We start from the raw sequence: 43,414 nt of genomic DNA, 5'->3' as shown, positions 1-43,414 counted from the left end.
GGCGATGACTATAGGCTGACACCAGTCTGACTCCAGGTATCTCATCTCCGTGTATCCCTCTCAGCGCCTTGCCATCTATAGCTATTGCCTCCTGTTCCGATCCCAACTGGGACTCGATCCACTCCCCCAACACACGCTCGAACAAATCCACATCCATACTGCTGAACACCTTGTGCAGCGTCGATACCGCAGGGGTCCTGTCTCTGGTAAACCCCAACGTCTTCAGCGTGGCCGGGTCCTGCATCCTTCCCCACTGGGCGATGGCATAGAGACTGCGGGCGCCGCTGGCCATTGCACACACCGAGAGCGCTAAGATCGCACTCAATGGGTGACGACGACCATGACCGGATCGGGGATCAGGCACCTACTCCAGCTTCCTGAGTAGGCTCTCTCCCAGTCCTTCCGCTTTCATGCACAAAGTCTATTACCCTTCTCGAATAATCGAAAGACCCTGGGGAGAGGGGGTCTTACTTGAAGGGTCTAAGGTAATGACGGGTGGAAGTCGGAGTTTTGCGCTCGTCGCCACCCTAAATTCCTGTTGAAACATCACCTAGGCGATAGTATAGTTGCGTGAACGTAAAATGCTGAATCGGTTTGACAATATCGGCGTATGGGAGGGAGACATGGCTGCCGCAGACCTTGGTCTAATGGCCCACCTGTTCAGAAGGGCCGGATTCGGTGCCACGAGGGAAGAGCTTGAAGCGTATGCTGCGAGGGGATACGAAGAAGCTGTCGAAGACCTCGTCAACCCGGAACGGTGCCCTGCACTGGACGAAGACATCATCACCAGGTACGTGGACGGAGAGAACCACGTCATCTGGGCAGGAACCTGGATTTACCGCATGGTCGTCACCAAGCGGCCGCTCGTGGAGAAGATGGCGCTATTCTGGCACCACGTCTTTGCAACTGGCGTCAGCAAGGTCGAGCACCCGAGATCCATGGTGAAGCACATCCAGATGTTCCGCGACAAGGGACTCGGAGACTTCCGCACCCTGCTGGTCGAGCTTTCGAGAGATCCGGCTATGATCTTCTGGCTCGACAACAACGAGAACAAGATAGGCGAGCCGAACGAGAACTACGGCCGCGAGCTCCTGGAGCTGTTCTCGATGGGTGTCGGCAACTACTCGGAGGACGATATCAAGAACGCGTCACGGGCGTTTACAGGATGGACGTTCACGCAGCCCGTCCCGCTCTACCCGCAGGGACACTACCCATCCGAGTTCGAGTTCAGGCCAGAACTGCACGACGACGGTCCCAAGACGTTCCTCGGCGAGACCGGCAACTTCGACGGTGAGGACATCATCGACATAGTCGTCAGGCAGGAGGCGACCGCGAGATTCATCTCGAGGCACCTCTACAACTACTTCGTTGCCGACGAGCCGCAGGTGCCGGCGTGGTCGGTTGAGCCCCCACAGGACCCGGAGGCGGTCGATACGCTGGTCAGGGCGTACTTCGACAGCAACGGAGACATGCGCGAGATCATGCGTACGCTGTTCCTGTCCGACTTCTTCAAGGAGGCCAGGTTCAAGAGGGTGAAGAGCCCGGCTGAGATAGTGGCCGGTGTGCTGAAGTTCGGTGGAACGCTCGATTTCCCCAAGCCGCAGATGACCCGCTTCGGGACAGCCTCCACGCTCATGGGCCAGCAGCTTCTCAACCCGCCGACGGTCGAGGGCTGGCACACGGGCAAGGAGTGGATAGACGGCGGTACGCTCAACGAGCGGATCAACTTCGCCGTCGAGCACATCGGTGACGAGGATGTCCCTGGTGTGCGGAACATCGTGGACCGCCTGGGCAGCTCGAAAGGCCAGCTGTCTCCGGAGGAGTTCACCGACCAGTGCCTGGACCTTCTCGGACCGCTGGACGTTGGTGACCAGACCCGCGAGACGCTGCTCGAGTACGCCGACGAATCGGGAGGAACGCTGGACCTCAGCACTCCAGAGAAGCGCGAGGAGAGCGTACCCAGGATCATCCACATGCTGCAGATGATCGTTTCAAGCAAGGAGTTCCAGTTCGCCTAACCAGCCAGCTTAAAGTTGGACATATGAGGCGGACTAGTGATGTTGCTGCCTCTCGACAGACACGGATGAGGGTGAAACTGCACATCTACTCAAGAGTGATGGGTGACAAGGGAGAGATACGAAGATGACGATTAACGGAAAACCGCCAGTCCTAGTGGTTGTGCAGCTCACGGGCGGCAACGACTTCATGAACACGTTGGTCCCGTACAACAACGGGGTTTACTATGACGCCCGGCCAACCGTGGTCATCCCGCAGGAAGAGGTGCTGCCGATCAACGACACGCTCGGCTTCAACCCCAACCTCGCTCCGCTCAAGGATATGTACGACGCGGGCAACGTGGCGATCGTACAGGGGATCGGCTACGAGAACTCGAGCAGGTCCCACTTCAGGGCTATGGACATCTGGCACACCTGCGAACCCGTCAAGGTGGGCACCGAGGGATGGCTCGGCCGGACGATCAGGGAGATCGACCCTGACAAAGAGAACGTGCTGACTGCGGTCAACATCGGCAGGGGTCTTCCCCGCGCGCTGGTTGCACCGGGCGTTCCCGTAACCTCGGTCGGCGACCTCGACAACGTCGGTCTGATGACGAGCATCGAGGAACAGGAGCGGCGCACCAAGGCGCTGGACATGTTCAAGAAGATGTACTCTCCGGCCATAGGCACGGGCCCGGTCATGGAGTACCTGGCACAGACCGGCTCGGACGTGTATACAGGCGCGGACATCCTGAAGCAGGCTCCGGTGTCCTACACGTCGGAAGTCGAGTATGCCGACAACACTATCGCCAAGAGCCTCAAAGACGTGGCTCGGACGCACATCGCCGGACTCGGCACGCGCATCTTCTACTCCGCCCATGGCGGCTACGACCACCATGCGAACGAGTTGAAGACGCATCCTCAGCTCCTGACAGAGCTGGGCGGGGCAATCTCCGACTTCTTCGAGGACCTGCGCGACCATGAGGCATCCGAAGAGGTCGTGATGCTAGTGTTCACCGAGTTCGGACGCCGTATGCGCGACAACGGCAGCGGGACCGACCACGGCTCGGGCGGCGGCGCGTTCATCATCGGCGATCGGGTCAACGGCGGGCTGTACTCCGAGTACCCATCGCTCGAGCCGTCGAAGTGGCTGCACGGCGAGGACCTTGACTGGACCATCGACTACCGCGGCATCTACTCGACAATCCTCGACCAGTGGCTAGGGCTCGACCCAGTGCCGATCGTCGACGGGCAGTTCGAGCAGATCAACCCGTTCAACTAGCTGCGGCAGGTCTTTAAACCAGAGTTGGGGCGATATTGAAACGAGACTAAGGGCGGGTTCAAAACCCGCCCCTACTGACCAATAACCGGAGGTTTGCTATGGGACGACCCTATGGACTCCTGAGAGCCGGCTACCCGTTTCTCAAGACGCTCGGGATGAGGAGAATCACGAATTTCCCGCTCGACGTCGCCGTTGGAGATGAGGGGCGACTCTACATTCTCTGCAGGAACGACGGCGCGGCAGTGATCCGTGTCTGGTCGTTTGACGACGCCGAGCGGCTGACCGACGACCTGATCGGCATCGGCGGTTACGGCAAGGACGAGGGTCAGTTCACTTGGCCGGTGAACGTGATCTGCGACGGTGAAGAGAACGTGTACGTGTCCGACGAGGCGCTGCACCGTATCTCCTCATTCAGCAAGGACGGAGAGTTCCTAGGCTGCTGGGGCGAAGAGGGCGACGGCGAGGGCCAGATAAACGGCCCAGCCGGTATCGAGTTCGACGCCGACGAGAACATGTACGTCGTCGACTCGCTCAACCACCGCGTCCAGAAGTTCAGCAAGGACGGCGAGTACATCTCGGGCTGGGGCTCACTGGGCGATGGTCCGGGCGAGTTCAACATGCCATACGGCGTGACAGTGGACGAAGTGGGCGACGTGTACATCGGCGACTGGCGCAACGACCGTGTGCAGAAGTTCAACGCAGACGGCGAGTTCATCTTCGAGATTGGCTCATCCGGGTCTGGGAAAGGCGAGTTCAACCGCCCGACCGGCGTTGCAGTCGACAAGTTCGGTGACATCTACGTCGCGGACACCGGCAACGACAGGATCCAGCTCTTCAACGAGAAGGGCGAGTACGTACAGCGGTTCATCGGGGACGCGACCCTGTCACGAGTGGCACGGGACTACATGCTGACCAATGCCTATCCCAACAGGCTGCGGGACATGGCTGACCTTGAGGTCCAGAAGCGGTTGCGCGCTCCGAAGTCGGTGCGCGTAAGCGACGGCCTCATGTTCGTCGCCGACTACCGCTCGTACCGCGTACAGGTGTACAAGAACGAGGCCATCCCGCTGAACGAATCTCAGATGTCCGCGCCGATGAGGGCGCCGACGCTGGCTACGGTGTAGGCGGGGGGTTCCGCCCTCACAAGTCCACGCAACCACATCTTAGAGGGTATCTGTGAAGTCCCTTCTCCCCTCGTGGGAGAAGAGGTTAGAGCCTGCCCCGGGCCAGACCCGGGGATGAGGGGGACTGTATGTGTCACCCTCACCTCAATTCTCTCCCGTCAAGGGAGGGGAAGCATTGGGGCTTCCTTTTCAGACACCTTCTTATCTCACGACCCTAAGCACACGTCCAACAAGGAGAGTTTGTCATGCCGTCTCTTAGCTATGGCGATGTCCGTATCGAGTATGAAGAGGTTGGCTCGGGCTTTCCTTTGCTGGTGACGCCGGGTGGGGGGCTGAACTCCGTGATAAGCGGCTGGCCCAACCAGGTGTTCAACGCGATGGAGGTCTTCAAGGACGACTTCCGCTGTATCACGATGGACCAGCGCAACGCCTACGGCGGACAGTCCAGTGGGCCGGTGCAGGTCGAGGACCCGTGGGGAGCGTTCGCTGACGACCAGCTTGCGCTGATGGACCACCTGGGAATCGACCAGTTCCTGTTCATGGGGTACTGCATCGGAGGGCCGTTCGCGTTCAAGCTCATCGAACAGGCACCGGAGCGCGTGGCAGGGGCAGTGTTCTGCCAGCCGGTCGGGCACTCGAGCAAGACGCCTGACTCCATGTACGATTCAGGTATCGAATCCTGGGGGCCGCCTCTGTGTGAGCAGCGGGATGATGTGACGATGGAGATCGTCGAGCAGTACCTGCACAACCTGTATCGCATCCAGCCGGACTTCATGTACAGCGTATCGCGGGAGTTCGCGAGCGAGTGCCAGACGCCGATCCTAGTGATGCCGGACGACACGCCATCGCACTCTCTGGAGGCGGCAATGGCGCTGGCGGAACTGGCTCCGAAGGCTGAGGTGACGGCGTATCCGTGGAAGGAAGACGAGGACGTCAAGGCCAAAACGATTGAGCAGGTGCGTGAGTTTCTGACGAGGCATGGGGCTGGGTGACGGCGGGACTGCTGGATTCTGTGTCAGTGGGGGCTGAGATTTCACCCTCACCCCCGTATCAAGTACGGGGCAGGCTCTGAGGGACGGGGAAAATAGGAATCACTCTCTAATGAGTGTCTTATCCGACGATCCTAGCCGCACGTCCGACAAGGAGAGTACTTTAATGCCATCCTTTGCCTATGGTGATGTCCGCATTGAGTATGAAGAGGTTGGCTCGGGATTTCCGCTGTTGGTGACTCCCGGTGGGGGCCTGAACTCGATTATCAGCGTCTGGCCGCACCAGGTGTTCAACGCAATGGAGGTTTTCAAGGATGACTTCCGCTGTATCACGATGGACCAGCGCAACGCCATTGGCGGCCAGTCCACCGGACCGGTGCAGGTCGAGGACCCGTGGGGCTCGTTTGCTGACGACCAGCTTGCGCTGATGGACCACCTCGGCATCGACCAGTTCCTATTCATGGGGTACTGCATTGGGGGAGCCTTCGCCTTTAAACTGATCGAGCAGGCCCCTGAGCGCGTGGCTGCGGCCGTGTTCTGCCAGCCGGTCGGTCACTCTAGCAAGACTCCTGACGCCCCGTACGACTCCAGTCTCGAGTCCTGGGGACTGCCTCTGTGCGAACAGCGGGATGAGGTGACGATGGAGATCGTCGAGCAGTACCTGCACAACCTGTACCGCATCCAGCCGGACTTCATGTACAGCGTATCGCGGGAGTTCGCGAGCGAGTGCCAGACGCCGATCCTGGTGATGCCGGACGACACGCCGTCACACTCCCTGGAAGCTGCGATGGCGCTGGCGGACCTGGCTCCGAAGGCTGAGGTTACGGCGTATCCCTGGAAAGATGATGAGAACACGAAGGCCAAGACGATCGAGCAGGTGCGTGAGTTTCTGACGAGGCACGCGGCTGGGTAAGAGCTTGGCTGCTGGAGTCCAAGTAGGTTGGGGGTGGAGCTTTCACCCTCACCCCAACCCTCTCCCTGAGGGAGAGGGGGTAGGCATTCTCAATTCGTCATTCAGGTGAAGGCCGGAATCCAGGGGCCGGGGTGTCCTTCGACAAGCTCAGGACGAACGAATTGTCAGTTTGCCTACCCCTATCAGCCCATCAAGGGAGAGGGGACTTTGCTTGTGAGAGAAGTCAGTCGGCGCTGGCTTGGGCGGGGGTGGGTTCGGGCTCTTCTTCTTCGGGGAGGTAATCGGTCTCCCAGTTGGGGATGAGTAGGCGGTCGGTGCGCTCGAGGAGCACGATGCTTACTGCGCCAAGCAGGCTTGCGACGACCGATATTATCAGCGCGAGATCGTAGCTGCCCATGAAGTCGTACACAATCCCGCCGACCCAGCCGCCTACGGCCATTCCGAGTCCCGCTCCGAGCATCTGGAAGCCGTGCGCTGAGCCTACGGGCGCTTGTCCGTAATACCTGCGGTTTAGGATCGGGAATCCGCCCGCCTCTCCGCCGTACCCGATACCGAACACGGCGGCGAACACGTAGAAGAGCCACACGTCGTGGGTCCAGAAGAGCATGACCACCGGGATTCCCTGCAGGACGTAGGCGACAGTCATGACCGTCTTGGGACCGACGTAGTCTGAGAGTACCGGAGTCGCCAGTCGCGTGGCGATACTGACTCCTGACAGCACCGTCAGCAGTCCGGCGGCGACAACGACGGAAATGCCCTCCTCGATCGCGATCGGCACGATGTATACGAGTATCACAGCGTGGCCAACGCAGCCGAGGAAGTGGATCGAACTCAGGTTCCAGTACGCCTTCGTGTGGCGCATGAACTTGGTGAACAGCTTGACGCGGTCGACCGACTGTGAGCGTCGTGTGGCCGGTGGGTCGCCGGGCAAGGCACCGTACGGTTCAAGGCCACGATCCGCTGGCCGATTGCTGTACTTTGCTATCAGAACGGCCATTATGACTGCAGACCCTGCGGCGGTGACCCAGAACGTGTCCCGCCAGCCGAGCTGCTGGATCATGAGGCCCATGAGCGGTGCGGTGAGCGCGGGACCCAGGCCCCAGGCCGCCATCAGGAAGCCCATCCCGACTCCCAGGTGCCGGCGGAACCAGGTCATTGCAGATGGGATGAGCGGCACTAGGAATACCGCCTGCGCCACTCCGAGCAGCACACCGAACGTCAGGTAGAACTGCCATATCTGGTTGACGACGCCGATCAGCAGCATCCCGCCGATGAACATGGCGCAGCCCAGAATCATGGACTTGCGTGCGCCGAAGCGGTCTCCGAGCAAGCCGGCCAATGGAGATACCATCGCGGTCACTATGCTCGACAGCGCGTAGGCAAGCGTGATCGAGCCCTGGCTCCAGCCGAACTCCTCGCTCAGCGGGTATATGAACACGCCGAACGCCATGCGTATGGACGAGCCGACCATCTGCATGACCGCGATGATAGTCACGATCACCCAGGCGTAGTGCCAGTAGAAGACGTCTCCGCTGTAGACGGGTCGTGTGGGGGCTGAGTTGGGGGTGTTTGACATGAGTGAGGGTGGACTACTCAGAACTCAGGGCAGACAGAGAGTATGTGTTCGTGGTTTTCACCCTCATTCCCGGATCAAGTCCGGGGCAGGCTCCAACCCTCTCCCGTCAAGGGAGAGGGGGTCAGTTGAATGAGTTTCGGGCGCGTAAGCTAATCTACTTAGCGCTGTCTGGCTTCCTGGGAGAACTCTGAGGTGACCGATGTGCTTGGGGTCGCAACTGCGACCGAACCGTAGAGCGGTCAACGGCGTTTCCAGATATCCACCAGGTTGTCGCCGTCGTCGTCCGCAACTCCCCACATCTGTAGGTGGACCTTGATGTCCTGATAGACCGTAAGCTCGCCTGGCACGGCGTCCGGGTCGCGGTATGCCTCGACGCTGACGTCCATCCAGTCCAGTGGGATCTCTTCCTCGTGGGCGATCCGCTCGATCATGTTCACCGCGCAGGCTGAGATGCCGGAGAGGAACAGCTCCCCTGCCCCGATCTCATCGCCTCCGGGATCGTCCGCTATCCAGTGGTGGTTGCGAGCGTTGTTGATCGCCCGTCCACGCGTGCCGCTGCTGTAGCTGCGTACCGCGTATGCGCGTTCCAGTTCTGCCACTTCTGCCTCCCAGTGTTACTACCCTGCCCAGTTAATTGCGGTGAAGTTTAGCCGTTCGTTCCCGGATCAAGTCCGGGACGGGCTCTGAGCTTGTCGAAGGACTCCCCACCCCTGGGTTCCCGCTTTCGCGGGAATGACGAGCGGGCGGTTCCTACTCACTCAACATACTCAGGCCAATATCGATCAGAGAAGAGCGATTTGCAAAAACTACTCGCCGGAAATGGCTCTCCAGAGGTCCTCGCCGTTGGACTTCCACCATCCGTGCAGGATGGTGATGTCGGTGCCGATCGAGAAGTGCTTCACACCCATGTCGAGGTACTTCTTGGCCTCGTCGGCGGACTGGATCTCAGCCCTGGCGGCGATACCGGCCTTGACGGCTGACTTGAAGACCTTGTCGTGCGCGGCGACCACTTCGGGGTCGGTGCGCTGGCCCGCCTTGCCGATGCTGACGGAGAAGTCTGAACCACCCCACTGGACCATGTCCAGGCCTGGGATCTCAAGTATCTCGTCGAGCTCGTCGACTGCGCCCTTCTTCTCGATCATGACTGCCACGACGGTGTCTCTGAGCGCGTCCACGTAGGTCTGCGAGCCGCCGTAGCCCATGTAGGTGTGACGACGGGTGGCAACGCCGTACCAGCCCTTGTCCTCGGGGGTGTCAGGCTTGATCGTCAGGATCTGCTCACGGACATCGTCCGCAGATCGCGAGTCGGTGAACAGTACGCTGCCAAAGCCGGAACCGACCGCGCGCTGGGCGAGATAGGCCTGGTGGCTCTGGTCGACCTTGATCATCATGCCCATGTCGTAGAGTTCGGCTGCGCGTGCAAGGTTGTCGAGGTCGTGAAGATCGGACGGGCCGTACTCGGCCACGAACTCCACATAGTCGTAGATGCCCGTGTGCCCGACAGCCTCGACCACCGAAGGCCACGTCGAGTGGATATGTGTGCTGACTGTGGGCTGGCCAGACTCGAGCTTCTGTCGCAGTATGTTTGGTTTCATGACCTATCCCTCCGTTCACGTTGGTTCTGAGTTTTGCCTAGGATATACCATGAAAGAGGAATGGTGACAGTAGGGGCGGTCCGTGCATCGTCCCTGAGAGGGTGATGCGGGCGGGACGCCCGCGCTCCAAGACACTAGGAGATCCTTCAAATGGCTGAGAATAAGACTGTGAAGACCGGGGCGAGTGTGGACGAGTTCATGGCGGCGGTGGAGAACAGGCGTCGGAGGGAAGATGGGTTCGTGCTGCTGGAGATGATGAGGGACGTGACTGGACTTGAACCTGAGATGTGGGGGCCGAGCATCATCGGGTTCGGCAGCTACCACTATAAGTACGAGTCAGGCAGGGAGGGTGACATGCCTCTGGTGGGCTTCTCTCCAAGGAAGAGCAGCCTGTCTCTGTACATCATGTCGGGGTTCGATGAGTACGAGGAGATGCTTGGGAAGCTGGGGAAGCACCGTACCGGGGCTTCCTGTCTGTACATCAACAAGCTGGCGGATGTGGATATGGGAGTGCTGAGGGAGTTGGTATCGCAGTCGGTGGAGCATATGAGGGTGGGGAGTGGGTAGGCTACCAAGCGACCTCGTATATGCTCAGGGCAAGCTCACAATGGTCGGAACCAAACTTTTCACCCTCACCCCAGCCCTCTCCCTAAGGGAGAGGGGGCCGTTGGAATCCAGATACTGGGTGTCCTTCGACAGGCTCAGGGCGAACGAATTGTCAGTCTACATACCCCTGTGAGCCCTTAGGGAGAGGGGGTCGTTGGCTGGAATTCAGGCTACCCGAGGGGACTGCGGCTTTCACCCTCACCTCAATCCTCTCCCATCAAGGGAGAGGAGGCCAGTGGTAGGCCGATTGAGATAGGTTCTAAGTGGTTATGGCCTTGTGAGGCCGAGGTTGCCTCGGAGGGTGTCGGCGGTGTAGTCGTTGTGGAAGACTTCTCGGCGCTGGAGCTCGGGGACGACCATTCTGACGAAGTCCTGGGCGGCGACCATGAAGCCGTCGCAGGCCTCCTGCCTGAACCACTCTTCCATCTCGTCGGCGATCTGGGTCGGGCTGCCCACGAACACGGGAAGCTCCCAAATCGTGCCGCGTCTGCTCTGACTGAGAAAGTCTCCGAACGTGGGATAGTCCTCTCCCGAAGTGCGCATGCGCTCAGCCATGCCGCGTGAGCCTGATATGGCGTTCAGGTGTTTGTCGGCGAGTCGCTCTTCGGGCTCGTGCTGGCCGAAGTCGTAGTTTAGAAGCTCAGACAGCAGCACCGGCGTGTCAGCGGGATGTGCAAGGCTCTCGATGTACGACAGCTTCTCCCTTGCCAACGACTCGGTCTCGCCGACGATGGCGTAGGCCGCGGTGACGACCTTGACGTCGTTCTCGGTGCGCCCGTACTTGAGGGCACGACTCTTGATGTCGGCGCATATCTGCCGGCCGGCGTCGATCTGCCTGAACACGGCGAACACGGTCTCGGCCCAGCGCGCGGCGAACTCACGTCCCCTGTCGCTCTGCCCGGCCTGCATGATGACCGGATAGCCCTGCGGCGCGCGCGGGACTGTCAGGGGGCCGCGCGATCTGAACCACTCGCCTTCGTAGTCCAGCCTGTGGACGCTGTCGGGGTCGGCGAACACGCCCTCAAGCTTGTCGAGCCTTATCGCCCCGTCGTCCCAGCTATCCCACAGGCCGGTGATGATCTCCATCACCTCGTCGGCCTGGTCGTAGCGCCTGTCGTGCTCAGCGTGGACGTCCACGCCGAAGTTCTGGGCTTCGGAGTCGTTAAGGGAGGTGACGACGTTCCAGGCGGCGCGCCCGTCGGTGAGGTGATCGATGGTCGAGAAGAGCCGCGCGATGTGGAACGGCGCGTGGTAGGTCGTCGAGTATGTCGCGCTGACGCCCAGGTAGCGGGTCGCGAGCGACATTGCCATCACCACAGGGACGAGGTCGAGCTTTACGGCGCGGATGCCCAGACGGACGGTGTCGTCCACCGAGTCGTTGTAGCGACTGGGCATGGCGAGCCTGTCGTCGATGAAGCCGAAGTGGAATTTGCCGGCCTCAAGAGTGCGGGCGATCTCCTGGTAGAAGCGTGCGGAGAGGAACCCGGGGTCGGACGCTGGATGCCGCCATGATGCGGCGTAGTTGGAGCAGTTGGCCGCCTGTAGGAAGGCGCCCATGATCATCTTGCTGTCGCGGTCTCCGGGCATTTTTCTTTCCAGTTATGTGGGGGCTGAGGAGGTATGTCTGCTCTAGGACCTCATCCGCCTTGACGGAGGAAGGTATGCGTACCTTTTCACCCTCACCCCAACCCTCTCCCTGAGGGAGAGGGGGTGTGTTGTCTAGCAATTGCGGCCATTCCGCAAACACCCCTAAGGGCTTGTCAAAGTTTATGATTTGTAAAAAGCAACGTCAGAGTATAGCCCCTGCTTCCTGGAGAGTTCCAATGTCGGACCAGTCGTAGCCGAGTTCGTCGATGAGTATGGCCTCGGTGTGCTCTCCGAGCTCGGGGGCGCCGCTGCGGATGGTGGCCGGCGTCTCGCTGAACGCGATTGGGAAGTTGCATACCTGGATGGGGCCGATGGTGGGGTGATCGAAGTCGGCAATGTAGCCGTTCGCCTTGACCTGCGGATCCTCGGGGAGTTCCTCGATGGACTGGATCTTGGCATAGATGAATCCGTACTGGCGGAATATCGCGTCCCACTCTTCGTACGTCTTGGAGGCGAAGGTCTTTTCGATGAGATCAAGGAGTTCGGGAGAACCGGCGGTGCCGTCCTGCGCACCCTCGATTTCGGGGTCCTCGAGAATGTACTCGATTCCGAGCGCCTCGACGAACGGGCCCCAGTAGCGTGCAGGCTGCGGGTTGGAGATTCTCAGCCAGCTTCCGCCCTTGCACTGGTAGATGTTGTACATGTAGTTACGGACGTCCTCGCGATTGAGTGTCGGCATGTACTGGCCGGACAGCAGGTTCATTCCTATCGCCAATCCCTGAAGGAACATGGTGCTGCTGAGGTGTGAGACCTCGACCTTCTGGCCGATACCCTGCGCCTGGCGCGCCAGCAGCGCCGATAGTATGCCGAGGCAGAGCGTGATGCCGCCGATCTGGTCGGACGGCGCTCCCCTGACGGAGACCGGGTGCTTGGCCCACGGCGGGGTTGCCGACATCATCAGACCAGCGCGGGCCTGTCCGCAGCCGTCGAGAGAGGGCAGTTCGGCGTCTGGCCCCTCGGGTCCGAACCCGGACGCCGAAGCGTAGACCAGCCTGGGGTTGATCTTCTTGAGCGTGTCATAGTCCATCTCAAGCCGTTCGGCCACGCCCTTGCGGAAGTTCTGGATGATGACATCCGCGCCCTCGACCAGCTTGTGGGCGATCTCGCGACCCTCGGCTGTCTTTAGGTTGATAGCGATGCCGCGCTTGCTGCGGTTGCAGGTCTCGAAGTAGGCGTTTCTTCCCGCTGGCAAGCCTGCCTCGGCGGACTCCATCCGGGCCACTGCCCTGCCGACGTCGCCGTCGAGGGCTTCGATCTTGATCACGTCCGCGCCCATGTCGCCCATCATGGAGGCTGCCACCGGGCCGAACTGCCACATCGTCCAGTCTAGCACCCTTATTCCAGCCAGAGGCCCCGCCGCTCCGTTATGTCCGTTAACCACCTTCTCACCTCGCGTCTTTGTATGACCTTATTGATTTCACTGTTGCTGTCAGGGGAATCACCCTCACCCCAACCCTCTCCCGTCAAGAGAGAGGGGGCTGTTGGAGGTGGACCAGGGTGTTTATGCGATTACCCTGTTGTTTGCTGTCGTCAGTCTATCACCGTAGGTAGTCTTACCAGTCTATAATGCGGGGGCATCATAGGAAGTATCGTCAATAGGGACGTAAATGTTCCGGATTGGTGGGCAAGGTTTTCACCCTCACCCCAACCCTCTCCCTCAGGGAGAGGGGGCATAATGGGTTCCCGCTTTCGCGGGAATGACAGGATGGGTGGGAATGACGGGATGGTATGGCTTACTGATCTGGGCAATTTCAAGGAGGACATCATGGGCAGGCTGGACGGCAAGGTAGCGATCATTACGGGCGGCGCAAAGGGTCAGGGCGCGGCTGAAGTTGAGCTCTTCGCGTCTGAGGGGGCAGCGGTCGTCTTCGGGGACATTCTCGACGAAGAGGGCAAGCAGGTCGAGGCGCGGGTTGCGGAGCTGGGAGGCGTGGCAGAGTACGTGCATCTCGACGTCACCAGCAACGATGACTGGCAGAGAGCTGTCGACCTGGCAGAGAGCAAGTACGGCAAGGTGGACATACTGGTCAACAACGCCGGCATCTCCATGAGACACGAGGGCATGGACGTCTCGAACGATGAATGGGACACCATGATGGACGTCAACGCCAAGGGCGTATTCCTCGGCACGCGGTACGTGATTCCGGCGATGCAGCGGGCCGGCGGCGGCTCGATCGTCAACATATCGTCGATTGCGGGCATCCTGGGACGACCACTGGCGTCACCTGCCTACGCGGCCTCCAAGGGCGCGGTGCGCGTGTTCACCAAAAACACGGCTGGGCGATTCTCGTCGGATGGGATCAGGGCCAACTCGATTCATCCAGGCCCCATCGACACGGACATGATCAGAGCGGCAACGAACACGGTGCGGCCGGAGACACGCGTCGGTGAGATCCCGATGGGCCGGCTCGGTGAGGCGGATGACATTGCCTACGGCGCGCTGTACCTGGCGTCAGACGAGTCGTCGTTCGTTACGGCGACGGAGCTGGTGATAGACGGAGGGGTGTCGGGGATCAGGCCGTAGGGGTCGCCGGGAGGGGTATTGGTACTTTTCACCCTCACCCCAGCCCTCTCCCTGAGGGATGGTGCTCGTGCTTGTTTGTACGCTTTTGCCTACCCGTGTATTTCCTGAGGAAGAGCGGGTTTCTCAGAACACATCGTCGACGAGGATGCTGAATCCGGGGAGTGTGGGTGAGGCTAGCGTGTCGCCCTCGCCGTAGGTGGCGACGGGCTCGAATCCCTGGTCACCGAGAAGCAGCACCTCTATCGTGTGTGCGTCGACGTCAATCAGCCAGTATTCGTTCACGCCGTGTCGCGCGTACAGTACCTGTTTCACGGTCCTGTCCCGTCCAGCAGTCGATGGGGACAGTATCTCGATGACAAGGTCGGGGCCTCCCCATACCTCAGCCTCGGTGTCGATGTGCATTCGCTCGTTGGAGATGAACATCAGGTCCGGCTGCACGACGTCTGTGTCCGACAGGACCACATCGCGAGGGGCGGAGTAGACCACTCCAAGAGCATTCTCTTCCACAAATCTGGCGATTCGCCATCCCAGTCTCGTGTCTACTGTCTGGTGGTCTCTTCGCGGCGCTGGCGCCAAGATCAGCTCTCCATCGATCAGCTCGTAGCGCTTGTCGTCGGGCGTGTTTATATAGTCCTGGTATGTGAACTTGATTGCAGGATTGGGGCTGGTCATGCTCGCGCTCCTATGGCCTCAGCATACCATACGGGTCTGGCATCCTCAGATGCGGTAGAGGCGTTCGGTGTTGGCTGAGAAGAGGGATTGGCGCTCGGCGTTGGTGAAGTCTGCGGTGATCTCGTCGTAGGCGTTTACGATGGTGTCGTAGTCGCTCCACAGGCTGTCGACGGGCCAGTTGGTGGCGAAGAGACTGCGATCGACGCCGAATGTCTCGATGCAGTGCAGCACGTAGGGCCTGATGCTGTCGACGGTCCAGTTGTGGTCGCCCATGCCGAGGCCGGAGATCTTGCAGATGACTTTCTCAGCCTCAGCGGCGGTCTGCATCCCCTGCTTCCAGTTTCTGAAGTACTCCGGGGTGCGCTCCATTGGGCCGCCTGCGTGGTCCAGGACTATGACGGTGTTGGGGAACCTTGCAGCGAGGTCGCGCAACTTCTCCATGTCCGGCCACTGAGCGGCGATGCTGGCGACAAGGCCGTACTTCTCCATCAGCGCGTAGCCTCGGTGGAAGTCGGGCTCGACGAGGTAGTCGCCGTAGGAGAAGTCGCGCACCCCCTTCATGTTCGGGGACTCGCAGTGGCGTTCGAGCACGGCCTCGACGCCCGGATCGCGCAGGTCGGCGTACGCGACGATGGCGTGTGGGAAGCCGGTCCTGTCGGCGGCCTCCTGCAGCCACTCAGTCTCAGTGACAGGGTCGGGCGAGCCTATCGCCGCCTGGACGTGGACGGCCTTCGTCACGTTCGAGTCGCGCGACACGGCGATGAAGTCCTCGGCGAGCCAGTTTCGCTCTGCCAACCGCCTGGTCTGTGCGCCGAGTACGGGATGGTCTTCGTCCGGCTGCCAGTGGGCGTAAAAGAGCTCCGGGTGACTCATGTCGTAGAAGTGGACGTGTGCATCGACGAAATCCGGCTTTGACATGGCAGCTCCTCGGCTGAGAGTGCGGCGATTATAACCTCTAGCTAATTCATCTCTCAAACAATCTTATGGATATTGCTAACCATAATCACTATATGTGAGAAAATTCACGTAAGCTTCGCCAAAATGTGCCGGAAAATTGCAGGCGAAATTGGTAGAAAAATATGAGAAAACAACCAAATTTGGGAGTATAATCCGAGCGTGCCGAAACGGCCTTAACTGCTATCTGCAATTGCCGACGTTCCGTGATTGTTATTTGGAGGCCGAAAGATGGCAAACGATCATCTGTCGTTAATGGCACACCTAATGCGCAGGGCCGGGTTCGGAGCCACCCGGGACGAACTTGAACGTCGTCTCGCCGCGGGCTACGAAGCGACGGTAGAGGACCTGCTCCACCCCGAGGAGTACGAACCGCTCGACTTCTACGACTTCCTGCGCTATCTGCCCATACAGTGGAAGCCGGACACGCTGAACGGCATGGGACAGTCGGGCTGGGTGTGGCGCATGATCAACACGAAGGCGCCTCTCCAGGAGAAGATGTCCCTCTTCTGGCACCAGATCTTCGCCACCGGTGTCTCGAAGGTCGATCACTATGACGAGGTCATGGATATGGTCGACATCTTCCGTGAGAAGGGCCTCGGGCAGTACCGCGAGCTGCTGCTGGACGTTGCTCACAATCCCGCAATGCTGTACTGGCTCGACAACCACGAGAACCACGCCTCGGCTGTCAACGAGAACTGGGGACGCGAGCTTCTCGAGCTCTTCACCATGGGTGTCGGCAACTATACCGAGGAAGACATCTACGAGTGCTCCCGCGCCTTCACTGGCTGGACGATAAGCCCGAAGCTGCCCAGGTACCACATGGGACGCTGGGACTGGCACTTCGAGTTCCGTCCCGACGACCACGACGAGGGTGAGAAGACGTTCCTCGGCCATAGGGGAAACTTCGACGGCGAGGACATCATCGACATCGTGCTGGCGCAGCCCGCGACTGCGAGGTTCATCGCGAGACACCTGTACGGCTTCTTCGTCGCGGACGAGGTACAGGTGCCGGCGTGGCAGGTGACGCCTCCGCGCGATCCTGAGGCCATCGAGGTCATCGCAAATGCGCTGTCGGAGTCGGACTTCGACATGCGCCACACGCTGCGAGTCCTGTTCAACTCGGACTTCTTCAAAGAGGCCCGCTTCACGAAGGTCAAGAATCCGACCGAGGTCGTCGTCAGCGCGCTCAGGATGGTCGGCGGCGCAGAGCTCCCGAGCCTGCACGTGTACGACTACTGCAACCAGATCACGTACATGGGACAGGAGCTGCTCAATCCTCCGAGCGTCGAAGGCTGGCACTACGGAGTCGAGTGGATCAACAGCAGCTCGCTAATGAAGCGTGCCAACTTCGTTGCCGACATAGTCAGCGAGACTGACCGACCCGGAGTGCGTGACATCATCGAGCGTGTCAGGGCATCGGGCGCGTCGCCGGAGTCGGCTGTGGATGCCTGTATCGACCTGCTCGGACCGATCGCTTTGAACGACGAGACGCGCACGGAACTGATCGAGCACGCCCGGATCCTTGGCGAGTTCGCCTGGGACGAGGAGAACGAGGCCAAGTCGGCACAGCGCGTTGCGGAGTTGCTCCAGCTAATAGTTGCCACGAGGGAGTACCAGTTTGCGTGAGTGATAGGGTTCACGGCCCAGCTGATCGATCTCTTCGGCCCCTTGCAAGTCAGGTCGTTCGCTACGGCGAAAAGGAATCGACATCATGCTCACCAAGATAATTGGCAATCGCGTTTATGACTACAGCCACGTCATCGGGGACCCCAACGAGACGCTTGAGCCGATAGCCCTGGCCATCGGCGACGAGAACGAACTGTTCACGATCATCAAGGGCATCCTTGAGCTGTCCCCCAACGTGACCCGGATCTCTCTGGGCGGCGAGCCCGGCGATGAGCGGATCGTCAACATGATAGGCGGCGGGTACGGAGAGGGTCCGGGACAGTTCGTGTGGCCAACCGGCGTCGCGCTGGACTCGGAGCGCAACATATACGTCACCGACGCCTGGACAGACCGCGTGTCCGTGTTCACCGTGGAAGGGGACTTCGTCCGCTCGTTCGGCACATCGGGAGACGGTGATGGACAGTTCAGGAGGCCCTCGGGCATCGCTATCGACTACAACGACAACGTGCTGGTCGTCGACGCGCTCAACGACCGGGTACAGAAGCTGACGCGAGACGGCAGCCTCATCTCGCAGTGGGGTTCCACAGGCTCAGGTAACGGAGAGTTCCTGTCGCCCTGGGGCATCACTACAGACGTCGAAGGCTTCGTGTACGTCGCCGACTACAAGAACCACCGAATCCAGAAGTTCGATGGCGACGGCGGGTTCGTGTTCGGGCTCGGAAGTCGCGGGACGGGCGACTACGAGTTCGATCATCCGTCGGACGTGGCTGTCGACCCGGACGGCGACATATACGTCTGCGACTGGGCGAACAGCAGGGTCCAGGCGTACGACTCGGGCGGGATGTACATCACCACGTTCATCGGCGACGCGTATGAGTTGTCGAAGTGGCAGAGCGATTTCGTCCGAGCCAATCCCGACGTTCACAAGGCGCGGCGGCGGGTGTACTCGCTAGATCCGGAAAAGCACTTCGCGCTGCCAATGGGAGTCGCGTTCGACCCGCACGGGTCGAGGCTCATGGTCGCCGACACGCAACGCTGGCGCATCCAGATCTACAACAAGGTGCGGGACTACAGCGAGCCGCAGTTCAATATATGAGGGGTTGAACCCTAGAGGCCGGTGTTTATGGGGCGGGTGTCTTCGAGGCCTTCGGGGGTGACTATTACGGAGCGGGCTTCTATGGTGCCGTTCTCGGCGGCGGGGCCTGCTACTCGGACCTGCATTCCGACTTCAAGGTCGGTGAAGGCTCCCTCTCGTGTCTCTAGGATGACTGAGTCTTCGTCAATGGCTATCGGGAGAGGGCCCTGCTGAGTCTCGAGTGTGAATCCGGTGTCGCTCACGCCTGTGACGGTCCCGAAAAGACCACGGTTGGCGCCGAATCCGCCCTGGCCTCCACCGGGGGCGGCCTGATTGGGGCCGAACCCACCCTGGCCACCGCCGGGTGCTCCCTGTCCCCCGCCAAGCCTTCCCAGTCCGCCGCCTCGGAACCCTGTCTGACCCTCGGGAATGATGGTTATCACTCTGGCGAGCGTTTTGCCCTCCAGTCGTTCGCTTACGACCATTACCTGGGTGTCGTCTGCCAGGGCCGTCGGTTCGAGGACTGACGTGACCCTGATGACGGCGTCCGTTCCGACGTTTACGGAGACGGAGGCAAGGTCTGTCGCGACCGTGAGAGAACTCTCTTCGAGGCTCTCGATGGAGCCTGCGACCTGGCTGCCACCGGGTCCGCCGGGGCCATCGCCGAACTGTGATCGTAGCCTCTGGAACGCCTGGCGAGCTTCCTCTTCGCTCAGTTCGCCGCTCTGAAGTCGCTGCCTAAGATCCTGGATCTCTTCTTCAGTCATTGGTGGCTGCTCGTCGTTGGAGCCGCCAGCGTCCTGGCTCGTCTGCACCTGGGCGACTGCCGGTGGAGAGGTGGGTTGCGGCTCGGCCTGGGAGCGCGTGGGGGTTGGGAACTGAGACACGTCCGCGACCTGTGCGGTGGTGGGGCTTACTTCCTGCTCGGAGGACCCGCACGCGAGGAGAAGTAGGAGTATCACCATCCCTGCGAAGATGCTCAGCTTTGCTTTCAATTGATTCTCGCTTTCTGTGGGGGGATGGTGTTGAGGCCACTGCCAGCCTCACTCTGAGGGAGCCAATGGAGGTTGGTAATCGAGGTTTTCACCCTCACCCCAGCCCTCTCCCGTCAAGGGAGAGGGGGTTTGTAAACCAGCAATTCGTTCGTCACCGGATCAAGCCCGGTGCAGGCTCTGAGCTTGTCGAAGGACACCCCCAGCCCCTAGATTCCCGCTTTCGCGGGAATGACGGTTAGTAAATACCTACCCCTATCAGCCCTGAGGGAGAGGGGATCAGTTGAATTAGTTCCAAGGCTGAACATTATGCTTACCTACGAATTCGGGTTATTCGTATCTCAGGGCGTCTATTGGGTGGAGGCCGGACGCTCTGGCGGCTGGGTAGATGCCGAAGAAGAGGCCGATTCCGGCGGACACGGCGAGGGCTAGGATGGCGAATTCGAGACTGAAGCTCGTTGAGAAGGTCTGACTTCCCAAGGAGCGTCCGTCGACAAGGTTGGTCATGCCAAAGCCGAGCGCCGCTCCGAGAAGGCCGCCTCCGATACTCAGGACAGTCGCTTCGGCAACGAACTGGAAGAGGATGTCGCTCCGCTTTGCGCCCATCGCCTTGCGGATGCCGATCTCGCGGGTGCGTTCGGTGACCGACACCAGCATTATGTTCATGATGCCGATGCCGCCCACGAGCAGGGAGATGCCTGCGATCACGCCGAGGAAGACGACGAGCGTGTTAGTCGTCTCCTCCAGCGTCTCGATCGTGCTCTGCTGGCTGATGACGGTGAAGTCGTCCTCGCCGGTTATGCGGTGGCGCAGTCGTAGCACGCCGCTCGCTTCCTCGATGCTGCGGTCGACCTCGTCGACGCTTCTAACCTGGACGTTGATGAGGCTCACCGAGATGTCGCCGGTCGACGTTCGGTCTCCGCTGAGCCGGTAGTACGCGGTGGTTATGGGTATCAACACCTGGGTGTCGAACGTGCCGAACCCGCTGCCGCCCTGGCTTTCAAGAACACCTATCACCCTGAACCTGCGAGCGTTTACGCGGACGTAGTCGCCGACCGGGTCACGGTTCTGGAAGAGCTGCTCTGCAACGTTGGAGCCCAGAACGATTACCTCGTCCCGGTTATCGACGTGGGCGAAGCTGATGAACATGCCGCTGGCGAGGTCGAGGCCGCGGGCGCCGAGGTACTCGGGGGTCACACCGACCACCTGGGCCGAGGTGTTATCCCGGCCGGCAGCGAGTGTCGCGAAGCTGCGGATTTCGGGCGCGGCGGCAACTACGGTCGGGGCGAACAGAGGGTCAACCAGAGCGTCGGCATCGCCAAGGGTAAGCTGCGCGTCGTCTCCCTCAGGCTGTACGAACAGGAGGTTGGTACCCAGACCCTGGATGATCCCGGTGATCTGCTGGGTTGCGCCGCGTCCGATCGACATGAGCGTGATGACGGCAGTGACACCAATGACGATGCCCAGCAGCGCGAGTCCTGCGCGGAGCTTGTTGGCCTCAAGGGAGGCGATGGCTGTCCTAATTGTCTGTAGTGGTGACATTGGTAGATTTGGGCTAGCCGATCAGTTTCTCGGCGGACCGCCTCCTCCCCTTCCTCCTGGACCGCCGAATCCTCCTACGGCGCGGAACGTGGCTCCGATTCCTCCGAACTGGCTCGTGGAGCTGCCGACCACTTCCATGCTGATGAACTCGCCCTCAGCCAGGCCGTCCTCGACCACGATCCAGAAGTCGTCGCTAATGCCGAGCGAGACCTGCCTGTCGACAGTGCTGTCGCCGTTCACCACTCTGACAATCGGGGCCTGCACCGAGCCGTAGAGCGCCTGCAAGGGTATCAGCAGCGAGTCGGTCTGCTCGCGAATAACCACCTGTGCAGTGGCGCTCAGCCCCTCGGGAAGCTGGTTGTTTGCCGAGGACTCCACCCGGATGGTCACCGGGTAGGTCACGACGCCCTGCTGAGAGGTGCCGACGGTGGCAATGGAGGAGACGGTCCCGGGCAGCGTCTGCGTTCCGAGAGCCTCCAGGTTGACGGCCGCGCGCGCTCCCTCCTGCAGGAACAGGACATCGATCTCGTCGACTGATCCGCTGACTTCGACGACTGACGGATCAGCAATCTCGACGGCCTCTGTGTTGGCGTTGACCTGCTGACCGGACTCGATGTTCAGGACAACAACGATGCCGTCGAATGGAGCGCGAAGAGTGGCGCTTTCAAGGTTGACGACCGCCGTCTCAAGAGACGCCTGCGCCGCCACCACCTCGGCCTGTCTGAGTTCGATGTCCAACTGGTCGATGGTGTTGTACTCCTCGAGCGTCGACTCGGCTTCTGCCAGGGACTCAAGCGCGAGGTTCACTGCGGCCTGTTTGACGAGCAGGTCGATTGGGTCAGGGTCCTCGAGAAGCGCGGCGAGGGCCTCTTCGGCATCTGCCAGCATGGCCTGGGCGAGCTCGATCTCGCGGTCGGTAAGACCAATGTCGAGCTCAGCGGGCTGCATGAGCTCCGCCAGTGCAGTCTCGGCATCGAGCAGGTCCACCTCGGCGGTCACAACCGCTGCCTGGGCGGACTCAATCTCCAGGGAGTCCAGCTCCTCGTCGATCTCGGCGAGGTAGTCTTCCAGGTCCTGCTGGCGGAGTTTGAGAGTGTCTTCGGCATTGCTGAGGGCGACTGTCGCATCCCAGATCTTCTCTGACTCCTCAGCCTCGACAGTCTGAAGGTCATCAGTCAGCTCAACGATGGCCTCATAGGCATCGTCGAACTCACCGGTGACACAGTAGCGATTGGGGACGGAATCGTCAGACTCACAGTCCACGAGAATCTCGCCGAGATAGAGCGCCACCCAGGACATCACGATCAGTTCGTCCCAGGGAGTTTCCGGATCGTCGCTCAGTTCGCCCCTGAAGAACTGCTGCTGCATCTCCTCAGTGCGGGGCCCCTCGAAGACGGTCTCCAAGTCGATGTCATGTGCCGCGAAGATGGCCTCGGGGGACTCTCCCAAATCAGGAGCTGGGCTCATGCCGAGCCACTTTACGAAGAGGTCGTTGTAGTCGGCCTGGCCCGTGTCGAGATCTTCTGCGACGGGCTGAATCCGGTCCTCGGCATTGCGCTCTGCGGCTTCGAGGTCGAGCCTTTCGGTGACCAGCGTCTGCTCGGCTGAGTCGATGTCGGACTGAAGCTCGGCTATGCGGTCGCCGATCTCATCGCTGTCAGGGTTCAGCAGCGTGTCGAGGGCGTCTTCGGCGTCCTGCAGCGCCACGCGGGCTGCCGTAACGTCGGCCTTAGCCCTCACGACGTCCTCGTTCGTTGGAGTGGCCAGCGTGGCCTTGTTCTCTATGGCAGTCTCTAGGTCGGCCTGGGCATTCAGGATGTCCAGCCTGGCCTGCGCCAACTGGTCGGCTGCGACGACTCCGAGATCACTCAGCTCCTCCTGGGCATCCTGGAGGGCCTGCCGGGCATCCACCTCGTCAGACTTGGCCTGGGCGATCTGCACAGCCGTGTATGGGCTCCTGGCGTCTTCGAGCGCGTCTTCGGCGGCGCGGACGTCGACCCGCGCCTGGGCTATGGCCTTCTCGAGGTTCGCAACGGTCTCAGCGTCCAGGACTGCGAGCGGGTCGCCGGCAGACACAATGTCGCCTTCAGATACGATGACATCGGAGACTGTCCCCTGCTGGGCGAATGTAAGCGTCTCGCGAGTCGTGTACGTCAGAGTTCCGGTCACGCTGACGTCGTTAACGAGGTCGCCGCGCGTGACAGGGACGAGCTGTGTCTGTCCATCTTCTTCCTCGGCACTCGAGTCGGTCCAGACTCCGTAGCCGTAATAGCCGCCTCCGGCTACCGCGACCAGAACGACCACACCGACCCACAACTTCCACGACCTGAGACTTTCCAAGACTTTCGACAGTGCGGTCATTCCTATTCCTTACACGCAGTTGGCTGTTGATACCCAAATAAGGTAACGGTCTGGCTGTGGAAAAGTTAGGGGGATTTATCTTGGGATAAGGGGTGGGTAGGCGTGTGGATACTCACAAACCGTCATTCTGGCGAAACCCGGAATCCAGGGGGTGGGCGTGTCCTTCGACAAGCTCAGGATGAACGAATTGTCGGTTTACCTATCTCTGTCAGCCCATTAGAGGAGAGGGGCGACAGTGTCCCAAGACTGAGTGGGCGGTGTCCGTGCTTTTCACCCTCACCCCCGTATCAAGTACGGGGCAGGCTCCAACCCTCTCCCATCGAGGGAGAGGGGGTAGATATTCATAAACCGGCCGGAATCCAGGGGATGGGGATGTCCTTCGACAAGCTCAGGACGAACGAATTGCCAGTTTACCTACCCCTCTCAGCCCACCAATGGAGAGGGGGCAGGTTGAATGAGTCTTACGAAGGTCTGCTAGGTCAGAAATACGGGCTGGGTCCAAGCCTGGTGGCCGTTGGAGGAGGTCACGTGGGCGCGGATGTAGCCCTCGTCGCCGGTGGGGGGTAGGCGACTTCGTTGCCCATCCGCTCATCGTGGACGGTGCCGTCTCTGCCTATGAACCTTGTCAGGAAGAGGGAGTCTTTTCTCTGCCGGACCTTCAGGGAGACTTCGTCAGCCGACGACTGTAGTTCGGCCAGGAAGACGCCGGTTGATGAGTAGAACCTGCCGTCTGCCATCACCTCGACGAGGGCGTCGGTCTCCAGAGCTTCGGACTCGACCATCACCCAGCCGCGTCCGGGGTTGTCCTTGTCGAGAGCGAAGTCGTGATAGTGGTGCGAGTCGTCGGACGCGACTCCGAAGATCGGCATTCCGGCGCTCAGGACGTTGTCCCAGATCTCGGTGGGAGAGAGGAAGCCGGGCACGGGCATGGGGAAGTTGTTGCAGTCGTTGGCGGCGTTGAAGACTTCCATGAGGCTGGCGCCGTGCGTCTTCAGGATAGCCTCGTGATCGAACGCCCACTTCCAGCTGGGGTGGTTGATGCAGGATATGCCACCGGCATCGCGGATTGCGTCTATGTTCAGCTGGAGAGTAGCGGCTACGTCATCGCCGTAGACCGGTTCGACGAGGCGGTCAATTCCGATGGCGCCCAGGTGAACAGGGATGACGTCGCTATGGTCTGTCGGAATCGTGACCTCCTCCCCCGGAATCATCAGGGGGCATGAGGAGCTATCACGTCCGCTGCCGTAATCGAGGAGGAAGAGGTGATTGTGTTCCGACAGCACGAGAAAGTCGTAGCCGTGGTCCTTGTACCAAGCAGCTACGACTTCCGGCTCCGCGTCCCCGTCGGACTCGGTCGTGTGAGTGTGAAGGTTGCCCCTGAACCAGGTCTGGTCTTCCAATTGAAGCGCCCCCTTGCTGGGTAATTATTGTCCCAGCATGTTAGGGACGCCAGAGGGGGCGTGTCTATCGGCGCTTAAGCGCTCTCAAAGCTGGCTGCTGTTCAGGAATCCCCAGCGGCAGAGGCCTGTCGCTGTCTGCTTTCCCGATGCTTGATGAACGCCATCGCCTGCCTGACTCCCATCCGGCCGATTGGGCCTGAGGCGTACATGGAGCCGAAGACGACTCCGCGACCAACGAGAAACTCCATCGGCTGGAGGTAGCGACCGTGGGCCTTGTCCTCGGTCCACCACGGGGCGAGGGCTGCCACGCTCTCTTCGGTGACTCCGTAGGCTATCGGGAAGGTTAGGCCTACTTCCTCGGCCATCTTCGCAGCGGTTTCACGGTCCTCTCAATCCCATCTCGTCAAGCTCTTCGAGGCTCTTCTGGTAGGTGGCCAACTGCCGCCTGCAGTACGGTCACCACTCGCCCCTGTAGAACAGCAGCGCGAGGTAGCGTCCGGGGATATCTCCGGGCAGCGACATGGTCGAGCCGTCTATCAGGTCCAGTTCGATCTTGGGAAATCGGTCGCCCTGTACCAGCTTTTCGGTCATGGTGCTTCTCCTTTGTGGGTCTGTGGGGAAGTTTACCCTATCCTGGGCATTTGGGTGGTGTGCGCGTCGAGGTATCTTGCGATAGTGAGCCAGGTTGGTGGGCAGGGTTCTCACCCTCACCCCAACCCTCTCCCTGAGGGAGAGGGGGCCGTTGGTTTCCAATCCTGCGTATCGGGGCAGCTTTCTAAGGTGCTAAACCGGTTACCTCAGAGGTGGGGCGTAGATCTGGCCTCCTTTGGGGCAGTCGGTGCAGGGGGCGCCGGACCAGAGGGCGTTTCTGCCGCCCTCTCTTGGCAGTCCGATTCCGTTCGAACCTAGATGGCGTTCGTAGATCTCGCCGTAGTTGCCGACCTGGGATATGACGTCTGGGCTACGGTGGTCTCCAGGCCCAGGTCTGACTGGCCCCATGCGCCTTCGGTGCCGAGCAAGCGCTTTACCTTCACGTTGTTGCCGGCAGCAAGCTCAGAGACGTTCCCGGAGTTGACCCCCAACGCCTCGCCCTGGATCAGGATGGCCATCGTGGTTTTGACGATGTCGAACCACTGGCTGTCGCCGTGGGGAACGAGAGGGGTAAGCGGCTCCTCAGAGATGATCTCAGGCAGAATCACATGCTCACTAGGTGCAGGGAGGCTGGTCCTGAGAGCGGCGAGCGTGGAGCGGTCGGTCGTGAGGACATCACAGCTACTGTTCGTGTAGGCATCGAGAGCAAGATCGAAGTTCTCGAAGATGACTGGGGAGTACTCCATCTGGTTCTGCCGGAAGAAGTCCTCCATGTTCAGCTCGCTGGTCGTGCCGGATACCGTGCAGACGGAGGCTCCACCCAGTTCGCTCGCACTCGGCACTCCCAGGCGCGTGGGCACCAGGAAGCCCTGACCATCGTAGAAAATCGTTGGCACGAAGTCGCCCCACGCGGCATCGCGCGAGCTGGTCCACGTGGTCACGAAGACGAGCAAGTCTACCTCTCCGGCCTGCATGACGGGGCCACGCTCGGCGGCGTCGATGGTGCGAAGCTCGACTGCGTTTGCGTCGCCCAGGGTTGCAGCCGCAACGGCGCGGCAGAGATCTATATCGAATCCCAGGTGGTTGCCGTTCTCATCGAGGAAGCCGAAGCCGGGAGTGTCGTCCAGGGTCGCGCAGACCACCTTGCCCCGGTCTTCTACCAGCGCAAGTCTCGACTCTCCGGCATCATCGCCAGCCTGGGTGCAGGCTACTGCTAAGATCGCCGTGAACAGTGCAACGGATATAATGGCCAAGTATGAACGCATAGAATTTTTCCGTCCTCTAATTAATTGACTCATGCTAAACCCCTGTATCCGCTAACTATGCGCCGCGCAATCCTCTAGCAGTGATGCGCGTACCATTGTAATCCCTTGCTCCGTAGACATTGTCCATTAGTCGCACAGCTTTTGCGATGCCACAAAAGAATCAAGGAGAAACTATGAATTTCGATTTCGAAAGTCACCTTGGCGCCACTGAGCGTTCCGTATCGTTGCTCGAGCGTGACGGACGTCCCGCCAGCGCCGTCACTATTTCTCGTAGCCTCACCGCGACCGTCGACGACCTGTGGGACGCCGTTACGAACGGCGATCGTATTCCACGCTGGGCAATGCCGATCAGCGGCGAGCTCGAACTCGGCGGTCGCTACCAACTGGAGGGCAATGCGGGCGGCGTAATCACCGAGTGCGAACCGCTGTCGCGCATTTCGGTGACGTGGGAGTTCGCCGGGGACGTAAGCTGGGTGGAGTTGCGTTTCTCAGACGGAGAATCGGGGTCGCCGCAGCTCTCGGTGACGCACACCGCACACCTGTCGCCGCACTGGGACGAGTACGGGCCGGGTGCGGTCGGCGTCGGCTGGGAACTGGCTCTAGCCGGACTGGCACTCCATCTTGAGCATCCGAACGAGCCAAAGCCTGACGAGATGGAATTCGTCACTTCTCCGGATGGAAAGGCGTTCATCACAGGCAGCAGCCAAGCGTGGGGGCAGGCGGCGGTCGCGGCTGGAACGGACCCCGGTGCTGCGACCGCGGCGGTGCGAAGTACGACCGCGTTCTACACGGGTGAAACAGCCTAGAGAGATTGAGGATCCCAACTAATCAGTCACCCTCGTGCTCCGCCCATGGGTCGTAGGAGCCGACGTTCCAGAGCTGGCCCTCTGGGTCGCGGACCGCGAAGAGGCTACCGCCGTATGACTGCTCCTCCAGTTCCATGACGATGTTGGCTCCGGCGTCTTTAACGCGCTGGTAGGAGACTTCGATGTCCTCGACGACGATGTAGGCGCTCTGGGTGAGGTCTCCGGTCGGTGTGGGCGCGACTACTGCGCCTTCGTCGTTCTCACGCTCGGAACCGAGCATGATCATGCCGCTGCCGAGCGTAAGCTGCGCGTGGGCGACTCCGCCTGTGCCATCAGGGACGACGAGGTGTCGCTCGAATCCCAAGACATCGCAGAGCCAGTCGATGGCAGCGTGGGCGTCGCGGTAGCGCATTCCGGGAACGATGTTAGATTGGTTCAAGGTCTCATCCCCAGAGGGTAATCTGTGCATGTAAGCTGGGGTATCGTAGACACTCAGCGGGGGTTCATATAGGTAAGTTGGGGCGCCAAACTTAACAACAGCGCGAGGAGACATGAATTTGAGCCAGGACATCTATCAAGTCGACGCCTTTACCAAGACACCGTTCGCCGGCAATCCGGCCGCCGTGTGCGTGCTGGCTGAGCCGGCTTCGGAGCAGTGGATGCAGGACGTGGCACGCGAGATGAACCTGTCGGAGACGGCGTTCCTCGTGGGCAGCGACGACGGCTACCAACTGCGCTGGTTCACGCCGCTGGTGGAAGTGTACCTGTGCGGCCATGCGACCCTCGCCAGCGCGCACGTGCTGTGGGAAACAGGCGAGGCAAATCGCGAAGGGACTCTCAGATTTCACACAAAGAGCGGCCTGCTATCGGCGAAGCGCGACGGCGATTGGATGGAGCTGGACTTCCCGGCGACGCCTGTGAGTCAGTGCGAGCCACCGGCAGGGCTCCTCGAGGCGTTCAATGAGTCCGCAGTGTTCGTCGGCAAGAGCATTTTCGACTACCTGGTGGAACTGTCCACTGAGGCAGAGGTGCGCGCGGCCGCGCCAAACATGGGCACACTTGCTCAAGTGGACACCCGGGGCGTCATGGTAACGAGCCGGTCCGACAGCCCCGAGTGCGACTTCGTGTCGCGCTTCTTCGCCCCTGCAACGGGCGTCGACGAAGACCCCGTGACCGGCTCGGCCCACTGCGCGCTCGGTCCGTACTGGATGGAACGCCTCGGCAAGGCCGAGCTTGCCGCGCGCCAGGTGTCAGCACGCGGTGGGGAGTTGCGCGTCCGCGTCGACGGCGACAGGGTCCGCATCGCGGGTCAGGCGGTGACGGTGATGCGGGCCACGCTGGTGTGAGGAGTACTGAATAAGCCTTACTTGTACGTGGACGATTCAGAGTCAGGAGGACGGCAATGCGGGAGTGGTTCGAGGACGAGACGTTCTGGGAAGAGCTGTATCCGTTCCTGTTCTCGGAGGGAAAGTTCGATGGCGCGGACGACGAGATAAGCAGCGTTCTCGATCTCGCGGGCCTGCAGAGTGGTGACGTTCTGGACCTGGCCTGCGGGCCGGGTCGACACGCGACCGCGCTCGCGAAGAGAGGGTTCCGTGTTACCGGCTTAGACCTTTCGCCGTTCCTGCTGCGAAAAGCAAAGGGTCTGGCCCATAAGGAGGGAGTCGGCATCGAATGGGTACAGGAGGACATGCGGAGCTTCGAGCGTCCTGAGACCTTCGATCTGGCCATCAGCCTATTCACGTCGTTTGGGTACTTCGACGACAGGCGGGAAGATGTTCAGGTGCTGCGCAACGTGTATCAGAGTCTCCGATACGGTGGTTCACTCGTCATGGAAATGGCCGGAAAGGAGTGCCTGGCAAGAGTCTTTGCGCCTACCGGATCTGAGAAGTTGCCGGACGGCCGGATACTTGTAGAACAGCGGCAAGTGGTAGACGACTGGTCTCGCATCAGGAACGAGTGGATCGTCATAGAGGGTGACACGGCTACCACATTCCAGTTAGAGGTAACTATCTACTCTGGCCAGGAGTTGAAGGACCGGTTGTACGAAGCAGGGTTCAATGAAGTGGCTCTATATGGTGGATTCGACCGGAGCGAGTATGGCCTGAACGCTCGTAGACTAGTCGCCGTCGCTCGGAAGTGAAGAGGTAACTCGCCAAGTGTTAAACGATCAGCGGGACACTTGATGGATAACAAGCTCTTCACGTCCGCCCCATCGCGAGCTAGTGGGAGCGACGGACACAGTCGTGGAATCAGGCAGCGTACGTGACCCAGTCCAAGTACTGGAGACCCGGCACGCAGATAGTCCAGTACGAGATGTGGGGTGAGTGGATCGTCCTGGCACGGCCCGTCACGGTCGTCGAGGATAGCTCGACTCACATCGCACTGTACTCTCACCCGATGACCCCTACAGTTACTCGCGTGATCGAGAATCGCTACGCCCTCGACGTATCCGAACGTATCGACATCTACATGCAAATGCCGAACTCGGGTTTTGGGGAGTTCAGGGAGCAGCCATCACCGGACAACCATGTCCTAACGCTGACTCCTCCGAATTCGTGGCATTCAGTCTGGCTGTTCTGGGACTCTGAGTGGCGGTTCAAGAACTGGTACGTGAACTTTCAAGCCCCGATTCGTCGGCTACGTCGTGGAATACAGGTCCATGACTATGCTCTCGACATTCTTGTACGTCCCGAAATGACTTGGTCGTGGAAAGACATGGACGAATTCGAGGAACTGATCGCGCGAGGATTCTTCACAGATGAGCAGTTATCGTCGATTCGGAACGAAGCCGATCGAATGATAACCACCATCGAGAGCAGGGGACGGCCTTTCAGCGATGACTGGGAGAAATGGCGACCAGACCAGCGCTGGCCAATTCCGACACTTCCCGAAGACTGGGCCAGACTAGGTTAAACAGCTCTTGAACTTCGACTGTAAGGAACTACTAGATCGCTAGGGTGTTGACCTCTACGCCTGCTCGGCGAAGTGGGGCTTGAGGTGTGGGTAGAGGCTTTGGTAGCGGTCGTAGGCATCCGCGTACGCGGTGGCGGTCTCTGGGCGTGGCTCGGCGCGGTCGAGGGGTGTGACCCACGCTTGGCAGGCACCTCTGACCGACGGGAATGCGCCGGAGCCTACTGCTGCAAGCACCGCGGCTCCGTATGGGGCGCCGCCTGACGGGCCGACGGTGACGACGGGTACGCTGAGAGCGTCGGCCTGCATCTGACGCCAGAAGGTGCTGCGCGCACCGCCGCCGACTGCCACGGCCTCGGTTGCGTCGACTCCAAGGTTCCTCATCAGTTCGAGCGAGTCCCGTAGAGCAAAGACCACTCCCTCCATCACGGCGCGCACGAGGTGGCCTCGATGATGCCCTGTGTGCATGCCGACAAAGGCTCCGCGCGCGTTCGAGTCGGCGTGAGGCGTGCGTTCGCCGGTCAGGTACGGCAGGAACGTCAGGCCGTCTGCTCCCGGTGGGACGCTGTTGGCCTCGGCGGTAAGCTCGTCGTACGTGGGCGGCGTAGCGTCGAGAGCAGACAGCGTCCGTCTGAACCAGTCGAAGGCCGCGCCTGCGGACAGGACGACTCCCATGAGGTACCAGGTGTCGTCGTCGGCGTGGTTGAACGAGTGGATGCGCATTCCGGGATCGACACTGGGCTGCTCGATTGGAGCGACCACCGCGCCGGAGGTGCCGATGGATGTCTGCAATGCGCCCTGCCCTACTACGCCAGATCCAACTGCGGCCGCGGCGTTGTCAGCGCCTCCCCCAACTACGGGTGTGCCCTGCCTCAGGCCGAGGGCCTCCGCGGCGGACGCGGTGAGTTCGCCGGTCACGCTTGCAGAGCCATGCACGGGCGGGAGTATCGAAGGGTCGAACTGCAGCGCTGTGATCATCTCATCCGACCAGCGACCCTGTTGCACGTCGAACAGCAGGGTGCCGGCAGCGTCGGAAGGCTCGGTGGCCTTCTCGCCGGTCAGGAGCAGGCGCACATAGTCCTTGGGCAGCAGGACTGAGCGGGTCTGGGCGAATGTGTCGGGCTCCTCGTCGCGCACCCACAGCAGTTTGGGCGCGGTGAATCCCTCGAGAGCGGGATTGCCCACCAGCCTGCGCAGACCGTCCGTGCCAACCGTGTCGGTTATGGAGCGACACTGTGCGGTGGTGCGGACGTCGTTCCAGAGTATCGCGGGTCTCAGCACATGGTCTGATTCGTCGAGAAGCACCGAGCTGTGCATCTGCCCTGAAAGCCCGATCGAGCTGACTTCCCGCACGCCAGCCTGGTCGCACGCGGCCCTGACAGCGTTGACCGTACCCTGCCACCAATCGGACGGGTCCTGCTCCGCCCAGCCCGGCCTCGGAACCGACACCTCGAGGGGCGACTCGGCCTCTCCGACGACGGTCCCATGTTCATCTACGACAAGCGCCTTGACCGCGGTGGTGCCGATGTCTATTCCGAGGTAGTGGTGCGGCATGGTGTTTGTACCTTGATCCCTCATGCGTGAGTGGACACCTTTGTTTCTAGAACCGACTGTAATGGTACTGGATGTGAGACCGATCACTTGACTCAGCATAATACCTGACATGCGTAGCCCAACTTGACATTATTGCGATAGAATATCCTTACTGACCAACAATGTCAGAACATTAATGGGAATCGTTCGCAATTCCCTTCTCGAGAGCGGCTTAGGGGATCCCATGCAAGAGTATGAAGTTGGTGGCATTGATCCGAGACTGCTAGGTCGCCGAATCCAAGAAGCGCGGAAGGCGAGGGGGCTCACTCAGCAGGAGGTGGCGGACGCTCTTTCCCTGGCGCGAACGACGGTTACGGCCCTGGAGAAGGGCGAACGGCGGGTCCGCCCTGACGAGATAATAGATATGGTCGGTCTCTTCGGTAGAACGGTGAGTGACCTCGTCGGCTCCAGGGAACCGATATCGGACTTTGCCGTTCAGTTTCGCACTGCAATAGGAGCAGCTGGGTCGCGTCAGGCCCAAGAGGATATGTCTGAGGCTGTCAGAGAGTTCCAGACACTGTGTGAAGACTATCTGTACCTCGAAAACTTGAACGGGTCGACTCTTCGCCAAAATTACATCCCGGAGTATTCGATCAATGTCACTTCGCCTGAAGACTCGGCAGAAGACGTGGCGTCGGCGGAACGCAACAGATTGGGCCTTGGAGACGGACCGGTCCTGAACCTCAGAGAGATGCTTGAGAACGACGTCGCCATGCGCGTCTTCTCCATGAAACTGCCATCGCGAGTCGCTGGAATCTTCTCATACGCGCAGGAACTCGGGGGCTGCATCGCCGTAAATGCTCAGCACCCGGAGGAACGTCGCAGATGGTCGATGGCCCACGAATATGGACACTTCCTGACTAGCCGGTTCCACTCGGAGATTTCGATACTGGGTGTGTACAGGCGTGTTCCGGTACAGGAAAGATTCGCTGACGCTTTCGCTGGTTGCTTCCTCATGCCGGCAGCGGGTCTGAGACGCAGATTCAACGAGATGTCTCGGGCCGCGGCGGGCGAGGTGACCATGGCGGATGTAGTCCGTATCGCTGATTACTACTTCGTATCGATCGAGGCGGTTACACTGCGCCTGGAGGAGCTGCGCCTCCTTCCGGGAGGAACATGGGACAGGCTCAGGGACAGAGGGTTCAGGGTGCGAGAGGCCCAGGAGCAGTTGGGGCTGTCACGCCGCAACGACAGCGACCAGTTGCTCCCACTACGTTACCAATTCCTCGCTATCCGTTCTTATGAAGAGGGCCAGCTCACGGAGGGAGAGTTATCTCGACTTCTGAGGGTTGACCGGGTATCTGCAAGGCGGACAGTACAGAGGTTGACCCACACGCCGCACCTTTGTGATGAAGGAGACCTTGAATCGCTGTCCATCGACCTCACCGGCAGCCTCCTCGGATAGTAACCTCAAGGTGAACAGGCAACCGTGACTAACCCCACTGGGTGTCTTGTATTGGGCGCCAGTTGTCTCCTCAACCTGTATGCAACCGGGTGTCTCCGAGAGATCACCGTCGCAATCGACGTACGGCTCCAGGTAGTTCAGTATGTGCTCGAGCACGAAGCGATCTACACATGGATACCCAACACCGAAAGTGGACACGATGAGCCAGTACCCGTTGACGTATCTCCCCTGATAGCTGACGGTTTGATCCACGTCATCGACCTTGAACGCACTGTTGAACGGGCCACATTCGTCGAACTGGCTACCTTGGTTGACGACGGCGAGGCCGTGACCGGTGCACTCGCCTTCCATAGAGGATGCTCCGTGGCGACTGACGATCGCAAAGCCCGTCGGGTGTTTGGCGAACGCATTCCTTCTGTACAGCTAGTCTCCACTCTGGAACTTCTGAAACTGTGGGCCGACGTTGGTCACGTTACAGACACTGACTTGCGTACCGCCATGATCGCAATGCGGTCGGGAGCTAGCTATATTCCCAGGAGCAGGGATCCTCTCTTCGAGTGGTGGTCAGCGATCATAAGATAGTTTGATCTCACAGGGAGAGCAGTGACCGTTACGTGACGCCATAGAAAGACATGTCTGTTCTGAGACTGGGGCAGTTTGGTGGGTGAACGAAGACCTGCGGGCGAGACGCCCGCGCTCCAATCACTTACCGCCCGGTTCCAGAGATTGGGGCAGTTTGGAGGGCAGTGTTTTCACCCTCACCCTAGCCCTCTCCCTGAGGGAGAGGGGATAATTGGGTATCCTTCTACCTTCCGGATCCCCTTGACAGTGGCGGGTGCCTTGGCTACTGTTCAATGTAGGGGTAGTTACCTCAGGAGGATGGCATGAAGAAGGCGTATGAGCTTCTGAAGAAGTTTTCGGCCAGCAAGATTGCGGCTGGAATGGCCGTCTTCGCGTTCGTGTACATGATCCGGGGCACCGGCGCCGCTGGCGTCTGCCCGTTCTGTGGCGGCACCGGCTTCCATCCCTGGGAGTGGGGAGGATTCGGAGGCATCTAGCCCTCGTCCCCAGCCTCCAACTAGCTCCTTGCGGCCCTCACCTTTTCGAGCATCACGGGCGGCAATGGAAATACCCAGCCTCTGTTCGTGATGATCTCACGCGTCAGTGCAGCGGGGACCGCCACGATTATCTCCGGCTCTATGGAGAATCTGCCGTCGAACCCTCCTAACGCGCTCCTCGCGTGGATTCCGGCAAATCCGCCTGCGTCGACGCCGTTCTCGGCATAGCTACTTTGCGGTCCGCCAAAGACCGAGTGCCACCTGAATGAGAAGCCGTTCGTGACAGCGGGCGCGGCACTGCTTGCTCCGCCACCCGGAGAGACCACCATGCCCAGCGCCTTCACGGTGTACAGGACGTCGTTGAGGTCGCCTTCACCGCCACAGCTCAGTGTCCAATGAAGCCTGCGGATCAGCACGTCGGCCGCATCCTGCGCTCCCTGGATGCCGTGCTGGATGCGCTCTCCGTCGTCGTTCATCGGAAGGGATCCGCCGGTCGTGCCGGACAGGTACACAAGGCCGCTCTCGTGGACGACAGCACCCGCTATTCCCGCTCCCTGCAGTGACACGACGTCCTCGTCGAAGCTGCCGAGCGGAATGCCGATCTCACGTATCCGGTCGTAGACGTCGTGGCTGCGTCGGAGCTCGTCGGGCAGCAGCGCTTCATCGTAGAACTTGCTCATGTTCGATTCCTCCTAGAATTAAGACGGAAGTGTTAGCTTACGCGCACGTACTTGTCCACGCTGTGGCTTGTCGTCAGTCCGAGATATATGTCGCCCTGGGAGTCGACCCATAGGCCGTGGGCGTGGCGAAGAAGGTCCCATCGGGCCAGCACCTCGCCGTCGCCGTCCCGGATGGTGAGGCGTGAGGGATTGTCGTCGGCGGCCTGCTCGCAGATGTAGAAGTTACCGTCCGAGCCCTGCGATATGTCATTCGGCCCACCCATGCCGGTCCACATGGTGATGAATTCGCCGTCGCCGTCGAATATCTGGATGCGGCGATTGGCGCGGTCGCAGACGTAGACCTTCTCGTCTGCATCCACCATCAGGCTGTGCGGCAGGTGGAACTCGCCCGGCGCTGAGCTCCCCGGCGTTCCCCAGGACTTGATGAACTCGCCATCTCCGGTGAACTTGTGAATCCTGCTGTTTCGGTAGCCGTCGGAGACGTAGATGCTGCCGGAGGGACCCTTCACCATCTCGGTGGGATAGTTGAACGGCCCGGCGGCCCGGGGGACCATGTCGCCGGGTCCCTCGCATCCTGTGTCGGAGTGAACGCCGCGTTCTCCGATCACCAACAGTGGCCTGCCCTCCAGGGTGTATGACACGGCGACGGAGTCGTCGCGGTCGGTCAGATAGACAACGTCGTCGCTGATGCTCATGCCGTGCGGAGAGTTGAAGGCGCCGTGTCCCCATGCGTTCAGATAGTTGCCTTCTTTGTCGAAGACGACCACGGGGGGATCCGTCCTCTGAAAGACGTAGAGCCTGTCCCGCGAGTCGGTAGCGACAGTGCTGACTACATCGAAAGCCTCACCGTCGGGAAGCTTGGGGAAGTCCTGGGCGAGTTCAAACGTGAGGGTATCTGTGCCAACGGAAGTCATGAGTCATCCCCCAGGGTCAGGTGAATCAGGCGGAGAGTGTCGAACGCCGTAGAGTGTAGCACTGGATTGGGGACTAGGCTATTCGGCGCGGCAGGACTCGGCTTTCAGGCGGTCATGGGGATGCTGGTGGCGGTGGCCGCGTACGTTACGATCATCGTCTCTGCAGTATTCCAGTTGGCGCTCACCGCAAAGCTCTCTGTGCTGCGGCGCATCATTACCCCGACCGTGTCCGGCACCAGAAGTACCACAACGTGGATATTGTCACTGTCCGGGTGGAAGGGTCGAGACACGTTCACTCGGAGAGCCTGAGTGAAGTAGGATAGGGTCATCCCCGCAAGCACATCGGTGCGCAGCAATGGAGACCCGACATGACTACCGATATTCCACACGAAGTACATGGTGACGAACTCCCGCAGCGGGTGACGCCACGCACAATAGCCGTCGACTGCGAGCACGTCGAGAAGATGCTCCACAAGGGGACTCGCGAGCAGTTCGTGATCTACTGCGACGAGCCGGAACGGATGGGTGGAGAGGACGCCTATCCCCCACCGCTGACGTACATAACCTCCGGCATCGGGTTTTGACTGCTAACCCAGTTGAAGCGGTACGCTACAATGAGAAAACTCCCGATCACCAAGGCCCGCGTCCACGTTGAAATGGACTACTACCTGTCCGGCTCTGTGCTGGCTGGAACGGTCACCAGCGGGGTTACCGAGGTCCACTCCGAGTTCGAAGTTGTCTCGGACGCTCCCGAGGAAGAGGTAGCCTACGTCATTCGCCTCGCGAAGCAGGGTTGCTTTGCCGAGAGGCTTGTGGAGACCGCCGTGCCCATAAAGAGCACGCTCAAGCTCAACGGCAAAGAGGCGACAAGCTACCTGGAGTGAGGTTCAGGGATGGCTGCTGAAGAGAGGGTCGTCTGCGAGACGCCCACTCCGGGTAAGAAGCCGACACGAATCCACAAGTGGAAGTACGACCTGCTTAGAGGTGTCATCCTGGACATCGTCGGCGGCAGCTCTGAGGGCGTGGAGTTCAGGGACCTGCCTGGACTTGTCGAGGGGCGGCTCAGTCCTGAGCAGCTGTCGGACCTCGGCTCTGTTTCCTGGTACACGACCTGTGTGAAGCTCGACATGGAGGTCAAGGGGGACATTGCGAGGGTGGCTGGGGCCAGGCGGCAGAGGCTGCGGGTGGCTGGGTAGATTCAGGCGGGGTTTTCACCCTCACCCCAGCCCTCTCCCATCAAGGGAGAGGGGGCAGTTGAGTGCGGGCTAGGATTCACCCTCACCCTGAACCTATCCCATCAAGGGCTTATAGGGGTATGTGTCACAAACCGTCATTCCCGCGGAAGCGGGAATCCAGGGGCCGGGGGTGTCCTTCGACAAGCTCAGGACGAACGAGTTGTCGGTTTACCTACCCTGTAAGCCCATCAAGGGAGAGGGGGCTGATGGATGCGGGCGGGACGCCCGCGCTCCCGGGTATGGACCTGGTACAGGCGGTCGTGGTGCGGAAATGTGCGGTCACGGGGTATAATCCGATTGATGGCCGTCGTGACTGTGGGCAGTTGCCAGTCGCGCGGGCATTTCTGACCATCACGCACCAGGAGACATGCTTATGTCCAGCAACGAATTGTCACAGATGGCACACCTCATGCGGAGAGCAGGGTTCGGGGCCACGCGGGACGAACTCGAGCGTCTAGTCGCCGCTGGCTACGAGGCGACCGTAGAGGACCTGCTTCATCCCGAGGCTCACGAGCCGGTGGACATCTACCAGTTCCTACGCTACTACCACTTCCAGTGGAAGCCAGGCACCCTCGGGGGTATCGGCCAGACCGGCTGGGTGTGGCGCATGATCAACACCGAGACTCCACTCCAGGAGAAGATGTGTCTCTTCTGGCACCAGATCTTCGCGACGGGAGTATCGAAGGTCGACCACTACGACGAGATCACCGACATGATCGACATCTTCCGCGAGAAGGGACTCGGCAAGTACCGGGACCTGCTCCTGAAGGTCTCCAGGAATCCCGCGATGCTGTTCTGGCTGGACAACCACGAGAACCACGCCACGGCGATCAACGAGAACTGGGGCCGTGAGCTTCTAGAGCTCTTCACCATGGGAGTCGGCAACTACACCGAAGAGGACGTGTACGAGTGCTCTCGCGCCTTCACGGGCTGGACGATGACGCCCAAGCTGCCGCGGTTCCACATGGGACGCTGGGACTGGTACTTCGAGTACCGCCCCGACGACCACGACGACGGCGAGAAGAACTTCCTGGGACACACCGGCAACTTCAACGGCGAGGACATCATAGACATCGTGCTGGCGCATCCCGCTACGGCGAGGTTCATCGCCCGGCACATGTACAGCTTCTTCGTCGCCGACGAAGTCCAGGTGCCCGCGTGGGAGCATACCCCGCCACGCGATCCTGCAGCCATCGAGGTGCTCGCAAATGCGCTGACCGAGTCGGACTTCGACATCGAGCATACGCTGCGGGTGCTGTTCAACTCCGACTTCTTCAAGGAAGCCCAGTTCACCAAGGTCAAGAACCCGACCGAGGTTGTCATCGGCACGCTGAGGATGGTCGGCGGCGCGGAGCTAGCCGGTCCCGAGACATTCGACTACTCCAACCACATCACGTACATGGGGCAGGAGCTGCTCAACCCTCCGAGCGTGGAGGGCTGGCACTCGGGCGTCGAGTGGATCAACAGCGGCTCTCTGATGAAGCGCGCCAACTTCGTCGCCGACATGGTCAGAGAGTTAGACCGCCCCGGAGTCAGCGCGATCATTGATCGGGTGAAGACCTCGGGCGCGTCGCCGGAGTCGGCTGTCGATACGTGCCTGGACCTGCTCGGTCCCATGGTGGTGAAGGACGAGACCCGCGAGGAGCTGATAGAGCACGCCTCGACCAACGGTGACTTCACATGGGACGACGCCAACGAGGCGGATTCGGCCCGGCGGGTGGCTGAGCTGCTTCAGTTGATAGTTGCCACGAGGGAGTACCAGTTCGCTTAGGAAATACGACCGTCGTTCCGGCGGAGGTTGGGACCCAGGGGGTGGGGATGTCCTTCGACAAGCTCAGGACGAACGAATTGCCAGTTTACCTACCCCTCCCAGCCCCCAGGGAGAGGGGGTCAGTTGAGTGAGTTTCAATCGCAATAGCTGGATCTGCACACCCCTTCCAGTCCTTAGCGAGAGAGGGTTATTCAGATCAAGGACCAGGAATCAGACCAATGATGCTAACGAAGATAGTTGGAGAACGAGTCTACGACTTCAGCCACGTGGTGGGTGGTCGCGACCAGGTTATGGGTCCGCTCGCGGTGGCGTTCGGCCGGGACAATGAGATGTACGCGGTCGTGTCCGCACTTGGCGGCGGTCGCGGGATAACGAAGTACACGGTCGGGCTCTACCCAGGCGAGGAAGAGATGGTCCAGCGCATCGGGGAGTCTGGACAAGGACCCGGGCAGCTGATGTGGACCTCGGGCATCGCGCTCGACTCGGACTACAACATCTACGTCACAGATGCCATGACCGATCGGATATCAGTGTTCTCGGAAGGCGGCGAGTTCCTCCGCTCGTTCGGTTCGTCGGGCGACGGCGAGGTCCAGTTCAGCAGGCCGTCGGGCATCACGATCGACCAAGACGACAACCTGCTGGTCGTGGACACCATGAACCACCGTGTCCAGAAGCTCAGTCGCGATGGCCGCTACCTGTCCGAGTGGGGCAGCGAAGGGTCTGATCCCGGCCAGTTCAGGGCTCCCTGGGGCATCACGACCGACGCAGACGGCTGCATCTACGTCGCCGACCACCTGAACCACCGCATCCAGAAGTTCGACGCGGACGCCGTGTTCATGTTCGAGCTGGGCAGTAAGGGCTCTGGCGACTACGAGTTCGATCACCCGTCGGACGTCGCCATCGACCCGGACGGTGACATCTACGTGTGCGACTGGGCCAACCACAGGGTGCAGGCATTCACCGCCGACCGCGAATACGTCACGACGTTCATCGGCGATGCGCAGGAGCTGTCGAAGTGGCAGCTGGAGTATGTCCGCTCCAACCCGGACGTGTACAAGGCGCGACGCCGCGTATACACGCTGGAGCCGGAGTGGCGCTTCGCACTGCCCTCAGCGGTCGAGTTCGACAGTCGCAACTCCAGGCTGATGGTGGCCGACACCCAGCGCTGGCGCATCCAGATCTACAACAAGCTCCACGACTACGACGACCCGCAGTTCAATATTTGAGGGTCTAAGTCACCCCTTGGCCTTCATGAGCCAGGGTTGGTCTTTGGCTGGGCTTGTGAGCCAGGTCTCTACTTCGGACTGGTGTTCGGCGGGGACCTCGACTCCGAGGCCATCGGCGAGGCGGGTCATGAAGTTGAACGTGCATGTGATCAGCACGACGGACAGAATCTGCTCGTCGGTCAGGCCGTGATCTCTGAGCGCTATGACATCGGACTCTTCCATGGCGGCCGGCTCGCGTGTGAGCTTGGTAGCGAAGTCCAGCATGGCCCTGGTCACGGGGTCCAGGTCGGCGTTCCTGTAGTCGTGCATTACGTGACTCGCCAGTTCGGGATCGTCCGAGACGTTACGGAGCAACGCCCCGTGAGACATCGTTCAATATCGGCACTCGTTCTGGACGGACACCACGGCAGCTATCGCCTCTTCCTGCGTTCGACTGAGCGAAGACGATCCGAAAGTTATGGCGCCGTTCAGGTTGCTAACGGCCTTCATCGCACTGGGGTTGACGGACATGACGTTGATGACATTGGCCGGGTGCAGTCGTTCTTCGGCTTCACGTATCCATGACATGGTGGGGTCCTCCCTGCTCTACTCTCTGGTCAGGTGGGTCAGGTGATACAGACATGTGTGGGATGCGATTCAAGCTCTACCTACATTGTACCGCTCGCATCGAGTGAGAGCATTTCGAATAGTGGCGGCTGGCCAGCTTTGTGTAACACTTTGTTCACGAGTCGGTAATAGACTTTTTACCTCTGCGAAATAACTTTGTAAAACTTTTCACATACCCTGATACGTGAAGCATTATTCCTGCATCAGAGTATGACCACAGAGACCGAAGCACCAAAGAAGACCACGGCCACCCACTGCCCATACTGCGCTTTCCAGTGCGGGATGAACATCTCTGGCAGTCTCGAGCAGGCCGTCGTCACGGGCAATGAGGCCTTCCCCGTCAACAAGGGCGCTCTGTGTGTAAAGGGCTGGACTGCGGCGGAGACGCTCTCCCACCCCGAACGGCTGCGCACCCCCCTGATTCGCACCTCGGACGGTCAACTGAGGTCGGCGAGCTGGGAAGCTGCGATGGACCACATCGAGGCGGCCATCAGGGAATCGCAGTCGAAGTACGGCCCCGAGTCGGTCGGGATGTTCGGCGGCGGTTCTCTCACCAACGAGAAGGCATACCTGATGGGCAAGTTCGCACGGGTCGCCCTCAGGACACCCAACATCGACTACAACGGGCGGTTCTGCATGTCCTCGGCAGCCGCGGCTTCGATCAGGGCCTTTGGAATCGACAGGGGACTTCCCTTCCCAGTGGAAGACATCGCTGGGGCGAAGACCATCCTGCTCGTCGGCAGCAACGCAGCCGAGACGATGCCCCCCATAATGCAATACTTTGAGAGGCAGCGCGCGGCAGGCGGCAGACTGATAGTTGCTGACCCCCGTCTGACTCCCACGGCGCAGAAGGCCGACCTTCACCTTCAGCTCACCCCCGGCACCGACGCAGCACTGGCCAACGGGCTGCTCCACGTCATGATCGTCGAAGGGCTGATCGACGAAGACTACATAAGAGAGCACACTACGGACTTCGAGCTTGCGAAGGCGAGTGCGGGATCGTACTGGCCTGACAGGGTCGAGCGCATCACCGGCGTACCGGAGATGCAGATAGTCTGCGCAGCGCGGATGCTGGGCGAGTCCCGTTCCTCGGCGATGATACTCACCGCGAGGGGAGCCGAGCAGCAGGCGCAGGGAGTCAACAACACACTTTCGTACATCAACATCGCGCTCGGGCTGGGGCTGGTCGGCAGGCCGAACAGCGGATACGGCTGTCTCACGGGACAGGGAAACGGCCAGGGCGGACGGGAGCATGGACAGAAGTCCGACCAGCTGCCCGGATACAGGCTACTCGCCGATCCCGAGGCTCGCCGTCACGTCTCCGACGTGTGGGGAGTGCCCGAGTCGGAACTGCCGATGCCCGGGCCATCAGCGTATGAACTGCTCGACTCGCTTGGCCATGAGGGGGCCGTTCGCTCGCTCATGGTATTCGGCTCCAACGTGGTCGTGTCAGCGCCGAACGTCCTGAACGTGGAGGCGAAACTTCGCTCCCTGGACTTCCTGGTAGTCGGTGACTTCTTCATGTCGGAGACGGCGGAACTCGCCGACGTGGTGCTTCCCACGGCGCAGTGGGCCGAGGAAGAGGGAACGATGACCAACCTGGAGGGGCGCGTCATCCTGCGCCGCAGGGCTTTCGATCCCATTCCCGGTGCGAGGGACGAGATCGAGATTCTGTCCGACCTCGCGAATCGTCTCGGACGCGGCAGGTACTTCGACTTTGAGAGTCCCGAGGAGATATTCGACGAGCTGCGACGCGCCAGCGCCGGAGGTCCGGCGGACTACTCGGGAATCAGCTACGAGAAGATCGAGAAATCCGGAGGCGTGTTCTGGCCCTGCCCGGACGAGGCGCATCCCGGCACGCCGAGGATGTTCGTCGACGGCTTCCCGACTCCCGACGGTCGCGCACGGTTCCACTCCACCGGATACAGTCCGTCCGCCGAGATGCCGGATGCCAAGTACCCGCTCTTCCTGACTACGGGACGGGTGATGGCACAGTACCAGTCGGGTACGCAGACACGCAGGATAGGAGAGCTGAGGCGCATCGCCCCCAGCCCTCTCGCGGAGATACACCCTTCAACTGCACGGTCGTACGGTCTTGCTGAGGGCGCAAATATAACTCTAACCACCCGGCGCGGGTCCGCCGACTTCAGGGTGCGGCTAAGCCCGGGCATTCGGCACGACACAGTGTTCGTGCCATTTCACTGGGGCGGTCGGAAGGCCGCCAACAGGCTTACCAATCACGCGCTCGACCCGATAAGCCGCATGCCGGAGTTCAAGGTGTGTGCTGTGAGGGTCGATACGCCTGAACGTAATCATGATCCAACTTAGCGAATTAACAGGGGTGGGTGTTCGTGTTTTTCACCCTCACCCCCGGATCAAGTCCGGGGCAGGCTCTAACCCTCTCCCTGAGGGAGCTGACAGGGGTAGGTATTCGCAAACCGTCATTCCGGCGAAGGCCGGAATCCAGGGGATGGGG

General features: G+C 60.5%; 43 protein-coding genes. 22 read left to right on the top strand and 21 right to left on the bottom strand.

Features of this window, described 5'->3' with window-relative positions; translation table 11 throughout:
• A partial coding sequence (locus tag J4G14_09480; protein MCE2458031.1) for a transposase family protein occupies nucleotides 1-325 on the bottom strand: 325 nt, incomplete at its 3' end.
• 298 nt (nucleotides 326-623) lie between these two features.
• On the opposite strand from J4G14_09480, the gene J4G14_09475 reads away from it, so the two are divergent.
• The 5 genes from J4G14_09475 (at nucleotide 624) to J4G14_09455 (ending at nucleotide 6,302) form a co-directional block, all read left to right on the top strand.
• Nucleotides 624-2,018, top strand: a complete 1,395-nt coding sequence (locus J4G14_09475) for a DUF1800 domain-containing protein (protein ID MCE2458030.1) — start codon at nucleotides 624-626, stop codon at nucleotides 2,016-2,018.
• 124 nt (nucleotides 2,019-2,142) lie between these two features.
• Entirely contained in the window at nucleotides 2,143-3,276 is a 1,134-nt protein-coding gene (locus tag J4G14_09470; GenBank protein ID MCE2458029.1) for a DUF1501 domain-containing protein, read from the top strand.
• 98 nt (nucleotides 3,277-3,374) lie between these two features.
• Nucleotides 3,375-4,400 carry an NHL repeat-containing protein gene (locus J4G14_09465; protein MCE2458028.1) on the top strand — a complete coding sequence of 342 codons (1,026 nt, stop codon included), beginning with the start codon at nucleotides 3,375-3,377 and terminating at the stop codon, nucleotides 4,398-4,400.
• A gap of 245 nt (nucleotides 4,401-4,645) precedes the next feature.
• Entirely contained in the window at nucleotides 4,646-5,392 is a 747-nt protein-coding gene (locus J4G14_09460; GenBank protein ID MCE2458027.1) for an alpha/beta hydrolase, read from the top strand.
• Between the two features lie 163 nt (nucleotides 5,393-5,555).
• Complete coding sequence (locus J4G14_09455; GenBank protein MCE2458026.1) at nucleotides 5,556-6,302, top strand: alpha/beta fold hydrolase; 747 nt, start codon at nucleotides 5,556-5,558, stop codon at nucleotides 6,300-6,302.
• 223 nt (nucleotides 6,303-6,525) lie between these two features.
• Here J4G14_09455 and J4G14_09450 read toward each other — a convergent pair whose 3' ends face one another.
• The 3 genes from J4G14_09450 to J4G14_09440 form a co-directional block, all read right to left on the bottom strand.
• Complete coding sequence (locus J4G14_09450) at nucleotides 6,526-7,878, bottom strand: MFS transporter (GenBank protein MCE2458025.1); 1,353 nt, start codon at nucleotides 7,876-7,878, stop codon at nucleotides 6,526-6,528.
• Between the two features lie 239 nt (nucleotides 7,879-8,117).
• Nucleotides 8,118-8,477 (bottom strand): OsmC family protein, encoded by a 360-nt coding sequence (locus J4G14_09445; protein MCE2458024.1) that lies wholly within the window; start codon nucleotides 8,475-8,477, stop codon nucleotides 8,118-8,120.
• Between the two features lie 207 nt (nucleotides 8,478-8,684).
• A complete protein-coding gene (locus tag J4G14_09440) occupies nucleotides 8,685-9,473 on the bottom strand; it encodes a 2,4-dihydroxyhept-2-ene-1,7-dioic acid aldolase (protein MCE2458023.1) in 789 nt (262 codons plus the stop codon).
• A gap of 150 nt (nucleotides 9,474-9,623) precedes the next feature.
• Here J4G14_09440 and J4G14_09435 point away from each other — a divergent pair, with 150 nt between their 5' ends.
• Entirely contained in the window at nucleotides 9,624-10,040 is a 417-nt protein-coding gene (locus tag J4G14_09435) for a DUF1801 domain-containing protein (GenBank protein MCE2458022.1), read from the top strand.
• Between the two features lie 306 nt (nucleotides 10,041-10,346).
• Here the strand turns inward: J4G14_09435 and J4G14_09430 are convergent, their stop codons facing one another.
• Together J4G14_09430 and J4G14_09425 are read right to left on the bottom strand one after the other, a co-directional pair.
• Nucleotides 10,347-11,666 carry an NtaA/DmoA family FMN-dependent monooxygenase gene (locus J4G14_09430; protein ID MCE2458021.1) on the bottom strand — a complete coding sequence of 440 codons (1,320 nt, stop codon included), beginning with the start codon at nucleotides 11,664-11,666 and terminating at the stop codon, nucleotides 10,347-10,349.
• A gap of 202 nt (nucleotides 11,667-11,868) precedes the next feature.
• A complete protein-coding gene (locus J4G14_09425; protein ID MCE2458020.1) occupies nucleotides 11,869-13,107 on the bottom strand; it encodes a CoA transferase in 1,239 nt (412 codons plus the stop codon).
• Between the two features lie 384 nt (nucleotides 13,108-13,491).
• Here J4G14_09425 and J4G14_09420 point away from each other — a divergent pair, with 384 nt between their 5' ends.
• Nucleotides 13,492-14,250: a glucose 1-dehydrogenase gene (locus J4G14_09420; GenBank protein ID MCE2458019.1), complete on the top strand. Its 759-nt coding sequence runs from the start codon at nucleotides 13,492-13,494 to the stop codon at nucleotides 14,248-14,250.
• Between the two features lie 123 nt (nucleotides 14,251-14,373).
• Here J4G14_09420 and J4G14_09415 read toward each other — a convergent pair whose 3' ends face one another.
• Together J4G14_09415 and J4G14_09410 are read right to left on the bottom strand one after the other, a co-directional pair.
• Nucleotides 14,374-14,922 carry a Uma2 family endonuclease gene (locus J4G14_09415; GenBank protein ID MCE2458018.1) on the bottom strand — a complete coding sequence of 183 codons (549 nt, stop codon included), beginning with the start codon at nucleotides 14,920-14,922 and terminating at the stop codon, nucleotides 14,374-14,376.
• Nucleotides 14,923-14,967: 45 nt separating this feature from the next.
• Entirely contained in the window at nucleotides 14,968-15,840 is an 873-nt protein-coding gene (locus J4G14_09410) for an amidohydrolase family protein (GenBank protein MCE2458017.1), read from the bottom strand.
• A gap of 267 nt (nucleotides 15,841-16,107) precedes the next feature.
• Between J4G14_09410 and J4G14_09405 the strand changes: the two genes are divergently transcribed.
• Together J4G14_09405 and J4G14_09400 are read left to right on the top strand one after the other, a co-directional pair.
• Nucleotides 16,108-17,505, top strand: a complete 1,398-nt coding sequence (locus J4G14_09405) for a DUF1800 domain-containing protein (protein ID MCE2458016.1) — start codon at nucleotides 16,108-16,110, stop codon at nucleotides 17,503-17,505.
• 85 nt (nucleotides 17,506-17,590) lie between these two features.
• On the top strand, nucleotides 17,591-18,601 hold the full coding sequence (locus J4G14_09400; GenBank protein MCE2458015.1) for an NHL repeat-containing protein: 1,011 nt from the start codon (nucleotides 17,591-17,593) through the stop codon (nucleotides 18,599-18,601).
• An 11-nt stretch (nucleotides 18,602-18,612) separates the two neighbouring features.
• Here J4G14_09400 and J4G14_09395 read toward each other — a convergent pair whose 3' ends face one another.
• The 6 genes from J4G14_09395 to J4G14_09370 all read right to left on the bottom strand — a co-directional run bounded on the left by J4G14_09395 (nucleotide 18,613) and on the right by J4G14_09370 (nucleotide 26,731).
• Nucleotides 18,613-19,575 carry a hypothetical protein gene (locus J4G14_09395; GenBank protein MCE2458014.1) on the bottom strand — a complete coding sequence of 321 codons (963 nt, stop codon included), beginning with the start codon at nucleotides 19,573-19,575 and terminating at the stop codon, nucleotides 18,613-18,615.
• Between the two features lie 327 nt (nucleotides 19,576-19,902).
• A complete protein-coding gene (locus J4G14_09390; GenBank protein ID MCE2458013.1) occupies nucleotides 19,903-21,114 on the bottom strand; it encodes an ABC transporter permease in 1,212 nt (403 codons plus the stop codon).
• 21 nt (nucleotides 21,115-21,135) lie between these two features.
• Nucleotides 21,136-23,475, bottom strand: a complete 2,340-nt coding sequence (locus J4G14_09385) for an efflux RND transporter periplasmic adaptor subunit (GenBank protein MCE2458012.1) — start codon at nucleotides 23,473-23,475, stop codon at nucleotides 21,136-21,138.
• A gap of 524 nt (nucleotides 23,476-23,999) precedes the next feature.
• On the bottom strand, nucleotides 24,000-24,875 hold the full coding sequence (locus J4G14_09380) for a CehA/McbA family metallohydrolase (GenBank protein MCE2458011.1): 876 nt from the start codon (nucleotides 24,873-24,875) through the stop codon (nucleotides 24,000-24,002).
• Nucleotides 24,876-24,976: 101 nt separating this feature from the next.
• On the bottom strand, nucleotides 24,977-25,240 hold the full coding sequence (locus tag J4G14_09375; GenBank protein ID MCE2458010.1) for a hypothetical protein: 264 nt from the start codon (nucleotides 25,238-25,240) through the stop codon (nucleotides 24,977-24,979).
• Between the two features lie 540 nt (nucleotides 25,241-25,780).
• On the bottom strand, nucleotides 25,781-26,731 hold the full coding sequence (locus J4G14_09370; GenBank protein ID MCE2458009.1) for an amino acid ABC transporter substrate-binding protein: 951 nt from the start codon (nucleotides 26,729-26,731) through the stop codon (nucleotides 25,781-25,783).
• Nucleotides 26,732-26,904: 173 nt separating this feature from the next.
• Between J4G14_09370 and J4G14_09365 the strand changes: the two genes are divergently transcribed.
• Nucleotides 26,905-27,537, top strand: coding sequence for an SRPBCC domain-containing protein (locus J4G14_09365; protein MCE2458008.1), 633 nt, complete (start codon nucleotides 26,905-26,907; stop codon nucleotides 27,535-27,537).
• Between the two features lie 22 nt (nucleotides 27,538-27,559).
• Here the strand turns inward: J4G14_09365 and J4G14_09360 are convergent, their stop codons facing one another.
• Entirely contained in the window at nucleotides 27,560-28,006 is a 447-nt protein-coding gene (locus tag J4G14_09360; GenBank protein ID MCE2458007.1) for a VOC family protein, read from the bottom strand.
• 82 nt (nucleotides 28,007-28,088) lie between these two features.
• On the opposite strand from J4G14_09360, the gene J4G14_09355 reads away from it, so the two are divergent.
• The 3 genes from J4G14_09355 (at nucleotide 28,089) to J4G14_09345 (ending at nucleotide 30,453) form a co-directional block, all read left to right on the top strand.
• On the top strand, nucleotides 28,089-28,883 hold the full coding sequence (locus tag J4G14_09355) for a PhzF family phenazine biosynthesis protein (protein ID MCE2458006.1): 795 nt from the start codon (nucleotides 28,089-28,091) through the stop codon (nucleotides 28,881-28,883).
• 56 nt (nucleotides 28,884-28,939) lie between these two features.
• Entirely contained in the window at nucleotides 28,940-29,680 is a 741-nt protein-coding gene (locus tag J4G14_09350) for a class I SAM-dependent methyltransferase (protein MCE2458005.1), read from the top strand.
• A gap of 122 nt (nucleotides 29,681-29,802) precedes the next feature.
• Nucleotides 29,803-30,453, top strand: coding sequence for a DUF402 domain-containing protein (locus tag J4G14_09345; protein ID MCE2458004.1), 651 nt, complete (start codon nucleotides 29,803-29,805; stop codon nucleotides 30,451-30,453).
• 54 nt (nucleotides 30,454-30,507) lie between these two features.
• On the opposite strand, the gene xylB is transcribed toward J4G14_09345, so the two are convergent.
• Nucleotides 30,508-32,004: a xylulokinase gene (xylB, locus tag J4G14_09340; protein MCE2458003.1), complete on the bottom strand. Its 1,497-nt coding sequence runs from the start codon at nucleotides 32,002-32,004 to the stop codon at nucleotides 30,508-30,510.
• 223 nt (nucleotides 32,005-32,227) lie between these two features.
• Between xylB and J4G14_09335 the strand changes: the two genes are divergently transcribed.
• From J4G14_09335 to J4G14_09325, 3 genes are all read left to right on the top strand, one after another.
• The gene (locus J4G14_09335; GenBank protein MCE2458002.1) at nucleotides 32,228-33,448 is read left to right on the top strand and encodes an ImmA/IrrE family metallo-endopeptidase; all 1,221 of its coding nucleotides are present in this window, start codon (nucleotides 32,228-32,230) and stop codon (nucleotides 33,446-33,448) included.
• 51 nt (nucleotides 33,449-33,499) lie between these two features.
• The gene (locus tag J4G14_09330) at nucleotides 33,500-34,030 is read left to right on the top strand and encodes a hypothetical protein (protein ID MCE2458001.1); all 531 of its coding nucleotides are present in this window, start codon (nucleotides 33,500-33,502) and stop codon (nucleotides 34,028-34,030) included.
• Between the two features lie 302 nt (nucleotides 34,031-34,332).
• Entirely contained in the window at nucleotides 34,333-34,506 is a 174-nt protein-coding gene (locus J4G14_09325) for a hypothetical protein (protein ID MCE2458000.1), read from the top strand.
• A gap of 20 nt (nucleotides 34,507-34,526) precedes the next feature.
• Here J4G14_09325 and J4G14_09320 read toward each other — a convergent pair whose 3' ends face one another.
• From J4G14_09320 to J4G14_09310, 3 genes are all read right to left on the bottom strand, one after another.
• On the bottom strand, nucleotides 34,527-35,186 hold the full coding sequence (locus tag J4G14_09320; protein MCE2457999.1) for a hypothetical protein: 660 nt from the start codon (nucleotides 35,184-35,186) through the stop codon (nucleotides 34,527-34,529).
• A gap of 32 nt (nucleotides 35,187-35,218) precedes the next feature.
• Entirely contained in the window at nucleotides 35,219-36,100 is an 882-nt protein-coding gene (locus J4G14_09315) for a 6-bladed beta-propeller (GenBank protein ID MCE2457998.1), read from the bottom strand.
• A 104-nt stretch (nucleotides 36,101-36,204) separates the two neighbouring features.
• Nucleotides 36,205-36,456, bottom strand: a complete 252-nt coding sequence (locus J4G14_09310) for a hypothetical protein (protein MCE2457997.1) — start codon at nucleotides 36,454-36,456, stop codon at nucleotides 36,205-36,207.
• A 12-nt stretch (nucleotides 36,457-36,468) separates the two neighbouring features.
• Here J4G14_09310 and J4G14_09305 point away from each other — a divergent pair, with 12 nt between their 5' ends.
• The 5 genes from J4G14_09305 to J4G14_09285 all read left to right on the top strand — a co-directional run bounded on the left by J4G14_09305 (nucleotide 36,469) and on the right by J4G14_09285 (nucleotide 40,332).
• A complete protein-coding gene (locus tag J4G14_09305; protein MCE2457996.1) occupies nucleotides 36,469-36,684 on the top strand; it encodes a hypothetical protein in 216 nt (71 codons plus the stop codon).
• A gap of 30 nt (nucleotides 36,685-36,714) precedes the next feature.
• Nucleotides 36,715-36,984: an OsmC family protein gene (locus J4G14_09300; GenBank protein ID MCE2457995.1), complete on the top strand. Its 270-nt coding sequence runs from the start codon at nucleotides 36,715-36,717 to the stop codon at nucleotides 36,982-36,984.
• 9 nt (nucleotides 36,985-36,993) lie between these two features.
• Nucleotides 36,994-37,296 (top strand): hypothetical protein, encoded by a 303-nt coding sequence (locus tag J4G14_09295; protein ID MCE2457994.1) that lies wholly within the window; start codon nucleotides 36,994-36,996, stop codon nucleotides 37,294-37,296.
• Nucleotides 37,297-37,708: 412 nt separating this feature from the next.
• A complete protein-coding gene (locus tag J4G14_09290) occupies nucleotides 37,709-39,106 on the top strand; it encodes a DUF1800 domain-containing protein (protein ID MCE2457993.1) in 1,398 nt (465 codons plus the stop codon).
• 218 nt (nucleotides 39,107-39,324) lie between these two features.
• Nucleotides 39,325-40,332 carry a 6-bladed beta-propeller gene (locus J4G14_09285; protein MCE2457992.1) on the top strand — a complete coding sequence of 336 codons (1,008 nt, stop codon included), beginning with the start codon at nucleotides 39,325-39,327 and terminating at the stop codon, nucleotides 40,330-40,332.
• A gap of 9 nt (nucleotides 40,333-40,341) precedes the next feature.
• On the opposite strand, the gene J4G14_09280 is transcribed toward J4G14_09285, so the two are convergent.
• Both J4G14_09280 and J4G14_09275 read right to left on the bottom strand, forming a co-directional pair.
• Nucleotides 40,342-40,701 carry a hypothetical protein gene (locus J4G14_09280; GenBank protein ID MCE2457991.1) on the bottom strand — a complete coding sequence of 120 codons (360 nt, stop codon included), beginning with the start codon at nucleotides 40,699-40,701 and terminating at the stop codon, nucleotides 40,342-40,344.
• A gap of 3 nt (nucleotides 40,702-40,704) precedes the next feature.
• Nucleotides 40,705-40,899, bottom strand: a complete 195-nt coding sequence (locus tag J4G14_09275) for a hypothetical protein (protein MCE2457990.1) — start codon at nucleotides 40,897-40,899, stop codon at nucleotides 40,705-40,707.
• 249 nt (nucleotides 40,900-41,148) lie between these two features.
• Between J4G14_09275 and J4G14_09270 the strand changes: the two genes are divergently transcribed.
• A complete protein-coding gene (locus tag J4G14_09270) occupies nucleotides 41,149-43,266 on the top strand; it encodes a molybdopterin oxidoreductase family protein (GenBank protein MCE2457989.1) in 2,118 nt (705 codons plus the stop codon).
• The last annotated feature ends 148 nt before the right edge of the window (nucleotides 43,267-43,414 follow it).

This window comes from Dehalococcoidia bacterium (genome assembly GCA_021295915.1).
Taxonomy (GTDB): Bacteria; Chloroflexota; Dehalococcoidia; order Lucifugimonadales; family UBA1123; genus VXRN01.
The sequence above is the reverse complement of the archived record's forward strand: the minus strand, read 5'-3'. Positions and strand labels throughout refer to the sequence as shown.

What these genes read in the sequence shown, in the direction of transcription:
- J4G14_09475 (MCE2458030.1), top strand. Translation starts at nt 624, where the DNA reads ATGGCTGCCGCAGACCTTGGTCTAATGGCCCACCTGTTCAGAAGGGCC.
- J4G14_09470 (MCE2458029.1), top strand. Translation starts at nt 2,143, where the DNA reads ATGACGATTAACGGAAAACCGCCAGTCCTAGTGGTTGTGCAGCTCACG.
- J4G14_09465 (MCE2458028.1), top strand. Translation starts at nt 3,375, where the DNA reads ATGGGACGACCCTATGGACTCCTGAGAGCCGGCTACCCGTTTCTCAAG.
- J4G14_09460 (MCE2458027.1), top strand. Translation starts at nt 4,646, where the DNA reads ATGCCGTCTCTTAGCTATGGCGATGTCCGTATCGAGTATGAAGAGGTT.
- J4G14_09455 (MCE2458026.1), top strand. Translation starts at nt 5,556, where the DNA reads ATGCCATCCTTTGCCTATGGTGATGTCCGCATTGAGTATGAAGAGGTT.
- J4G14_09450 (MCE2458025.1), bottom strand. Translation starts at nt 7,878, where the DNA reads ATGTCAAACACCCCCAACTCAGCCCCCACACGACCCGTCTACAGCGGA.
- J4G14_09440 (MCE2458023.1), bottom strand. Translation starts at nt 9,473, where the DNA reads ATGAAACCAAACATACTGCGACAGAAGCTCGAGTCTGGCCAGCCCACA.
- J4G14_09435 (MCE2458022.1), top strand. Translation starts at nt 9,624, where the DNA reads ATGGCTGAGAATAAGACTGTGAAGACCGGGGCGAGTGTGGACGAGTTC.
- J4G14_09430 (MCE2458021.1), bottom strand. Translation starts at nt 11,666, where the DNA reads ATGCCCGGAGACCGCGACAGCAAGATGATCATGGGCGCCTTCCTACAG.
- J4G14_09420 (MCE2458019.1), top strand. Translation starts at nt 13,492, where the DNA reads ATGGGCAGGCTGGACGGCAAGGTAGCGATCATTACGGGCGGCGCAAAG.
- J4G14_09415 (MCE2458018.1), bottom strand. Translation starts at nt 14,922, where the DNA reads ATGACCAGCCCCAATCCTGCAATCAAGTTCACATACCAGGACTATATA.
- J4G14_09410 (MCE2458017.1), bottom strand. Translation starts at nt 15,840, where the DNA reads ATGTCAAAGCCGGATTTCGTCGATGCACACGTCCACTTCTACGACATG.
- J4G14_09405 (MCE2458016.1), top strand. Translation starts at nt 16,108, where the DNA reads ATGGCAAACGATCATCTGTCGTTAATGGCACACCTAATGCGCAGGGCC.
- J4G14_09400 (MCE2458015.1), top strand. Translation starts at nt 17,591, where the DNA reads ATGCTCACCAAGATAATTGGCAATCGCGTTTATGACTACAGCCACGTC.
- J4G14_09390 (MCE2458013.1), bottom strand. Translation starts at nt 21,114, where the DNA reads ATGTCACCACTACAGACAATTAGGACAGCCATCGCCTCCCTTGAGGCC.
- J4G14_09385 (MCE2458012.1), bottom strand. Translation starts at nt 23,475, where the DNA reads ATGACCGCACTGTCGAAAGTCTTGGAAAGTCTCAGGTCGTGGAAGTTG.
- J4G14_09375 (MCE2458010.1), bottom strand. Translation starts at nt 25,240, where the DNA reads ATGGCCGAGGAAGTAGGCCTAACCTTCCCGATAGCCTACGGAGTCACC.
- J4G14_09370 (MCE2458009.1), bottom strand. Translation starts at nt 26,731, where the DNA reads ATGCGTTCATACTTGGCCATTATATCCGTTGCACTGTTCACGGCGATC.
- J4G14_09365 (MCE2458008.1), top strand. Translation starts at nt 26,905, where the DNA reads ATGAATTTCGATTTCGAAAGTCACCTTGGCGCCACTGAGCGTTCCGTA.
- J4G14_09360 (MCE2458007.1), bottom strand. Translation starts at nt 28,006, where the DNA reads ATGCACAGATTACCCTCTGGGGATGAGACCTTGAACCAATCTAACATC.
- J4G14_09355 (MCE2458006.1), top strand. Translation starts at nt 28,089, where the DNA reads ATGAATTTGAGCCAGGACATCTATCAAGTCGACGCCTTTACCAAGACA.
- J4G14_09350 (MCE2458005.1), top strand. Translation starts at nt 28,940, where the DNA reads ATGCGGGAGTGGTTCGAGGACGAGACGTTCTGGGAAGAGCTGTATCCG.
- xylB (MCE2458003.1), bottom strand. Translation starts at nt 32,004, where the DNA reads ATGCCGCACCACTACCTCGGAATAGACATCGGCACCACCGCGGTCAAG.
- J4G14_09335 (MCE2458002.1), top strand. Translation starts at nt 32,228, where the DNA reads ATGCAAGAGTATGAAGTTGGTGGCATTGATCCGAGACTGCTAGGTCGC.
- J4G14_09325 (MCE2458000.1), top strand. Translation starts at nt 34,333, where the DNA reads ATGAAGAAGGCGTATGAGCTTCTGAAGAAGTTTTCGGCCAGCAAGATT.
- J4G14_09320 (MCE2457999.1), bottom strand. Translation starts at nt 35,186, where the DNA reads ATGAGCAAGTTCTACGATGAAGCGCTGCTGCCCGACGAGCTCCGACGC.
- J4G14_09315 (MCE2457998.1), bottom strand. Translation starts at nt 36,100, where the DNA reads ATGACTTCCGTTGGCACAGATACCCTCACGTTTGAACTCGCCCAGGAC.
- J4G14_09305 (MCE2457996.1), top strand. Translation starts at nt 36,469, where the DNA reads ATGACTACCGATATTCCACACGAAGTACATGGTGACGAACTCCCGCAG.
- J4G14_09300 (MCE2457995.1), top strand. Translation starts at nt 36,715, where the DNA reads ATGAGAAAACTCCCGATCACCAAGGCCCGCGTCCACGTTGAAATGGAC.
- J4G14_09295 (MCE2457994.1), top strand. Translation starts at nt 36,994, where the DNA reads ATGGCTGCTGAAGAGAGGGTCGTCTGCGAGACGCCCACTCCGGGTAAG.
- J4G14_09290 (MCE2457993.1), top strand. Translation starts at nt 37,709, where the DNA reads ATGTCCAGCAACGAATTGTCACAGATGGCACACCTCATGCGGAGAGCA.
- J4G14_09285 (MCE2457992.1), top strand. Translation starts at nt 39,325, where the DNA reads ATGATGCTAACGAAGATAGTTGGAGAACGAGTCTACGACTTCAGCCAC.
- J4G14_09280 (MCE2457991.1), bottom strand. Translation starts at nt 40,701, where the DNA reads ATGTCTCACGGGGCGTTGCTCCGTAACGTCTCGGACGATCCCGAACTG.
- J4G14_09275 (MCE2457990.1), bottom strand. Translation starts at nt 40,899, where the DNA reads ATGTCATGGATACGTGAAGCCGAAGAACGACTGCACCCGGCCAATGTC.
- J4G14_09270 (MCE2457989.1), top strand. Translation starts at nt 41,149, where the DNA reads ATGACCACAGAGACCGAAGCACCAAAGAAGACCACGGCCACCCACTGC.